This window comes from Mesorhizobium sp. B2-5-13 (genome assembly GCF_006440535.1).
GTDB classification, from domain to species: Bacteria; Pseudomonadota; Alphaproteobacteria; order Rhizobiales; family Rhizobiaceae; genus Mesorhizobium; species Mesorhizobium salmacidum.
The window spans coordinates 227357-282756 of sequence record NZ_VFUI01000004.1 but is presented as its reverse complement, the minus strand read 5'-3'; the positions used below and the strand labels follow the sequence as shown (position 1 = coordinate 282756).

The 55400-nt window shown below is 64.0% G+C and carries 57 protein-coding genes (2 of these 57 running past the window's edge); 28 read left to right on the top strand and 29 right to left on the bottom strand.

The genetic code is table 11. The features are described 5' to 3' along the window. A protein-coding gene (locus FJ434_RS09840) for a sugar ABC transporter substrate-binding protein (protein WP_140505742.1) crosses the window boundary here: on the bottom strand, nucleotides 1-453 show its beginning. 867 nt of this gene lie to the left of the window's left edge; 453 of the gene's 1320 nt are visible here — the first part of the coding sequence; its start codon is at nucleotides 451-453; the stop codon falls past the left edge of the window. A 168-nt stretch (nucleotides 454-621) separates the two neighbouring features. Between FJ434_RS09840 and FJ434_RS09835 the strand changes: the two genes are divergently transcribed. Both FJ434_RS09835 and FJ434_RS09830 read left to right on the top strand, forming a co-directional pair. Further along, the gene (locus tag FJ434_RS09835; RefSeq protein ID WP_140505741.1) at nucleotides 622-1407 is read left to right on the top strand and encodes an IclR family transcriptional regulator; all 786 of its coding nucleotides are present in this window, start codon (nucleotides 622-624) and stop codon (nucleotides 1405-1407) included. A 65-nt stretch (nucleotides 1408-1472) separates the two neighbouring features. Beyond that, on the top strand, nucleotides 1473-2312 hold the full coding sequence (locus tag FJ434_RS09830) for an amidohydrolase (protein ID WP_140745951.1): 840 nt from the start codon (nucleotides 1473-1475) through the stop codon (nucleotides 2310-2312). A 12-nt stretch (nucleotides 2313-2324) separates the two neighbouring features. On the opposite strand, the gene FJ434_RS09825 is transcribed toward FJ434_RS09830, so the two are convergent. From FJ434_RS09825 to FJ434_RS09815, 3 genes are read right to left on the bottom strand one after another with little or no spacing between them, the layout of a single operon-like run. Next, nucleotides 2325-3446: an extracellular solute-binding protein gene (locus tag FJ434_RS09825; protein ID WP_140746083.1), complete on the bottom strand. Its 1122-nt coding sequence runs from the start codon at nucleotides 3444-3446 to the stop codon at nucleotides 2325-2327. A gap of 14 nt (nucleotides 3447-3460) precedes the next feature. Then, nucleotides 3461-4621, bottom strand: a complete 1161-nt coding sequence (locus FJ434_RS09820) for a CaiB/BaiF CoA-transferase family protein (protein ID WP_140745949.1) — start codon at nucleotides 4619-4621, stop codon at nucleotides 3461-3463. A 2-nt stretch (nucleotides 4622-4623) separates the two neighbouring features. Beyond that, nucleotides 4624-5175, bottom strand: a complete 552-nt coding sequence (locus tag FJ434_RS09815; protein ID WP_140745947.1) for a MaoC family dehydratase — start codon at nucleotides 5173-5175, stop codon at nucleotides 4624-4626. 32 nt (nucleotides 5176-5207) lie between these two features. On the opposite strand from FJ434_RS09815, the gene FJ434_RS09810 reads away from it, so the two are divergent. Beyond that, a complete protein-coding gene (locus FJ434_RS09810; RefSeq protein ID WP_140745945.1) occupies nucleotides 5208-5507 on the top strand; it encodes a hypothetical protein in 300 nt (99 codons plus the stop codon). Nucleotides 5508-5528: 21 nt separating this feature from the next. Here FJ434_RS09810 and FJ434_RS09805 read toward each other — a convergent pair whose 3' ends face one another. From FJ434_RS09805 to FJ434_RS09795, 3 genes are all read right to left on the bottom strand, one after another. Continuing rightward, nucleotides 5529-6521, bottom strand: coding sequence for a Tim44 domain-containing protein (locus FJ434_RS09805; protein ID WP_140745943.1), 993 nt, complete (start codon nucleotides 6519-6521; stop codon nucleotides 5529-5531). A gap of 75 nt (nucleotides 6522-6596) precedes the next feature. Beyond that, nucleotides 6597-6896 (bottom strand): zf-TFIIB domain-containing protein, encoded by a 300-nt coding sequence (locus FJ434_RS09800; protein WP_027145106.1) that lies wholly within the window; start codon nucleotides 6894-6896, stop codon nucleotides 6597-6599. Nucleotides 6897-7081: 185 nt separating this feature from the next. Then, the gene (locus tag FJ434_RS09795; protein ID WP_140745941.1) at nucleotides 7082-8071 is read right to left on the bottom strand and encodes a zinc-dependent alcohol dehydrogenase family protein; all 990 of its coding nucleotides are present in this window, start codon (nucleotides 8069-8071) and stop codon (nucleotides 7082-7084) included. Between the two features lie 102 nt (nucleotides 8072-8173). On the opposite strand from FJ434_RS09795, the gene FJ434_RS09790 reads away from it, so the two are divergent. Together FJ434_RS09790 and FJ434_RS09785 are read left to right on the top strand one after the other, a co-directional pair. After that, on the top strand, nucleotides 8174-9076 hold the full coding sequence (locus FJ434_RS09790) for a LysR family transcriptional regulator (protein WP_140745939.1): 903 nt from the start codon (nucleotides 8174-8176) through the stop codon (nucleotides 9074-9076). A 94-nt stretch (nucleotides 9077-9170) separates the two neighbouring features. After that, nucleotides 9171-10817 carry an acetolactate synthase large subunit gene (locus FJ434_RS09785; RefSeq protein WP_140745937.1) on the top strand — a complete coding sequence of 549 codons (1647 nt, stop codon included), beginning with the start codon at nucleotides 9171-9173 and terminating at the stop codon, nucleotides 10815-10817. A 13-nt stretch (nucleotides 10818-10830) separates the two neighbouring features. On the opposite strand, the gene FJ434_RS09780 is transcribed toward FJ434_RS09785, so the two are convergent. Beyond that, nucleotides 10831-11508, bottom strand: coding sequence for a GNAT family N-acetyltransferase (locus FJ434_RS09780; RefSeq protein ID WP_140745935.1), 678 nt, complete (start codon nucleotides 11506-11508; stop codon nucleotides 10831-10833). Nucleotides 11509-11682: 174 nt separating this feature from the next. Between FJ434_RS09780 and FJ434_RS09775 the strand changes: the two genes are divergently transcribed. The 4 genes from FJ434_RS09775 to FJ434_RS09760 are packed head-to-tail and all read left to right on the top strand — an operon-like array spanning nucleotide 11683 to nucleotide 16010. Next, nucleotides 11683-12984 (top strand): ArgE/DapE family deacylase, encoded by a 1302-nt coding sequence (locus tag FJ434_RS09775; RefSeq protein WP_181165847.1) that lies wholly within the window; start codon nucleotides 11683-11685, stop codon nucleotides 12982-12984. Next, on the top strand, nucleotides 12981-14039 hold the full coding sequence (locus tag FJ434_RS09770) for a phosphotransferase (RefSeq protein WP_140745933.1): 1059 nt from the start codon (nucleotides 12981-12983) through the stop codon (nucleotides 14037-14039). The genes FJ434_RS09775 and FJ434_RS09770 overlap by 4 nt, the downstream gene beginning before the upstream one ends. Before the next feature lie 5 nt (nucleotides 14040-14044). After that, nucleotides 14045-15337 (top strand): aspartate aminotransferase family protein, encoded by a 1293-nt coding sequence (locus FJ434_RS09765; RefSeq protein WP_140745931.1) that lies wholly within the window; start codon nucleotides 14045-14047, stop codon nucleotides 15335-15337. A 16-nt stretch (nucleotides 15338-15353) separates the two neighbouring features. Further along, nucleotides 15354-16010: a GntR family transcriptional regulator gene (locus FJ434_RS09760; protein ID WP_140745929.1), complete on the top strand. Its 657-nt coding sequence runs from the start codon at nucleotides 15354-15356 to the stop codon at nucleotides 16008-16010. A 22-nt stretch (nucleotides 16011-16032) separates the two neighbouring features. Here the strand turns inward: FJ434_RS09760 and FJ434_RS09755 are convergent, their stop codons facing one another. The 5 genes from FJ434_RS09755 to FJ434_RS09735 are packed head-to-tail and all read right to left on the bottom strand — an operon-like array spanning nucleotide 16033 to nucleotide 20762. Next, on the bottom strand, nucleotides 16033-17337 hold the full coding sequence (locus FJ434_RS09755; RefSeq protein WP_140745927.1) for an FAD-dependent oxidoreductase: 1305 nt from the start codon (nucleotides 17335-17337) through the stop codon (nucleotides 16033-16035). Beyond that, on the bottom strand, nucleotides 17334-18317 hold the full coding sequence (locus FJ434_RS09750) for a branched-chain amino acid ABC transporter permease (RefSeq protein ID WP_181165846.1): 984 nt from the start codon (nucleotides 18315-18317) through the stop codon (nucleotides 17334-17336). Before FJ434_RS09750 ends, FJ434_RS09755 begins: the two co-directional genes overlap by 4 nt. After that, nucleotides 18314-19222 (bottom strand): branched-chain amino acid ABC transporter permease, encoded by a 909-nt coding sequence (locus FJ434_RS09745; RefSeq protein WP_140745925.1) that lies wholly within the window; start codon nucleotides 19220-19222, stop codon nucleotides 18314-18316. Before FJ434_RS09745 ends, FJ434_RS09750 begins: the two co-directional genes overlap by 4 nt. Beyond that, nucleotides 19219-19965: an ABC transporter ATP-binding protein gene (locus tag FJ434_RS09740; protein WP_140745923.1), complete on the bottom strand. Its 747-nt coding sequence runs from the start codon at nucleotides 19963-19965 to the stop codon at nucleotides 19219-19221. The genes FJ434_RS09745 and FJ434_RS09740 overlap by 4 nt, the downstream gene beginning before the upstream one ends. Further along, nucleotides 19962-20762 carry an ABC transporter ATP-binding protein gene (locus FJ434_RS09735; RefSeq protein ID WP_140714819.1) on the bottom strand — a complete coding sequence of 267 codons (801 nt, stop codon included), beginning with the start codon at nucleotides 20760-20762 and terminating at the stop codon, nucleotides 19962-19964. Before FJ434_RS09735 ends, FJ434_RS09740 begins: the two co-directional genes overlap by 4 nt. 126 nt (nucleotides 20763-20888) lie before the next feature. On the opposite strand from FJ434_RS09735, the gene FJ434_RS09730 reads away from it, so the two are divergent. The 7 genes from FJ434_RS09730 to FJ434_RS09700 all read left to right on the top strand — a co-directional run bounded on the left by FJ434_RS09730 (nucleotide 20889) and on the right by FJ434_RS09700 (nucleotide 26857). Further along, on the top strand, nucleotides 20889-21623 hold the full coding sequence (locus FJ434_RS09730; RefSeq protein WP_140745921.1) for a GntR family transcriptional regulator: 735 nt from the start codon (nucleotides 20889-20891) through the stop codon (nucleotides 21621-21623). Beyond that, nucleotides 21620-22111: a DUF3830 family protein gene (locus FJ434_RS09725; protein WP_140745919.1), complete on the top strand. Its 492-nt coding sequence runs from the start codon at nucleotides 21620-21622 to the stop codon at nucleotides 22109-22111. The genes FJ434_RS09730 and FJ434_RS09725 overlap by 4 nt, the downstream gene beginning before the upstream one ends. Beyond that, nucleotides 22104-22457: a TIGR04076 family protein gene (locus FJ434_RS09720; protein ID WP_140745917.1), complete on the top strand. Its 354-nt coding sequence runs from the start codon at nucleotides 22104-22106 to the stop codon at nucleotides 22455-22457. Before FJ434_RS09725 ends, FJ434_RS09720 begins: the two co-directional genes overlap by 8 nt. Continuing rightward, nucleotides 22454-23509: an aldo/keto reductase gene (locus tag FJ434_RS09715; RefSeq protein ID WP_140745915.1), complete on the top strand. Its 1056-nt coding sequence runs from the start codon at nucleotides 22454-22456 to the stop codon at nucleotides 23507-23509. Before FJ434_RS09720 ends, FJ434_RS09715 begins: the two co-directional genes overlap by 4 nt. After that, entirely contained in the window at nucleotides 23506-23937 is a 432-nt protein-coding gene (locus FJ434_RS09710; protein WP_140505703.1) for a hypothetical protein, read from the top strand. The genes FJ434_RS09715 and FJ434_RS09710 overlap by 4 nt, the downstream gene beginning before the upstream one ends. Nucleotides 23938-23984: 47 nt before the next feature. Then, a complete protein-coding gene (locus tag FJ434_RS09705) occupies nucleotides 23985-25244 on the top strand; it encodes an ABC transporter substrate-binding protein (protein ID WP_027145087.1) in 1260 nt (419 codons plus the stop codon). A gap of 209 nt (nucleotides 25245-25453) precedes the next feature. Then, nucleotides 25454-26857, top strand: a complete 1404-nt coding sequence (locus tag FJ434_RS09700) for an FAD-binding oxidoreductase (RefSeq protein ID WP_140745913.1) — start codon at nucleotides 25454-25456, stop codon at nucleotides 26855-26857. 17 nt (nucleotides 26858-26874) lie between these two features. On the opposite strand, the gene FJ434_RS09695 is transcribed toward FJ434_RS09700, so the two are convergent. The 8 genes from FJ434_RS09695 to FJ434_RS09660 form a co-directional block, all read right to left on the bottom strand. Further along, on the bottom strand, nucleotides 26875-27675 hold the full coding sequence (locus tag FJ434_RS09695; RefSeq protein ID WP_140745911.1) for an ABC transporter permease: 801 nt from the start codon (nucleotides 27673-27675) through the stop codon (nucleotides 26875-26877). Then, nucleotides 27672-28505 (bottom strand): ABC transporter permease, encoded by an 834-nt coding sequence (locus tag FJ434_RS09690; protein ID WP_246676044.1) that lies wholly within the window; start codon nucleotides 28503-28505, stop codon nucleotides 27672-27674. Before FJ434_RS09690 ends, FJ434_RS09695 begins: the two co-directional genes overlap by 4 nt. Nucleotides 28506-28540: 35 nt before the next feature. After that, nucleotides 28541-29644 (bottom strand): ABC transporter ATP-binding protein, encoded by a 1104-nt coding sequence (locus FJ434_RS09685; RefSeq protein WP_140505695.1) that lies wholly within the window; start codon nucleotides 29642-29644, stop codon nucleotides 28541-28543. Between the two features lie 76 nt (nucleotides 29645-29720). Continuing rightward, a complete protein-coding gene (locus FJ434_RS09680) occupies nucleotides 29721-30746 on the bottom strand; it encodes an ABC transporter substrate-binding protein (protein WP_140714801.1) in 1026 nt (341 codons plus the stop codon). Between the two features lie 53 nt (nucleotides 30747-30799). Further along, nucleotides 30800-31798 carry an AraD1 family protein gene (gene araD1 / locus FJ434_RS09675; protein ID WP_140714799.1) on the bottom strand — a complete coding sequence of 333 codons (999 nt, stop codon included), beginning with the start codon at nucleotides 31796-31798 and terminating at the stop codon, nucleotides 30800-30802. 32 nt (nucleotides 31799-31830) lie between these two features. Further along, complete coding sequence (locus FJ434_RS09670; RefSeq protein WP_140505689.1) at nucleotides 31831-32610, bottom strand: SDR family oxidoreductase; 780 nt, start codon at nucleotides 32608-32610, stop codon at nucleotides 31831-31833. A gap of 11 nt (nucleotides 32611-32621) precedes the next feature. After that, nucleotides 32622-34349, bottom strand: a complete 1728-nt coding sequence (locus FJ434_RS09665) for an IlvD/Edd family dehydratase (protein WP_140505687.1) — start codon at nucleotides 34347-34349, stop codon at nucleotides 32622-32624. Next, entirely contained in the window at nucleotides 34346-35146 is an 801-nt protein-coding gene (locus FJ434_RS09660) for a FadR/GntR family transcriptional regulator (protein WP_245262246.1), read from the bottom strand. Before FJ434_RS09660 ends, FJ434_RS09665 begins: the two co-directional genes overlap by 4 nt. A gap of 52 nt (nucleotides 35147-35198) precedes the next feature. Here FJ434_RS09660 and FJ434_RS09655 point away from each other — a divergent pair, with 52 nt between their 5' ends. Next, nucleotides 35199-36128: an aldose 1-epimerase gene (locus FJ434_RS09655; RefSeq protein WP_140745907.1), complete on the top strand. Its 930-nt coding sequence runs from the start codon at nucleotides 35199-35201 to the stop codon at nucleotides 36126-36128. A gap of 254 nt (nucleotides 36129-36382) precedes the next feature. Then, a complete protein-coding gene (pcaD, locus tag FJ434_RS09645; RefSeq protein WP_140745905.1) occupies nucleotides 36383-37195 on the top strand; it encodes a 3-oxoadipate enol-lactonase in 813 nt (270 codons plus the stop codon). A gap of 86 nt (nucleotides 37196-37281) precedes the next feature. Here the strand turns inward: pcaD and FJ434_RS09640 are convergent, their stop codons facing one another. The 3 genes from FJ434_RS09640 to FJ434_RS09630 are packed head-to-tail and all read right to left on the bottom strand — an operon-like array spanning nucleotide 37282 to nucleotide 40355. Next, on the bottom strand, nucleotides 37282-38145 hold the full coding sequence (locus tag FJ434_RS09640; RefSeq protein ID WP_140714793.1) for a carbohydrate ABC transporter permease: 864 nt from the start codon (nucleotides 38143-38145) through the stop codon (nucleotides 37282-37284). Further along, on the bottom strand, nucleotides 38142-39032 hold the full coding sequence (locus tag FJ434_RS09635; protein WP_140745903.1) for a sugar ABC transporter permease: 891 nt from the start codon (nucleotides 39030-39032) through the stop codon (nucleotides 38142-38144). Before FJ434_RS09635 ends, FJ434_RS09640 begins: the two co-directional genes overlap by 4 nt. Before the next feature lie 30 nt (nucleotides 39033-39062). Beyond that, entirely contained in the window at nucleotides 39063-40355 is a 1293-nt protein-coding gene (locus FJ434_RS09630; protein WP_140745901.1) for a sugar ABC transporter substrate-binding protein, read from the bottom strand. A 299-nt stretch (nucleotides 40356-40654) separates the two neighbouring features. Here FJ434_RS09630 and FJ434_RS09625 point away from each other — a divergent pair, with 299 nt between their 5' ends. The 7 genes from FJ434_RS09625 to FJ434_RS09595 are packed head-to-tail and all read left to right on the top strand — an operon-like array spanning nucleotide 40655 to nucleotide 46968. Then, on the top strand, nucleotides 40655-41926 hold the full coding sequence (locus FJ434_RS09625) for an extracellular solute-binding protein (RefSeq protein WP_140745899.1): 1272 nt from the start codon (nucleotides 40655-40657) through the stop codon (nucleotides 41924-41926). A 51-nt stretch (nucleotides 41927-41977) separates the two neighbouring features. Then, the gene (locus tag FJ434_RS09620; protein ID WP_140745897.1) at nucleotides 41978-42910 is read left to right on the top strand and encodes a sugar ABC transporter permease; all 933 of its coding nucleotides are present in this window, start codon (nucleotides 41978-41980) and stop codon (nucleotides 42908-42910) included. A 2-nt stretch (nucleotides 42911-42912) separates the two neighbouring features. Continuing rightward, complete coding sequence (locus tag FJ434_RS09615; protein WP_246678254.1) at nucleotides 42913-43761, top strand: carbohydrate ABC transporter permease; 849 nt, start codon at nucleotides 42913-42915, stop codon at nucleotides 43759-43761. Next, nucleotides 43758-44498, top strand: a complete 741-nt coding sequence (locus FJ434_RS09610) for a PIG-L family deacetylase (RefSeq protein WP_140745892.1) — start codon at nucleotides 43758-43760, stop codon at nucleotides 44496-44498. Before FJ434_RS09615 ends, FJ434_RS09610 begins: the two co-directional genes overlap by 4 nt. Further along, a complete protein-coding gene (locus FJ434_RS09605; RefSeq protein ID WP_140745890.1) occupies nucleotides 44495-45370 on the top strand; it encodes an ROK family protein in 876 nt (291 codons plus the stop codon). The genes FJ434_RS09610 and FJ434_RS09605 overlap by 4 nt, the downstream gene beginning before the upstream one ends. Beyond that, nucleotides 45367-46137 (top strand): GntR family transcriptional regulator, encoded by a 771-nt coding sequence (locus FJ434_RS09600; protein WP_140505665.1) that lies wholly within the window; start codon nucleotides 45367-45369, stop codon nucleotides 46135-46137. The genes FJ434_RS09605 and FJ434_RS09600 overlap by 4 nt, the downstream gene beginning before the upstream one ends. A 39-nt stretch (nucleotides 46138-46176) precedes the next feature. Then, the gene (locus FJ434_RS09595; RefSeq protein ID WP_140745888.1) at nucleotides 46177-46968 is read left to right on the top strand and encodes an SIS domain-containing protein; all 792 of its coding nucleotides are present in this window, start codon (nucleotides 46177-46179) and stop codon (nucleotides 46966-46968) included. A 133-nt stretch (nucleotides 46969-47101) separates the two neighbouring features. Here the strand turns inward: FJ434_RS09595 and FJ434_RS09590 are convergent, their stop codons facing one another. Together FJ434_RS09590 and FJ434_RS09585 are read right to left on the bottom strand one after the other, a co-directional pair. Continuing rightward, nucleotides 47102-48385, bottom strand: a complete 1284-nt coding sequence (locus FJ434_RS09590; protein WP_140745886.1) for a D-tagatose-bisphosphate aldolase, class II, non-catalytic subunit — start codon at nucleotides 48383-48385, stop codon at nucleotides 47102-47104. Further along, a complete protein-coding gene (locus tag FJ434_RS09585) occupies nucleotides 48382-49335 on the bottom strand; it encodes a sugar kinase (protein WP_140745884.1) in 954 nt (317 codons plus the stop codon). Before FJ434_RS09585 ends, FJ434_RS09590 begins: the two co-directional genes overlap by 4 nt. Before the next feature lie 259 nt (nucleotides 49336-49594). On the opposite strand from FJ434_RS09585, the gene FJ434_RS09580 reads away from it, so the two are divergent. Then, nucleotides 49595-50629 carry a LacI family DNA-binding transcriptional regulator gene (locus FJ434_RS09580; protein WP_140745882.1) on the top strand — a complete coding sequence of 345 codons (1035 nt, stop codon included), beginning with the start codon at nucleotides 49595-49597 and terminating at the stop codon, nucleotides 50627-50629. Here FJ434_RS09580 and FJ434_RS09575 read toward each other — a convergent pair. From FJ434_RS09575 to FJ434_RS09565, 3 genes are all read right to left on the bottom strand, one after another. Continuing rightward, on the bottom strand, nucleotides 50617-51567 hold the full coding sequence (locus FJ434_RS09575) for an alpha/beta hydrolase (protein ID WP_140745880.1): 951 nt from the start codon (nucleotides 51565-51567) through the stop codon (nucleotides 50617-50619). The genes FJ434_RS09580 and FJ434_RS09575 overlap by 13 nt on opposite strands. Nucleotides 51568-51585: 18 nt before the next feature. Then, nucleotides 51586-52734 (bottom strand): Gfo/Idh/MocA family oxidoreductase, encoded by a 1149-nt coding sequence (locus FJ434_RS09570; protein WP_140745878.1) that lies wholly within the window; start codon nucleotides 52732-52734, stop codon nucleotides 51586-51588. Between the two features lie 255 nt (nucleotides 52735-52989). Beyond that, nucleotides 52990-53751: a DeoR/GlpR family DNA-binding transcription regulator gene (locus FJ434_RS09565; protein WP_140745876.1), complete on the bottom strand. Its 762-nt coding sequence runs from the start codon at nucleotides 53749-53751 to the stop codon at nucleotides 52990-52992. 162 nt (nucleotides 53752-53913) lie between these two features. Between FJ434_RS09565 and FJ434_RS09560 the strand changes: the two genes are divergently transcribed. Further along, nucleotides 53914-54714: a class I fructose-bisphosphate aldolase gene (locus FJ434_RS09560; RefSeq protein WP_140746079.1), complete on the top strand. Its 801-nt coding sequence runs from the start codon at nucleotides 53914-53916 to the stop codon at nucleotides 54712-54714. A gap of 3 nt (nucleotides 54715-54717) precedes the next feature. Then, nucleotides 54718-55400: the 5' portion of a PfkB family carbohydrate kinase gene (locus FJ434_RS09555; RefSeq protein WP_140745874.1), read on the top strand. 268 nt of this gene lie beyond the right edge of the window; the window shows 683 of its 951 coding nt (coding positions 1-683); it begins with the start codon at nucleotides 54718-54720; its stop codon lies beyond the right edge, outside the window.

Here is a 55400-nt window from a genome sequence, read left to right as displayed (position 1 = left end):
GTAGTAGAGCGCCGAAACGTCGAACTGCGCACGCGGCAGCATTTCCAGCTTGCCGTCGATGGTTGCCGCCTTGATCGTCGACGGCACGAAGCCGTCGATCTCCGACTTCGGCAGGAGCTTGCTGAGATCGGTGTAGAGGCCGGTGTACTGCGGCGCGAAGGAGGAATGGTTCCAGCCGACGCACCAGTTGGTGCTGCCCGAAGCGATGTCGGACTTGAGCTCCTTGTCGATATCGAAGCCGTTCTTCTTGGTCAGGATATTGACCTTGGCGCCGGTCGCCTTCTCCCACTCCGGGATGCGCTCGTAGAGCTTTTCATATTGCTGGCCGCCGATCAGCTTTACGTCGACGGTCACGCCTTCGAACTTGCCGGGCAGGTCGCCGGCAAGGGCAGCACCCGCGCCAAATGCGAGTGCCAATGCGCCGGCGGACACGCCGGAAAGCAGTCTGTTCATTGATATCCTCCCTTGGTGCGCCTCAGCGGCGACCGCAACTCGTCTGATGACAAGAAGTCCTACATTCATATACAAACAAAACATTCATGGATACGTCAAGGCGAAATTTGTTTCCGCCAGCCACGTTCCTGCGTATATGAAGAGCTGAATTCACTGGAGGGACGAGCCATGGAAGACAGCGAAGACGAGCGCTACCGCGCGCCGGCGCTCGACAAGGGGCTCGACATCCTCGAACTGCTGGCTGGCGTCGATGGCGGCCTGACGCAGGCGGAAATCGCCAAGAAACTCGACCGCAGCCCCAATGAATTTTATCGCATGCTGGACCGGCTGGTGCGGCGTGGCTACGTCACGCGACTGGACGGCGACCGCTATTCGCTGACGCTCAAGCTGTTTGGCCTGGCACAATTGCACGCGCCGGTGCGGCGGCTGGTTTCCTATGCGACGCCGCTGATGCGCGAGTTGGCCGAGACCTCGCAGCAAGCCAACCAACTCGTTGTTTTTGACCGCGGTTCCGCTGTCGTGATCGGCCAGCAGGAGGCGCCGAACTACTGGGGCATTTCGATCCGTGTCGGCTCCCACATTAGCCTGTTCGATACCGGTTCAGGCCACGTCCTGCTCGCCTTCCGTTCGCCGGAAGAGCGGCAGATGATGATCTCGGAGCATGTCCGTAGCACCGACAAGACCGCGCAGCCGGCCGAGTTCTTCGCCCGTCTCGACCAGATTCGCGACCGCGGCTACGAGATGATGGCTTCCATGCAGACCGCAGGCGTCTTCAACCTCTCCGCCCCGGTGCGCGGTTCCGACGGCAAGGCCATCGCGGCGCTGTCGATCCCCTACATCACCGTGGTCAACGCGCCGTCCGCGCCCGATATCACCCGGACCATCGAGTTGTTGCTGGCAACCTGCGAAAAGCTGTCGCACCTAGCCGGGTCGGCCGTCGGTTCATCGGCATGAATTCTTATTTGAATGAAGAATTCCCCCGTGAGATGATCTGAGAAAGCCAGCGGAGGAGCATCGCCATGATCATCGACACCCATTTGCATCTCATCGATCGCTCGGTGCTGCGTTATCCCTGGCTTGCCGGTGAGCCGGCACTGAACCGCGATTTCTCCTATGAAGAATACGCCACGGAGGCAAAGCGTGTCGGCGTCGGCTGCGTGCTGCATATGGAGGTGGATGTCGACCCGGCCGATATCGAGGCGGAAACCACCCGTGTCGAGGGCCTGTCGCGGCAAGCAGGCAGCATGCTCGCCGGGGCGATTGCATCTTGCCGTCCCGAGGAGGCGGATTTCCCTGCCTATCTTGAACGCCAGCGGGCAAATCCCTTCGTCAAAGGCTTTCGCCGTGTCCTCCACGTCGTGCCGGACGATATTTCGGAAGGGGCATTGTTCCGTGACAACATTAAGCGGCTTGGCGGCACCGGCCTGACCTTCGACCTCGTCGTACTGCCGCATCAGGTCCCCAAGGCGATGGCGCTCGCCGATCTGGCTCCCGATGTCCAGTTCGTGCTCGACCATTGCGGTGTCCCCGACATCAAGGGCAACGCTGAGCATCCCTGGCGTGAACACATGAGCGAGATCGCGCGGCGTCCGAACGTCATGGCCAAGGTCTCCGGGGTGGTCGCCTATGCGGACTCCGGCAGTTGGACGGTCGAGACACTCCGGCCTTACGTCGAACACACCATCAATTCATTCGGCTGGGACCGTGTTGTCTGGGGCAGCGACTGGCCGGTCTGTACGCTTGGTGGTGGTCTCTCGACCTGGGTGGCGGCGACACATGCGCTGCTTGCCGGCTGCAGCGTCTCGGAACGTGACAAGCTTTTGTCGGGTAACGCCCGCAAGCAGTGGCGGTTGAAGTAACGATCCAGTCCCTCAGGTGGCCGCCTGGATACTGGCCCGGAACAGGCTGATGAGATCGGCGACGACCTGGCCGGCCGGGTCGCCGCAGGTCAGACCGGAATTGATGCGGTCGGACGCCGCCTGCTGGAACGCCATGTAGCCGTCATGGCGCGGCCGCATCCAGGCGTCCTCCAGCGTCGCGAGCGTGTCCCGATAGAAGTTAGCGGTCGCTTCATTGACCGTCTGGTCTTCCCAGGCAGCCGCATGGCCCGGCTGGCCGCCGGCGGCGGCATAGATGCCGCGCTGGACATCGCCGCTGGCGATCCAGTAGGCGAAGTCGATCGCGGCGTCCTTCGCCTTGGAAAAGGCCGAGACCGCAATGCCTGTGCCGCCGAGCGCCGAGCCGATCGGGCCATTGGAACCAATGACCGGGATATCGGCAAAGGCCAGCCTGTTCGCGCGAAAACCCGACGCCGCATAAGAGACATAGCCATAGATCAGCGGCGCACAGACAATGCGGGAGCCGGCCTCGGCCATGCGCTCCGAAACGGCGATCGGGTCCATGTCGAAGCAGGTGGGGTCGACCAGCGCCGCGATCTCTCGCATCCTATCGAAGACTTCGCAGCCCATCTCGACGTCGATAAGATCGCCCGACGAATCGGTCGCGCAGGGATGCCCGAGATTGCCGGCCAGCGTGTAGAATGTCATCAGGCAATGCGGTGGCCGCAGTGGCAGCAACACGCCGCCCTGCCGGGCGACAGCGAGCATCTCGCTCCACGTCGCTGCCGGCGCATCGAGCGCGTCCGGCCGCCAGGCCTGCACCTGCGCCGCCGCGTCGATCGGAAACGCCCATTGCCGGCCCTGCCAGGTGTAACTCGGATAGGATTGGCCGACGCTGCCCGAGGCAAGCGCGGCGCGCTGCGCCTCGCGGCCGGTGACGTCGAGAGGCTCAAGACAGCGCTCCGCCGTGATCTGGCCGACATGCGGATGGTCGATGACGATCAAATCATAGGCGCGCGCCAACTCCTCGACCGGATAGGATTCGAAATCCTGCAGCGAACGCTTGTCCCACTCGATCGGAACGCCGGTCTTCTGCTCCCACAGAGATGAACACGCGATCATCGGATCATAGCCGCGCGGGTGGCTCCAGGTCATGCCCTTGAGCGTGCTCACAGGCCGAATTCCTCGCGGATTTTCGTACTGTGCTCGCCGATGCGCGGCGCCGCGCGGTCAACCTTGGCTCTGATCCCATCAACCCTGAGCGGTGAACTGGTGGTCAGGATCGAGACGTCATCCTCACGCGTCACCGTCTGCAGCATGTCGAGCGACTGGAAACCCTGGCTTGCCAGCATCTCCGGCCAGTTCAACACCTTGGCGCACCAGATGTCGGCCGGCTCCAGGATTTCGAGCCATTCGTCGATGGTCTTGGTGGCGATCCTCTGAGCGATGATCGCCTTGATATCGTCGCGCGCGGTGAACCAGGATGCCGGCTTGTCGCAATAGGGGGCCAACTCGCTGAGCGACAAGAGTTCGGCGAGCTTGGGGATAGGCGTCATGGCGATGGCGAGATATCCGTCCTTGGCCGGATAGACGCCATAAGGCGCGGAGAGATAGGCATGCGCGCTGCGGAAACTTGAGCGCCTGGGCAGGCGACGACCGTCATTGAGATGCGTGGTCAGCACCTCGAACTGGAAGTCGACCAGCGCTTCCAAAAGGCTGGTCTCTATATGGCTTCCCTGACCGGTGATGCCGCGCCGCACCAGTGCTGCCAGGATGCCTTGCGCGCAGGCCGCACCCGCCAGCATGTCGCCGATGGCGAGCCCGAACGGCACCGGCCCCTGGTCTTCGTCGCCATTCAACCACATCACGCCGGAGCGCGATTGCGCCAGAAGATCCTGGCCCGGGCGCTTCACCCACGGACCCTCCTCGCCATAGCCGCTGATCGAGGCATAGACCAGGCGCGGGTTGATCTGGCGGACGGCCTCGTAGTCGAGGCCAAGGCGTTCGATGACGCCGGGCCGGAAATTCTGGATCAGCACATCGGCCTTGGCCAGCAGCCCGCGCAATACCTTGAGGTCCGCCTCCTTCTTCAAATCGATGGCGAGGCTTTCCTTGGCCCGGTTGATGGCATGGAAGATCGTCGAATCGCCGCCGATCTCGGTGTCGCTGAGATAGAGCCGGCGCGACAGATCGCCTCCGTCAGGACGCTCGACCTTGATGACGCGGGCGCCGAGATCGAGCAGCCTGAGCGAGCAGTACGGCCCGGACAGGAATTGGCTCATGTCGACGACGACGAGGCCGGCCAGCGGCAATTCGGCTGCTGCCGGCATCTCTATTTCTCCGTCTTGCCGACGAAATCGGCAGGGTTGCGGTACTTCACCGTCTGCAGATGCTCGCAATAGAGCACCAGCTCGCCTTCGCCCTTGAACACCTCGTAGCTGGCGCGGATCAGCCCCATCTCCTTGTAGCGGGGCTTCTTGTTGAGGTTGGAACGGATCGAATAGATGGTATCGCCGATGAAGACGGGCTTTATGAAGCGGAGCTTGTCATAGCCGTAGGAGAAGGCGTTGACGCAGTTGGTGGCGACTAGCCCCAGCCCAGCCGAGAAGACGAAGGCGCCGGCGATCAGCCTCTTGCCGAAAATGCCCTCGCTCTCGGCAAACATCTGGTCCTGCACGTAAGGATGGATGTCGAGCACCAGCGTGTTGAAGAGATGGCTGTCGCCTTCCGCCATGGTGCGTCGCAACGAACGGATTCTCTGGCCAACCGGCCAGTCCTCGTAGAACCAGTTCTCGGCGTTCCACACCGGCAGGGCGGCATGATCGGCAGGCATATTCTTGGGGTACGTCGAGGCAATGCCGACGGTGGGTGCGAAATCATTCATGGCTCAATCCACCGGTCTCGCGAGAGCGCCAGATGATCATTCGACCACGCATCGAAGCGCCTGATGGCACGATGTCTCCTCCTCGCCAATCTTCTTTTGTAAATACTATTTTCACATATGAGGTTATGTTGCAAGCGAGGACAGGCGAAATTTGGCCGGTTTTGCGCGTGGAAGCGCGGGCAGGCAGGAGCAAATCATGCGCGGTGCCTGGAATGGTCTGTCTGGTGTTTGTCGGCAGCCTGAACCGGGAGACGCCTTATTTTCACGGCGCCGGCGGTGCTGTCTCCGCCGTCGAGATCAGCACGCCGATTTGCGTCAAGATCGTGGCTTGATCCCCAGTAAACTCGCCAGGCTCAAGTCTCTTGTATCGCCGAGAGCTTCCAGTTCGAGCCGTTCTGACGCGTGAACGTCCACAACTCGGTCGTCTCGGTGGGGTGGCCCTCGTCGCCCTCGACGACCTTGCCGCTCGCCCGTTCGCGCATCACGTCGCGCGACTCATAACGCAATGCGGCGGTGGCGTAGTCGCGGTCATCCTCGCGCCAGCTTTCCGCGATGTCGGCCTGCAGCAGGGTGACATCGGAAACTTCGTTCCTGAGACCTTTCTGGGCATTGTCGGCCAGTTCTTCCGACAGATAGGACACCATCTCGGGCGTCACCGACCGGCGCAATGCGCCATGGTCCTCGCGGCCGAATGCTTCCTGGACCTCGGTCAACAACTGCTGGAAGGCGTCGAGGTCGGTCTGGGCCAGCGTGATCTCCTCGGACCGGGTGGCCTCATAGCCTCCGCCCGAACCGCCGCCAAAGCCGGGAATGGTGAAGGAGCCTGCGGTTCCCGTCTCCTGCTGTGCCGTTGCGCGGTTCTCAAGCCGCGAAGCCTGGGCATTGTCCATGCCGGCGAGCGCGGGCGCGGGGCCACGCGCGGACTGCGACCGGAAGAACCTGATGGCCAGCATGATCGCGCCACCGATGAGCAGGGCCTGGAGCAGGAATCCGAACATGCCGGCGAGGCCGCCGAAACCTTGGCCCACGAGCAGTCCGATCAGGCCGCCGAGCAGCAGGCCGCGCATCATCATTCCGCCGAAGCCGCTCATGAAGCCGGGTCTCTGCGGGCCGGCCTGCGGCTGCCGGGCTGCATTGTTCACGCCGGCATTGGGTGTCATCGAACGCTCGACCGGCGCGGTCGGCGCCGGCGCGGTCCTGGTCGGCGGTGCCGATTGGAAGGTGCGCGCGCCACGACTGCCGAAGCTGCCGCCGCGCCGCGCCTCGGCATGATCGATCGCGACCATCGAGAAGGCGAGGAACAGGCCGGCAAAGAGGATAGCGAATCGGCTTGTGCGGGAAATCATCTGATAGAACCTTATCGATGTCGTTTCGGAAAATTTCAGCAAGGCGCTGGCCCCGGGTCGCGGGCGTCATAAGGGTCAGTCGAACAGCTCTTCGAAGAATGACTTCTTTCGCTTCGGATAGCGTTGGCCATGCGAGCGGGAATAGTCGTCATCGCGGTCCCGGCTGTGTTGCGGCTGGGCAAATGGGGCGGGCTGCGCTTGCGGCGCGGGCGACGCATCCCTGCCGGAACGTTCGATGATCTTGTCGAGTTCGCCACGATCAAGCCAGACGCCGCGGCACTGCGGACAGTAGTCGATCTCGATCCCCTGGCGTTCGCTCATCACGAGGGCGACGCGGCAGGAGGGGCAGACCATACCGAGGAGAGATGATGTCATCAGGGGCTCCTAACCAGAAAGGAATGAGCCCGCTCGACCGAAAGGAATGAAAACGGGCCCGTTGAAGCGGTCCGACATCACGGTCGCCAGAAGCGACAGTCAGAGGGGCCCGGCCCGCATTCGGGATTTAGGAATGCGGGGCGGCCCCTTCAAGGGGCAATATTGCCGGCGAGAATGATTGCTGCTCAAACCGTGACGACGATCTTGCCGAACTGTTCGTTCGATTCAAGATAGCGATGCGCCTCGACGATCTGGTCGAATGGAAACGTTCTGTCGATGATCGGCCTCAGCGTGCCGTCCCCAAGCCCTTCGAGGATGAACGCCTTGGCAGCCTCCAACTTCTCAGGATTGCCGGTGATCTCGTGGACGAGATAGCCGCGCAACGTCAGCGTCTTGCCCAGTACCGCAGGCAACGGAAACGGCGTCGGGTCGCTGCTGAGGCCGCCATATTCGATCAGAATGCCGCCCTTCGACATGGCTGCGGTCAGCGGTTCGAAGATCGGGCCGCCGACTGCATCGAGCACGACGCGCACGCCATCCTGCCCAGCGATCCCACTCAGCCGCATGGCAAGATCTTCGTCGGCGAGGACCACGACTTCAGCCGCTCCGGCATCAAGCAGGGCCTGTCTTTTTGCGGATGTCCGCGTCACCGCGATCGCTGTCGCGCCAACCCTGTTGGCGATCTGGATTGCGGCAAGTCCGACGCTGCTCGAGGCCGCGGTGATGACAACGGCATCTCTACTGCTCAAGCTGGCGATGTCGATCATGGCGCCGTAGGCAGTGAGATACTGCATCCAAACCGCCGCCGCGGTTTGCCAGTCGAGGGACGGTGGGTGTTTGACGATGAGCCCGGCGGGGAAAGTGACAAGCTCACCGTAGGCCGGCCAGCGAACCATCGATTGCGGCGGGACGACACTGACCGCGTCGCCGGGCGCCAGCTCCGTCACGCCTTCGCCAATCGCCTCGATGACGCCTGCCGCTTCCAGCCCGAGCCCGGACGGGAGCACGGGTGTCTCGATATAGCTGCCGGCGCGCAGCAGCGCCTCGGCGCGGTTGAGGCCGAATGCCCTGACGCGGATTTGAACTTCACCCTGGCCCGGTGGGGGCAGGTCGACCTCCTCGATGCGCAGGACCTCGGGACCACCATGTTGGTGGAAGCGGACTACACGGGTCATTCGGCCAACTCCAAGTTATCTGAACCGAATGAGCTATGACGCGAGGGCTTTTGGCGATAAATGGCTGTTCTGGTGATGCACTAGAAACCAGGAGTTTCGAATATGGATAGGCTCGAGAGCATGGCCGTGTTCGTCAGGGCGGTTGATCTCGGCTCGTTCGCAGCGGCGGCCACTGCGCTCGATCTGTCTGGACCGATGGTCGGCAAGCATGTCCGATTTCTTGAGGACAGACTTGGCATGCGTCTCATCAACCGGACCACGCGCCGGCGGAGCCTGACCGATTTCGGCCGCGCCTACTATGAGCGGTGCCGCCTGGTGCTGGCCGAGGCCGAGGCCGCCGACGCGCTCGCCGCCGACCAGCTCTCGGAACCGCGCGGAAAATTGCGCGTCACCATGCCTGCGCATTTCGGCCGCCACTGCGTGACCCCCGTATTGCTGCAACTGGCGCGGCGGTATCCGATGCTGGAGCTCGACCTCTCGCTCAACGACCGCTTTACCGATCTTGCCGAGGATGGCTACGACCTCGCCATACGGACCGGTGAGCTGGACGACAAGGCCGGCGTGATCGCGCGCCGTGTTGCACGCCAGGACATGGTCGTCTGTGCCGCGCCTTCCTATCTGGAAATTCATGGCGAACCACGGCGGATCGAACATCTCGCCGATCATCAGGCGATTGTCTATCGCCGGCTCGGCATGATCGTTCAGCCATGGCTGTTCGCGCGCGAAGGACAGGCCGCGCTCGAGGTCATCCCAAACGGCCGGCTGCGGCTCGACGATCTCGATGCCATCGCCGATGCCGCTGTCGGCGGGATGGGGCTGGCGTGGTTGCCTTACTGGCTGGCTCGCCAGCGCATCCAGGTCGGCGCGCTGGTCGAGCTGTTGCCGGACCAGCCACGCTATCCCTACGACTGTCATGCACTCTGGCTGCAGACGCCGCATCTGCCGCTCAAGGTCCGGCTGGCTGTCGACGCATTGGCGGCCGCCTTGCCGAAAATGATGGCGTGATTGCCAGCAGACGACTTGCGCTCTTTGAGGCGTCGCGTTCCGGTGCCATATGAAGATGGCTGATGGAATGCGCGCATCGCAGGAGAGACGGTTCATGACCAAGGGTTCGGATCTGTTCGTGGCGGCCCTCGAGAATGAAGGGGTCGATCGGATCTTCGGCATTCCGGGCGAAGAAAATCTCGACATCGTCGAATCCATCCGCCGCTCGTCGATCCAGCTGATCCTGACCCGCCACGAGCAGGCGGCCGCCTTCATGGCCGCCACCTATGGCAGGCTCACCGGCAAGGCAGGGGTGTGCATCACCACGCTCGGCCCCGGCGCGCTCAACCTGACGACCGGCTCGGCCTACGCGCTGCTCGGTGCGATGCCTATGATCATGATCACCGGCCAGAAGGGCATCCTGTCGTCCAGGCAGGCGCGCTTCCAGATCGTCGACATCGTTGCGGCGATGAAGCCACTGACCAAGCTGTCGCGCCAGATCGTCTCGCCGAAGATGATCCCGTCGCTGGTGCGCGAAGCCTTCCGCGTCGCACAGGAAGAGCGCCCCGGCCCCGTGCACCTGGAACTGCCGGAAGACATCGCGGCGGCGGAGTGCGAACCGATCGCGTTGGTGCCGACGCATCCGGTCGAGTTGCCCCTGGCCAGCGCTGGCGCGCTCGATCGCGCCGCCCGCATGATCCTCGAGGCCAAGCGCCCGCTGCTGATGTTCGGCGCCGCGGCGTCACGGCCGCGCGTGACCCCCGACGTCGCCCAGTTCGTGCTGCGCACGCAGATTCCCTATTTCACCACGCAGATGGGCAAGGGCACCGTGCCCGGCGGCACCGAGCTTTACATGGGAACGGCGGCGCTTTCGGAGCGCGACTATGTCCACGAGGCCATCGAACAGGCCGATCTGATCATCACCATTGGCCACGACACGGTCGAGAAGCCGCCGTTCATCATGGGCGCGAAGGGACCGAAGGTTATTCATGTCGGCTACCAGTCGGCTGATGTCGAGCAGGTCTATTTCCCGCAAGCCGAGATCGTCGGCGACCTCGGCCCGTCGCTGGCGCTGCTGGCGGACCGCATCGAAGGCAAGATCCCCAACGCGCAGGCGCTGCTGCCGCTGCGCGAAGGCATTTTGAGCCGCATCGCCGCGCGCGCCACCGAAGACCGCTTCACGCCGCAGCGCATCGTGCACGACGTGCGCGCCGTGATGCCGGCCGACGGCATCCTTGCGCTGGACAACGGCATGTACAAGATCTGGTTCGCGCGCAACTACCGCACGCGCATGGCAAACACGCTGTTGCTCGACAACGCGCTGGCCACCATGGGCGCCGGGTTGCCGTCGGCGATGATGGCGGCGCTGCTCTATCCCCAGCGTCGTGTCATGGCCATCTGCGGCGATGGCGGCTTCATGATGAACAGCCAGGAACTGGAGACGGCTGTCAGGCTCAAGCTGAACCTCGTCGTCCTGCTGCTGGAAGACCATGCGTATGGCATGATCCGCTGGAAGCAGGCGGTCGACGAATTCCCGGATTTCGGCATGACCTTCGGCAATCCCGACTTCGTTGGATACGCCGAGGCCTATGGCGCCAAAGGGACCAGGGTTGGCGCGATCGCCGAGTTGCGGCCGACGCTGGAACAGGCCTTCACCGGCGGCGGCGTGCATCTCGTCGTCGTACCCATCGACTATTCCGAAAACACCAGGGTGCTTGTCGACGAATTGCGCGAACGGCTGCCGGCGCCGCAGGCGACCTGACGGAGACGCTATCTCAGGGCTTGCCTGCTCGTCGCCGTGCGACGTTCTCGCTCTGGGCGCCCCGTTCCATATCGAGCAGCGGAATCTGCGGCGCCGCATCGCGCGGCAAGGTTCCCTTTATCCGGGGATCGTCGATGATCTCAAATCCGGTCGCGAAGGGCACGAACCCGCATGCGCCGTAGAAGCCGATGACGCTGTGATGATCGAAGCTGCTGGTGTGCAACCAGATGCGGCTCGGGTTCAGGCGCCAAGCCAGGTCGAGCGCGCCGGCCATCAGCCGCTTGCCGAAACCGCGGCCGGTCAGGGACGGGAACAGGCCGAAATAGGTGATCTCGATCTCGTTGCTGTCGGCAACGAAGAATTCGACCATGCCGATGTGGGCGCCGGTTTCATCGTGGCCATAATAGAGGTGCTGACGCGGGTCGGCGAAGTGAGCCATTATCTCGGCGTCGGATATTTCGGACACGCGGTCCCACAGCCAGGGAGCGCCGATTTCGAGGAAGATCGCCCGATACGAGGCGCAGTCGGGCGTCGTGATCCGTTTTATGGCGAGCGGCCGCGCCAGACCGAGCAGGGGAGCGCGCGCCTCCATCCAGGTCACCGCATTGGCGAGCTTGCCGGCCGGCAGGCGCCGGTAGCCGACGGTGAGATCGGTGATTTCAGCCGGCAATGTGCCTTCGGTGACCTGCATCTGTCCTCGATCTTCCGCCGCGCAGCCTTGCCGGCGCTTCAAGCTGATGCCAACTCTGCTGCCGCCTGCCAAGAGGCTCCAGCGGTGGGCCATGATTTTGGCCGCCTGCCTTCTTGCCTTTCCGGGAAATGGCATATGAGATATGATACATCATTTCTGGGAAGGCGGAATATCATGCCTGAGCGAATTGCGGATGAGGCCATCTTGCGGGCGGTCGACGGTGGCTTCGACCGCCAGCTCGCCTTTCTGGCGGACCTCGTACGCTTTCCCTCGCAGCGCGGTGAGGAACACGCCGCGCAATCCTTCATGGCGGCTGCCTATGAAGCCAATGGCTATGCGGTCGATATGTGGCGTGTCGATGCCGATGCGATCCGCGACCTGCCTGGATTCTCGCCCGTAGCGGTTTCGTACGATGACGCGTTCAACGTCGTCGCCACCCATACGCCGAAAAACGCCACCGGTCGCTCGCTGATCCTCAACGGCCATATCGATGTGGTGCCGACGGGACCGCTCGATCGCTGGGTGCGCGACCCCTACGATCCCGCGATCGAGGACGGCTGGATGCATGGCCGCGGCGCCGGCGACATGAAGGCCGGCCTGTCGGCTTGTCTCTATGCCCTGGCCGCCTTGCGGGGCCTCGGTTACCAGCCGGCGGCGAAAGTATTCCTGCAGTCGGTCGTCGAGGAGGAGTGCACCGGCAACGGCGCGCTTGCTTGCCTGCAGCGCGGCTACCGCGCCGACGCCGCTTTCATTCCTGAACCGCTGGAGCCAAGGCTGATGCGGGCGCAGGTCGGGCCGATCTGGTTCAGGGTCGAGGTCGACGGCGATCCGCAGCACGCGTCGGGCGCTTTCTCTGCCGGCGCCAATGCCATCGAGAAGGCCTTCCTCATCATACAGGCTCTAAAGCAGCTCGAAATCGTCTGGAACGCGAGAAAAGTCGATGACAAGCATTTCTGCGATCACCCGCACCCGATCCGCTTCAATCTCGGCAAGATCGAGGGCGGCGAATGGACATCGAGCGTTCCGGCGCGCTGTGTCTTCGAGATGCGTGTCGCGACCTATCCCGACCAGAAGCTGGAGGACGCCAGAGCCGAACTCGAAGCCTGCATCGCCGATGCGGCGCGCGCCGATCCGTTCCTGGCCAATCGCCCGCCCAGGATGACCTATAACGGCTTCATGGCCGAGGGCTATGTGCTGGAAGGTGCCGACGAGATGGAAGCCGTGCTGCGGCGCAGCCATACCGCCGTGTGGGGCGAGCCGCTGACGGAGCATGTCACCTCGGCCACCACCGATGCGCGCTTCTTCGGCCTCTATGCCGACACGCCGGCGATCGTCTACGGCCCGATCTGCCGCATGCCGCATGGCTATGACGAGGCCGTCGATCTCGACTCCGTCCGCAAGGTCACCCAGACCATCGCGCTCTTCATCGCCGACTGGTGTGGCCTTGAGCCCATCGATCCCGAGGTCAGGCTATGAACGCGGCCGTATCGGATGCCTTCGGCGAGACGCTCGCCGAAGATGCGCCTGACGTTTCGATCGCCGACGCGTTGGCCCTATTGCGCCGCCACTACGGAATTATCGGCAGCGCGCGTGCGTTGCCAGGCGAACGCGACCACAATTTCCATATCCTGACCGAAGGCGAGGGCGAGTTCGTCCTGAAGGTCTCGCATCCGGCGGAAGAGGCCGGCTTCACCGATTTCCAGAACAAGGCGCTCGACCATATTCTGACAGTCGACCCGGCCTTGCCGGTTCCCTCGGTGCGCAAGAGCCTTGAAGGCGAAGCGCAGTTTATGGTCAGCGTCGGCGGATCGGCGCCGCGCATCGTCCGGCTGGTCACCTATCTGCCCGGCCAGTTGCTTTCGCGCTCGCCCACGTCGGCGGCGCAGGATCGCAATCTCGGCATCTTCCTCGCCCGGCTTGGCCGGGCACTGCGCGGCTTCTTCCATCCGGCCGCCGGCAGCGACCTTTTGTGGGACATCCGCAAGGTCGCCAAGACACGGCCCATGCTGGCGCATATCACCGACGCCGGCCATCGCGCCATGGTCGAGCGTGTCATCAACGCTTTTGAAGAACATGCAGCGCCGGTCATCCCCGGGCTGCGCGCGCAGATCGTCCACAACGACATGAACTCCTACAATGTGGTGATGGATGCCTCGCGGCCGGAAATGGTCAGCGGCATCCTCGATTTCGGCGACATGATCCACTCGCCGCTGATCTGCGATCTCGCCATCGGTGCCGTCTATCGTTGGCCGGCTGAAGGCCATCCGCTGGCGCCTGCGGCACGCTTCGTCGCCGGTTACCAGTCCGTGCAGCCGCTCGAGATTGAAGAGCTTGGCATCCTCTTCCACCTCATTCGTGCCCGCCTCGCACTCATCGCCAATATAGCCAGCTGGCAGGCCGAGCGGTTTCCGGCCAAACGTGACTATGTCCTGCGCCTCATCACCGAGGTCTGGGCCTCGCTCGAACGGCTGGACGGTCTCTCATCCATTGAAGCCCGCCGCTATTTTCTCGACCATTCCAAGCCGGAGTAGATGCCGTGTCCCAGCCCTCGCCCCCAAGTGTTTCTGCCGATGCCGAGCGCGCGCTGCTCGAACGCCGCGCCAGGTTGCTCGGGCCGACCTATCGCGCCTTCTACCGCAACCCGATCCATCTGGTGCGTGGCAGCGGTGTCTGGCTCTACGATGCGCAGGGCCGAAAATTCCTCGATGCCTACAACAACGTCGTCTCGGTCGGACACTGCCATCCGCGCGTCGTCGAGGCATTGTCGGCGCAGGCAGCCACGCTCAACACGCACACGCGTTATCTCAGCGAGATCATCCTCGACTACGCGGAAAAGCTTCTCGGCACGCTTCCGTCCCATCTCGGCCACGCCATGTTCACCTGCACCGGCAGCGAGGCCAACGACCTCGCCATCCGTATCGCCCAGCATTCGAGCGGCGGCACCGGCGTGATCATCACCGACTTCGCCTATCACGGCGCCACCATCGCCACCGCGCAGCTGTCGCCGGCGGCGGTCGGCGCCAAGGGCGTACCCGCGCATCATCGAGCCGTGGCAGCGCCGGACACGTTCCGCGACGGCGGCCGCGCCGCGCGTGATTTCGCCAGGAATGTCGCCGCCGCCATTGACGATATGCGCGCGCAAAACATCCGCCCGGCGGCGCTGCTGCTCGATTCGGCCTTTTCCAGCGATGGCATTTTCTTCCCCGATGGTTCTGTCATCCGCGAGGCGGCCGATCACGTCAGGAAAGCCGGCGGCATCGTCATTGCCGACGAGGTCCAGTCCGGTTTCGGCCGGCTTGGCCAGGGCATGTGGGGCTTCGCCAATTATGGCCTCGAGCCTGATATCGTCACGTTGGGCAAGCCGATCGGCGACGGGCATCCGATGGGTGCGGTGATCGTGCGGCCGCAGCTGGTGAGCTCGTTCGGTTCGAACACCGGCTACTTCAACACTTTCGGTGGCAATCCGGTCGCGGCCGCCGTCGGCATCGCCGTGCTCGAGGTGATCGAGGGCGAGGGGCTGATCGAGAACGCGCGGACAGTCGGTGCCTATACGAGGAACCTGCTTCGCGCCTTGCAAAGCCGGCACGGCATGGTCGCCGATGTCAGGCACAATGGCCTCTATTTCGGCGTCGAGCTGACGGCGGAGGATGGGGCCACTGCCGCTGCCAGGACCTCTTCCGTCGTCGAAGCCATGCGCGAGGACGGCGTGCTGATTTCGTCCTGTGGCCCACGCGGCAATGTGCTGAAGATCAGGCCGCCGCTGCCCTTTTCCAGGGACAATGCCGAGCAACTGGCCGAGACGCTCGACCGCGCGCTGTCGAAATGGTGAGCCGAGCAGTCCGCGCATGCTGAAGCTCGAGCATCAAACCCTCAATGACCGCGCCTACGGCGCGCTCAAGCAGGAATTGATTTCAGGTGGTTTCAGCCCGGGCCAGACACTGGTCATCCGCAAGCTCGCCGAAACCTTTGGCATTTCGACCACACCGATCCGCGAGGCGTTGCAAAGGCTGGTCGCCGAGCGGCTTCTGGAAATACAGAACAACCGCTCGATCATCGTGCCGTTGCTCTCCGCGCCCGCTTTCGCGGAACTGACGCGCATCCGCACCGCCGTCGAGGGGCTGGCGGGCGAGATGGCTACGTCACGGATGACAGAAAGCGGGCTGGCCGACATACAAGCCGCGCTCGCCGGCATGCAGCGGGCCGTCGAGGCGCAGGACGCCACGACCTATCTTTCCCTGAACGAGGCCTTCCATTTCGCTATCTATGAGCATGCCGGCGCGCCCATCCTCTTGAACATGATCCGCGATCTCTGGGGGCGCGTCGGGCCCTATCTCAAGCTCCTGATGCGGGCTGACCGCTACATTCCGCAGTCCAATGACGCACACCGCGCGATCGTCGCCGCGCTGGAACAGCGCAACGGTCCAGCCGTCCGGGCTTCCCTCGAGCAGGACATTGTCGCGGCGGCCGCTATCCTCTCCGAAAACCTTTGCACGGCGGACTGATCGCACGGCAGGCTCGGTCGGCCTATGCCGTCTCGTCCATCCGATCGCGCAGCATGCTCCAGCCAAGCAGCATGTTGGGTGCGTGCCTCAGCAGGGCATGGAACGGGATCGGCGCCGGCGGTGCAAAGGGCAGCGGCAAATCACGCGCGTCGGTTCCAGCGGCCCAGTCGGCTAGCACCTTGCCCATCGCCGTGGTCATGGCGATGCCGCGTCCGTTGCAGGCGCGGCCGGCAATCAGCCCCGGGCCGAGATCCAGGAGGTGCGGCAGGAAATCCGGTTCGACCGCCGCGATTCCCGACCAGCTGTAGGCAAGCGGCGGCAAATCGGGCAGGTCGAGGTGGCTGGCAAGCCGCCGCAAGATTGTTTGCGGCACGCGCGTATCGGCGCCAGTGCCAAGAATATGCATGCCGCCGCTGATCAGCCGGTTATCGGCGTCGAAGCGAAAGGTGAAGAGATTGCGCCTGGTATCGCCGACGCCTTGCCCCCCGGGAAGCAGTCGCGTGCGGATTTCGAGCGGTAGCGGCGCGGTCGCGATCTGGAAAACCTTCAGCGGAATATAGGTTCGCCGCAGCAACGGACTGAGCGACCCGCCATAGGCGTTGGTGGCGATCAATACCTTGGCCGCGCGCACCAAGCCCAACCCTGTTTTAAGCACCCAGCCATCGGCCCCGCGATCGATCGAGGTGACCGGCGTGCGTTCGAAAATCTTCGCGCCAGTCTTCTCCGCCGCATCGGCCAGTCCGCGCGCATAGGCGACCGGATTGAGCACGCCGCCGGAACGATCCATCCAGGCACCGACATAGCCGCGCGCGCCGGTCAGCGCTTCGACCTCCTGCCGATCCAGGGTGACGGCAGGCCGTCCGCGCCGCGCCCATTGGTCCGCACGTGATTTGGCCTTCTGCAAGGCGCCGGGCGAGTGCGCCGGCTGGATCCATCCGTTCTGCACAGCGTGGCAGTCGATGCCGTGCCGCCGGATCAGGCCGAAAACGAGGCCGGCACTGCCGGCGGCGAAATTGATGAGGCGTTCACCGCGCTCGGGGCCGAGATGCGCAAGGATGTTGTCCGGATCCATCCTGGCGAAGTTCGGCACGACGAAACCCGCGTTCCTGCCGGTCGCGCCCCAGGCGATGATCTCGGCTTCGAGCACAGCGACGGAGATGCCTTTTTCAGCGGCGTGCAGCGCGGTCGACAGACCGGAAAATCCACCGCCGACGATGGCCAGATCGACATCGAGCCTGCCTTGCAGCGTCGGCCGTTCCCGCCGATCGCGGTTGATCGCATGCCAGAGCGAAGTGTCATTCGCACCCTGCCGGACCGGAGCATTCATGAGCCGGAACTGCTTTTGTCCGTAGCGATCCGCTTACGCTTGCCAAAGCGCGGCCGCCTCGGCCTGTCGCCGAACAATCCGTTTGGCCGGATCAGCAGGATCACACAAAGCATGACGCCGATGGCGACGATCTGCAGCGAGGCAGCGCGTGCCTGCTGCTCGGGCGGGAAGAACACGCTGGTCAGCGTGCCCGATCCCGCCCATATCCCCCAGACCAGGACACTGCCGATGACGGCGCCGAGATTGCTGCCCGAGCCGCCGACGATCAGCATCACCCAGACCTGAAAGGTGAGGATCGGCAGATAATTGTCCGGCGCGATGAAGCCGGTGAAGTGCGCCTGCAGCGCGCCGGCCAGCGCCATTATGGCGCCGCCGACGGCAAACGCCTGGACGCGATAGAAGCGCGCGCTCTTGCCGAGTGAAATCGCCGCCCGCTCGTCCTCCCGCAGCGCCTTCAGCACGCGACCCCACGGGCTTCGCGACAAATGCTCCAAAGCGAGATAGGCAATCAGCGTCACGGCACAAACGACAGCAAGGTTCGACAGGTTGAACAGCAGCGGCGTCTCAGCCAGGCCGCCGAAGGGACGCGGGATGAAGCCAATGCCGAACGGTCCGCCGGTCAGCTTCTGCGCGTTGAGCGCGACCAGCTGTACGACGACGGCCACGCCGAAGGTGGTGATCGCCAGATAGTCGGATCTAAGACGCAGCGTCGCCATGCCGGTAAGCGCGGCGGCAATGCCGCCGACGGTCATGGCGCCCGCCCAGCCGGCGAGGATGGGCAGGCCGAAGCCGCCGAGGCGCGCGGGATCGTCCGGTGTCGTCAGCAGTGTCGAGGTGTAGGCGCCGATGGCGACAAAACCGGCGAGGCCGACGTTGAACAGGCCGGTCAGGCCCCATTGCAGGTTGAGCCCCAGCGTGACCAGCGAGAAGATCAGCGCCGTGGTCAGGAAGAACGCGCCGTAGCCGATGAGATCGATCATCTTTCCCGAACTCCGAAAAGGCCGATCGGCCGCACGAACAGCACCGCCATCAGGATGATGAAGGAGACGGCGGCGCGCCATTCGGCGCCAATCAGTTGCACCGCGCCGGCTTCGGCGAGCCCGATGATCAGGCCGCCGAGCACCGCGCCTGGGATGCTGCCGATGCCGCCGAGGATAGCGGCGGCGAACATGGGCAGCAGCATGTCGAAGCCCATGAACGGGCGGATCTGCACCAGAATGCCGATCATCACGCCAGCCACGCAGGCGAGCGCGCCGCCGATGATCCAGGTGACGCGCACCACCTTGGCGACGTCGATGCCGACGATGCGGGCCAGTGCCGCGTTCTGGCTCAAGGCCTGCATCGAGCGGCCGGTCTGCGTACGCGTCATCAACAGATGCACGCCGAGCACGAGCACGGCGGTCAGCAGCAACAGGGCGATCTGGTCGGGCGTGATGCGGATGCCGAAGCCGACCGGCATGGCGATCTGGATCGCCCGGCTGAAATAGGTCGGCCGTGAGGTGAAGGTGAATTCGAGCAGGCTGCGCAGCGCCATCGAGGCGCCGAAACTCGCCATCACAACGATGATCGCCTGGCCTTGCGAGCGCAGCCGCGAAAACAGGACCTTGTCGAGCAGCAGCGCCAGCAAGGCGGTGAAGGCCATGCCGACGACCAATGCAACAAGGAGCGGCCAGCCGAAGGACAGCGGCCCGATCGGCGCTACCTTGCCGAATATCGCACCGATGGCACTGACCATGGCCAGCGTCGCATAGCTGCCCCAGGCCATGAAGTCGCCATGCGCGAAGTTCGAGAAGCGCAGGATCGAATAGGTGAGCGTGACGCCGATGGCGCCGAGGCCGATCATCGAGCCGGTCAGCAGTCCGTCGACGATGAATTGCAGGCTCATGCCGCGCCTCCCTGCTGATGCTGGGGACGCTGGCCAAGATAGAGCTCGGCCACGACAGGATCATTCCACAATTCGGAGGCGATGCCCTCGTGCCGGTCCTTGCCCTCGACCAGCACATAGGCGCGGTCGCCAATGGCAAGCGCTGCCTTGGCGTTTTGCTCGACCAAAAGAATAGTAACGCCGGATTTGCGGATGCCGGCCAGTATCTCGAATACCATCGCGACGAATTTCGGCGACAGGCCAGCCGACGGCTCGTCCAGCACCAGCACCTTGGGATGGATGATCAGCGCCCGCGCCACGGCAAGCATCTGCCGCTGTCCCCCGGACAGATTGCCGGCGGCGGTGCGCCGCTGGCGGACGAGGTCGGGGAAGGCGGCGTACATTTCCTCGATGCGGACAGGGACTTCGCGCCGCTCGAGAATGCCGCAGGCAACCCTGAGATTGTCCTCCACCGACATCAGCGAAAAGATATTCTCGGTCTGCGGCACGAAGGCAAGGCCAAGCCGCACCATGGTGTGGGCGGGCGCGGCGGTGATGTCCCTGCCGTCCAGCAGCACCGTGCCGCCGGTGATCGGGACAAGGCCGGCGATTGCCTTGATGAAGCTCGACTTGCCGGCGCCATTGGGGCCGAGCACGACGACGATCTCGCCTCTGCCGACGGTGATGGAGGCGCCGCGCACGATCGGTACGCCGGGTTCATAACCGGCTTCGAGATCGCGGACATCGAGGACGGTCTCGCTCATGCGGTACCTCCGAGATAGGCCTCGATGACGCGCGGGTCTCGGGCGACTTCTTCCGCGGTGCCTTCGCTCAGCAACTGGCCGCTCGCCATGACCAGGACGCGATGGCAGAGCCGCGTCACCATGTCGATATTGTGCTCGATCAGCAGGAAGGTGATGCCGCGCGCGTTGATGTCGCGGATGCGGTCGATGATGACTTCGAGCAGCGTCGCGTTGACGCCGGCCGCGGGTTCGTCGAGCAGGATGATCGCCGGATCGGCCATCATCACCCGGGCGAGTTCGAGCAGCTTGCGCTGGCCACCGGAAAGCACGCGCGCCGGCTCATGCGCGAGATGGCTGAGGGTGACGAGTTCCAGCAGTTCGAGCGCCTTTGTCCGGGCAGCTCTTTCCTGCGCCGCCACCCGCCACGGCGTGATGAAGTTGGCGAGCAGCCTTTCGCCGGCCTGGCCCTGTGCCGCCAGCATGATGTTTTCGATCAGCGTCAGATTGGGCAGCGGGCGGGGGATCTGGAAGGTGCGGCCAAGCCCACGGCCGATGCGCAGGTGAGCGGCTTCGCCCGAGACGCGCGTGCCGTCGAGAAGGATATCGCCGCTGGTGGGCAGGATGCTGCCGGCAAGCAGGTCGAACATCGTCGTCTTGCCGGCGCCGTTGGGTCCGATCAGGCCAAGGATTTCGCCCGCTTTGACATCGAATGAGACATCATTGACGGCGACAAGGCCGCCGAACCGCCTGACGACGTGGCTTGCCGTCAGAACCGGCGGACGGGTCTCCTTCCCCTGCCTTTCCGCTGCCTCGCTCATCAAACCCTCTGGCCGAAGACGGTCGTCGCCGTCTCCTGATTATGATTTGTGATCACACTTGCTTTGATCACGCTATTCGGCTTTAATTTCATCCGCAAGCCGAAAACCCGCCGAGAACGGAATTCCATGCAAAAGGCTGCCATCGAAAAAAACAACGAGGCGATTGCGGCCCAACTCGCGCCGGTCGGTCGCGAAACGGTGCAGGATCGCGTCTATTCCGAGCTGCGTCGGGCCTTGATCGGCGGTCTGTTCGAGCCGAGCCAGGTGCTGACGATCCGCGGTCTGGCCGATGCGCTGGTCACCTCGACCATGCCGGTGCGCGAGGCGCTTGGTCGGCTGATCACGGAAAAGGCGCTGGAGGCGCTGCCCAACCGTTCGGTGCGGGTACCGCCAATCACGCTGGAACGTCTCGACGATCTTTTGCGGGCCCGCATGCTGATCGAGGGCGAGGCGATCGCGCTGGCCGCCGCTCGCATGGGGCCGCGCCAGATCGCCACCATCGAAACCATTCTCGGCGAATGGGACGAGATGCGGGCGCTGAAACACAAGAAGGATGTCGACCGCGAAGTGACGCTCAACCAGAGCTTTCACTTCGAGATCTACCGCTCCTGCGGCTCGGCCGTGCTGATCCCGATGATCGAGAGCCTGTGGCTGCAATCAGGTCCTTGCATCCGCGTCGCCATCTACGCCTTCTCGGAAGCCGGCGAGGTCGACACCGCCCAGTATCACCGCCGCATCGTTGAGGCGCTGGCCACGCAGGACGCACGCGCGGCGCGCGAAGCGCTTGTCGCCGACATCAGCCGGCCCTTCACCTTCCTACGCAGCAAACTGCAATCCGCCGCCGCGAAAGGCCAGATATGACCTCCATCAGGATCAGCGAGCCGCGCTCGAAGCTTTCCGTCACGGCGCTGCTGTTGCCGGGGAAGGCGCCGGAAAATGCTGCCTTTCTCACGGCCTATCTCGCCACGCCACGTGTCGTCCCCGCCATTCACGCCATGTGGACGGGACCTGAGATTTCCTGCCCGGTTCCATCAGCCGATCTCGAGGGGCGGGCCTATGCCCAACCGCTGCCGGCCGAGAACGCGACGCTGACGCCGCAGCCGGGCGACATCGTGTTGTCCTACGTTCCGCCGCGCATGTGGGGCGGCAATCCCAATGCCATCTTCGACATCGGCCTGTTCTACGGGCAGGGCGCGCGTCTGCTGTTCCCGATCGGCTGGCTGGCCGGAAGCGTGGTGGCGCAGGTATGTTCTGGGGAGCGCGATCAGTTCGCCGCCGCCTGTGGGATAATCCGGCGCAACGGCGCCTGCGATATCACCTTCAGCCTGGTGGAGACCTCAAATGGCTGACGACAGTTTCGAGCTCTTCGATCTCCGCGTCGAGGCGGTTATCCCGCAGGGCAAGCCGATCTATTGCGGCGCCAAGGCCGGCGACTATTTCGAACTCAAGGGCGAGATGCTGTCGATGCCGGCGGGGCAGGGCTTCTCGATCTATTCGATCTCGGCGGTGCTGCCGCTGCTGGCGGCGAAGCAGCGCGCGACTCACCCGAATGACTGGATGACCTCGGACGCTGAGATCGCCTGTCCCGATCCCAACTGCGCCAGCCGGCTAAGGATCGTCAGGACCGGTAAGCGGCGGTTCAGCCATGCCGAAACCACGGCCGTGCCGCTGCCGGAGGAGAATGACCTGACATGACCGCCAAGGCCTTCGAGCTCAGCCCCGGCTATACCGTTTCGCGTGTCATACGAGGTGGCTGGCAACTGGCCGGCGGCCATGGCGCCATCGATCGTAGCCAAGCCGTGACCGACCTCATCGCCACCTTCGACGCCGGCATCTGGACCTATGACTGCGCCGATATCTACACCGGCGTCGAGGAGCTGATCGGCGCCGCGCGCCTGCGGCTGGCCAATGAGCGCGGCCTCGATGCAGCGGCCAAAATGAAGGTGCACACCAAACTGGTGCCCGATCTCGAACGGCTCGCTACGATCAGCCGTGACTACATCAGGGGCATCGTCGACCAGTCGCTTCGCAGGCTGAAGACCGAGCGGCTCGACCTCGTGCAGTTCCATTGGTGGGATTATGCGCAGCCGCGCTATGTCGAGGCGATGGGTTGGCTCAACGAGCTTCGGCTCGAGGGCAAGCTGCGCAATCTCGGTACCACCAATTTCGACACGCCCCGGCTTGCCGAAATCCTGGCAGCCGGCATACCGCTGGTTAGCCAGCAGCTGCAATATTCGGTGCTCGATCAGCGCCCGGCGCACAGCCTCGCCGCACTTGCACAGGAAAACGGCGTGAGCTTCCTCTGCTACGGTTCGGTGGCCGGCGGCTTTCTCAGCGACAGATGGCTCGATGTCGCCGAACCCGCCGTGCCGCTCGAAAACCGCTCGCTGGTCAAATACAAGCTGATCATCGACGATTTCGGCGGCTGGGACCTGTTCCAGCAACTGCTTCGCGCATTGAAGGCGGTCGGCGACCGCCATGCCGTCGACATTGCCACGATCGCCAGCGCCTGGGTGCTGGAGCAGCCGCAAGTGGCGGCGGTCATCGTCGGTGCCCGCAACCAGGCGCATGCGCTGGCCAACGCCAGAATCATGGATGTCGTACTCGACGCCGATGACCGTGCGCGGATTGCCGCCGCCATAGCGCGGGGCAACGGTCTTGAGGGAGACGTCTACACGCTGGAGCGCGACCGGCACGGCCGCCATGGCTCGATCATGCACTACAATCTCAACGCAGGCCGGATATGAAAACCACGAACGACAAGTTGTTTTCGCAGGCCAGCACCGAAGTCGTCGACCTGCATCGCTTTTTCGTCGACTGGTTCGTTGCCGAACGCGCTGACCAAGTGGATTTCGGCCGCTTCGAAGCCGTCATGGGCGAAGGCCTGACCATGATCGCACCAGGCGGCCAGATCCTCGACCGCGATGCCGTGATCGACCATGTGCGCTCCAGCCGCGCCACCTGCGACAACGGCTTCGCTATCTCGATCGAGGACATCCGGCCCGGCTGGCAGGCAGCCGGCACGATCGTCGTCCTCTATGTCGAGGCGCAGCTGCGCGCGGGCAAGCACAGCCGCCGCCAGTCGAGCGCGGTCTTCACCACCAGTTCATCGGCGCCCAACGGCGTCCAATGGCGGCATCTGCATGAAACCTGGCTGCAGGTGCCGGAACACTGAGACTTTCCAGACGTCAAATCAGTTCATGTAACTCAAGGGGAACAACAATGAGAAAGACGATACTCCAGCTCACTACCGCTCTTGCTCTCGTCACGATTGCCAGTGCCGCACAGGCCGCCGACTGCAAGATCACCGTCGGCCTCGTCATGGAACTGACCGGCCCGGCCGGCGAATACGGCCAGGCCGGCGCCAAGTCGGTCGAGATGGCCTTCCGCGACATCAACGAAGCCGGCGGCGTGCGCGGCTGCGATCTCGTTACCGACACGCGCGACAGCCAGAGCCAGGGCAACATCGCGGTCGATGCCGCCACCCAGCTGGTCCAGGTCAAGAAAGTGCCTGTTATCATCGGTGGCATCATCTCCTCGGTGTCGATCCCGATCCTGACTTCGGTGACCGCGCCGGCCAAGATCGTCCAGGTCTCGCCGGCCTCATCCTCGCCGACGCTGACGACACTCGGTCGCGACGGCAAGACCAACGGCATCTTCTTCCGCACCATCACCTCGGACGCGCTGCAGGGCGTGGCCGCTGCCAAATACGCCGTCGACAAGGGTTTTAAGAAGCTGGCCATCATCCACGTCAACAACGACTTCGGCGTCAACATGGTGGCCGAATTCTCGCGTGCCTACAAAGCGCTCGGCGGCACCATCGTCTCCGACACGCCCTATAACGAGAAGCAGTCGAGCTATGCCTCGGAAGTCACCGCGGCAATGGCCGGCGAGCCGGATGGGCTTTACCTGGTCAGCACGCCCGTCGACGGCGCCACCATTGCCCGCACCTGGATCTCGCAGGGCGGCGTGCAGAAATTCCTGCTCAATGACGGCATGAACAGCCCTGATTTCATCGAGTCGGTTGGCGCCGATTATCTGAAGGACGCCTATGGCACGTCCTCTGGCACCAGCCCGACCGCCTCGACGGAGTATTTCACCAAGAACTACAAGGCGTTTTCCGGCATCGAACCGACGAACCCGGCGGCCGACCGCTCCTACGATGCCGGTGCCATTGTCGGGCTCGCCATCGCGATTGCTGGCTCCGAGGACCCGGCCAAGATCAAGGATGCCATGTACAAGGCGGTCGACCCGGCTGGCACGCCGATCTATGCCGGCAAGGAAGAATTCGCCAAGGCGCTCGGCCTGATCAAGGATGGCAAGCCGATCCGCTATGAAGGCGTCATCGGTCCGGTCGCCTTCGACAAGTTTGGCGACATCACCGGTCCGTTCCGGCTGTGGAAAATTGCCGACGGCAAAGTGACCACCGACGGCGAAATGACCACCGACGACGTCAACGCGCTGCAGGCCAAGCTTCAGTAAACGCGGTCCTTCCGGCATCAATCTCGGCTCTCGCGATTGATGCCGGTATCGCCTAAGGCAGGCCGATATCGCTTGCACGGCATGCAATCACGAATAGGATCGGCGGGCTGCAATTTGGGAATGGCGAGCGTGTTGGATAAGGATATTCATCGGGCCACCCGGTTGTTGGATGCTGACGATGCGCCTTGTCGCGCAGGCGCCTGAGCCGGATGTCGCCTGAAACGCAACAGCTTCTCTCCGCGCTTGGCGACAGGCTGGGCGCGGGCGGCGTGCGCGCCGGCTCCGACGTCGACCAGCGGTACCGCGACGATCCCGACGGCAAGCTCGGCGCGCTTACCGAAGCCGTGCTGCGCCCGCTCGACACCGAGGGTGTCGCGGCAGCACTCGCCGCGTGCAACGCTCTTCGCCAGCCGGTCGTCATCCAGGGCGGCCGCACCGGGCTGGCCGGTGGCGCGCGCGTTCAACCGGGCGAGATCGTGCTGTCGCTGGAGCGCATGACCGGCCTTGCCGCGCCGGATCGTCAAGCCGCCACGATCGTTGTCGAAGCCGGCGCAACGTTGCAGGCCGTGCAGGAGGCTGCCGATGGCGCCGGTCTGATGTTCGGCGTCGATATCGGCGCGCGCGGCTCGGCCACGGTCGGCGGCAACATCGCCACCAATGCCGGTGGCATCCGCGTGCTGCGCTACGGCATGTACCGCGCACAGGTGCTGGGACTGGAGGCCGTGCTTGCCGACGCCAGCGTTCTGACGTCGCTCAAAGGCTTGCCCAAGGACAATTCCGGCTACGACCTCGGCCAGCTCTTCATCGGCGCGGAGGGGACGCTCGGCGTCGTCACCCGCGCCGCGCTCAAACTGCACCCGAAGCCCGCATCCGAAGTGAACGCCTTCTGCGCGCTGCCTTCGCTCGATGCGGCGATCGCGTTGCTTGCGCTGCTCCGGCAAAAGCTCGGCCCGTTGTTATCAGCCTATGAGGTCAACTTCGCGCCGCTCTATGACATCATGGTCGCCGGCATGACCATGCCGGCGCCGTTGCCTCCCGGCTCACCCGTCTATGTGCTGGCCGAAATCCAGGGCAGCGAACCCGAACGCGACGGCGAGCGCTTCGCCGAGGTGCTGATGCAGGCGGTCGAGGACGGCGTCGTCGACGATGTGGTCGTCTCGCAGTCACCGCGCGAGTTCCGCGCGCTCTGGGATGTGCGCGAGGATGCCAACCGCGTCCTGTTTTCGATGAAAGGCCTGATCGGCGTCGACATCAGCATCTCGCTGGCGCGCATGGCAACCTTCCTGCAGGAAGCCGATGCCGCCATCCATGCCGTCGATCCCGGCGCCGACATCTATGTCTTCGGCCATCTCGGCGACGGCAACCTGCACTATCAGGTCCTGACGATGGATCCGGCGTCGGCCTACGGTATCATCTATCGCGGCGTGGCGGCGGCCGGAGGCGGCGTGTCGGCCGAGCACGGCATAGGCCTCGACAAGAAGCAGTGGCTGCATCTGGTGCGCAGCGACGCCGAGATCGCCACGATGCGGCGGCTGAAGGCGGCGCTCGATCCGAACAACATTCTCAATCCAGGTCGCGTCTTCGATCTCAACCCAGCTGCATCTGCCGGATGATCATCCTGGCTTAAACCTCAGTTCCGTTCAGTCGCCATCTGCTTGGGAATGAGAAAACGGGCGGCGAGCACGCAGAGCAGGACGGTGAACATCAGGATCAGCGCCACCAGCGCGTTGATGTCGGGCGAGAAGCCAAGCCGCATCATCGCCCACAGCCTGACCGGCAGCGTGCTTTGCGTTCCGGTGACCAGGATGGTGATCATGGTTTCGTCGAACGACAGCGCGAAGGCCAGGATGGCGCCGCCGACCATGGCGCTCGACAGGTTCGGCAGGATGATGCGCCAGAAGGTCTGCCAGCCGCTGGCGCCGAGATCGTAGGATGCTTCGACGAGCGTGCGGCTCATCGACTGCAGCCGCATCAGCACGGTGCGATAGACGATCGCCAGCACGAAGACGGTGTGGCCGATGACGACGGTCAGCAGCGAGCGCTCGAGGCCGATCTCGCGGAAGAAGATCAGCAGCGCCAGGCCGCTGATGATCGGTGGCATCAGGAATGGCAGGAAGACGATGAACTGCAGAACCGAACGTCCCGAGCGGCGGCCATGATAGTAGAGCGCCAGCAGAGTTCCACTGACCACCGACAGCACGACGGTACAGACGCCGACGATCAACGTGGTGCGCAGGGCGGCCAGGATGTCATGGTTCCCCGCCAGCGCCACATAGGTCGCAAGGGTGGGTGACGACCAGTCGACATCGCCATGTGAAATGGTGAAGAACGACGACACGATCGGCACGAAGAGCGGGCTGTAGAGCAGCACCGTGACCAGCGCCGTGATCGCGGCCAGGAAGATGGTGGACGGCCGGGGTAGCGCGCTCATACCGACGTTCCCCGGCTGCGTCCGAACCGTTCGCCCATGAGAATGGCGGCGATCACCACGATCGCAAGCGCCACCGACAGCGCCGCGCCGAACGGCCAGTTATAGGCCGTGCCGAACTGGCTGTAGAGGATGCGGCCGAAGGTGAAGCCGCTGATCCCGCCGACCATCTGCGGCGTCAGGAAATCGCCGATCGCCAGCACGAAGACGAAGCTCGCCGCCGAGGCGACGCCGGGCAGGCTGAGCGGCAAGGTGATGCGCAGGAACGTCTGCAGGCCACTCGCGCCAAGGTCGTCCGAGGCACGCAGCAAGGTCTGCGGGATCCGCTCCAGCGACAGGAAGATCGGCAGGATGGCGAACGGGATCAAAAGCAGGCTCAGCGTCAAAAGGATGGCGTTCATGTTGAACACGAAAAGCGTCGACGGCTGATCCAGGATGCCGAGCGCCACCAGCGCCTTGTTGAGGAAGCCGTTGAGGCCGAGGATGCTGCGGATTGCGTAGATCTTGATGACGTAGCTCATCAGCAGTGGCACCAGCAGCAGCATCAGCAAGGCATAGCGCCACCGTCCCTTCAGCGTCGTCAGGAAATAGGCCGCGGGGTAGGCGAGCAGGATGCAGATCACCGCCACCGACACGCACAGCACGATGGTGTTCCAGAACACCGGCAGAAAGATAGGGTCGGTGACGAACCTGACATAGTTGCCGAGTGTCGGCGCGTAGACGATCGTGCCCTGGTCGACGCTGAAGAAACTGTAGACCAGGAAGATTGCCAGCGGCAGGAGGACGAAGATCACCGGCAGCGCGAAGGCCAGCACTGTGACCAACTGTGACAATCGCCGTTCCGCAGCGTGTGTCGAGCCGGCTCCGCTCATGCCAGCACCAGATGGCCTTCATGCGGCGCAAAGCAGAGCGAGACCGTCTCGCCTGACTTGAGCGCGCTGCCGTCGATCCGGCTCGGCATGCGCAACCGCAGGCGTTGCGCTGCATCGTCCGCCCCCGCCATGATCGTGGCAACTGTCGACGAGCCGGCAAAGGCCAGCTCGGCGATGCGGCCGGAAAAGCGGTTGTCGCCATCATTGGCATCCGCAAGACGCAAGGCTTCAGGACGGAACGCCGCGAAGGCGTTGGCGCCGTCGGGGGCGGCCTTCAGATGCGGCTGGTCGCCGATCGAGCAGACCAGGCGTCCAAGGGCCGTCTCGATCGGACGCTGGCCGCCCTGCACGGGACCGAGCCTTCCGGCCACCAGATTGTTCTCACCAAAGAAGCGCGCCACGAACTCGCAATTCGGCTTGTAGTAGAGCTCGTGCGGCGTGCCGAGCTGACGGATATGGCCGGCCTGCATGACGCAGATCCGATCGGCCATGCCGATCGCTTCCTCCTGGTCATGAGTGACGAACAGGAAGGTGGTCTTGATCTCGCGCTGGATGGATTTCAGGAATTCCTGCATCTGCCGGCGCAATTCGAGATCGAGTGCCGCGAGCGGCTCGTCGAGCAGGATCAGGCGCGGCTGGCAGATCAGCGCCCGGGCGAGCGCGACGCGCTGGCGCTGGCCGCCCGAAAGCTGCGCCGGGAAGCGCTCGGCAAAGCGGCCGAGCTGTACCAGCTCGAGGGCTTCTCCGACACGGCGCGCGATCTCCTTGCGCTTGAGATGGCGCACCGAAAGCCCATAGCCGACATTGCCGGAAACCGTCATGTGCGGGAACAGCGCATAGTCCTGGAACACGGTGTTGAACGGCCGCCGGTTGATCGGCATGCGGCTGATGTCCTGGCCGTCCAGCTGGATCTCGCCCGAGCTCAACGGCTCCAGCCCGCCGATCAGCCGCAGGACCGTGGTCTTGCCCGAGCCTGACGGTCCAAGAACGGTGAGGAACTCACCGTCCCGGATCGACAGGTCGATGTCGTGCAGCACGGGAACCGTGCCGTAGGATTTCGAGACGGACCGCAGCGTCAAGAGGTCGGTGTTCTGGCTCATGGATTATTCTCGCATACGCTTCGGCGGTCCGGAACGTCCGGACCGCCGGGTCCTTCGAGGTCAGGTGTGGAAGGGATCAGGGCGTCGCCTTGACCTCGTTCCACATGTCCGAACGCTTGAGCGGGTCCTCGACATTGTTGAGCCAGACCAGCTTGTCATTGCCGCCGGCGCTGCTCGTCTCGACCACGGTGTTGCCGAATCCGGTACGCTCGGAAAGCTCGCCGCCGATCTTCTTGCTCAGCATGAAGTCGATCCACTTCTCGGCCGCCGCATTGTCGCGGACGCCCTTGGAGATCACCCAATTGTCGAGCCAGGCAAGCGCCCCTTCGCTCGGATTGACGTAGGCGACATGAGCGCCGATCTTCTGCAGCGCCTTGACCTGCTGCTGGCCGTAATTGGCCCAGATCAGCGCAACGTCATTGTTCTGGTAGATCTGCTGGGCCTCGTCGGCGGTGGTGTAGAAGCTCAGCACATTGCGCTTGAGTTCGACCAGCTTGGCCTTGACCGCCGCCATCTGCTCCTCATTGAGGTTGAACGGATCCTTGTAGCCGAGCGTCAGCGCGGTGAACGAGAAATTGTGCTCACCATTGTCATAGGCGAGGATCTTGCCCTTGTAGGCCGGATCCCACAGGACCGACATCGAGGTCGGCGCCGGCTTGACCTTGTCGGTGTCGTAGATCAGCCCGATGGAATCGAAGCAGAACGGAATGCCGTAGACCTTGCCGTCCTTGGTGTCGCCGCTGACCTGGGACAGATCGCGGAAGCGCGGCAGCACGTCCTTCTGGTTCGCCAGCTTGGTGATGTCGATCGGCGATACCAGATCGGCCTTGATGTAGCGCTGCAGCTGGGCGGTGTTGACGGCGAAGACATCGAAGTCCTGCCCTTCGCTACCTTTGATCTTGGCCCAGATCTCGTCATCGCTGCCGATGAAGACGACATCGACGCCGATGCCGGTGGCGGCGGTGAAGTCCTTCACCCAGTCCGGGTCGGCATAGCCGTCCCAGGCCAGCACGCGCAGGTTCGCGGCGAGCGCCGCCGATGTCATCAGGCCGATGCCGAGCCCGATGGTCGCTAGTCTCAGAAACGCTTTCTTCAGTCCCATTTTTAATCTCCCATTGTCGTTCTGGTGGACCGTAATTTCCGGGGCTGTCGCCGTCACAACCGGGTGACGGCGACCAGTCCCTCGTCCGGCACCGACACCATCCGGTTGCGCAGCGGCTTGCCGAATGCCTGTGCCTGGATTTCATATTCGTCGCCGGAAGCCGTCTTGATACCGGAGGCGTAGCTCATCACCGCGGCACCGAAGAAGTAGGCGTGCAGGTCGCCAGCCCTGCGGTGCATCGGGTAGCGGAAATGGAAATGTTCGAGATTGGCGATCGAGTGCGACATGTGCGCTTCACCCGACAGGAACTCCTGTTCCCAGATAACAGTGCCGTCGCGCAGAATGCGGGAATGGCCGCGCACTTCTTCGGGCAGGTCGCCGATCAAAAGTTCCGGGCCGATCGAGCAGGAGCGGAGTTTTGAGTGGGCGAGATAGAGGTAGTTCTCGGCCTCCGTCACATGGTCGGAATATTCATTACCCAGCGCATAGCCGATGCGGTAGGGGCGGCCGTCCGGCCCATTGAGGTAGAGCCCGACGATCTCGGCCTCTTCTGCGCCAGCTTTCGCGAATGCGGGCATCGGCAGATCGGCGCCGGGCGGCACGACACAGGTGCCGACACCCTTGAAGAACCATTCGGGCTGGATTCCGATCTTGCCGGCACCGGGCTTGCCGCCCTCCAGGCCCATGCGGAAGATCTTCAGCGAGTCCGATTCCTCGGCGTCCTCGCCGTGGGTCAGCACGTGCATCTTGTCGCGCGCGGCGGCACTTCCGGTGTGGGTCAGGCCGGTGCCGGTGACCAGGAACCGCGCCGGTTCCGGGTGGTCGACGGGAGCGAGCACGCAACCTTCGCGCAGCAGTTCGCCATAGTCGACCGTGGCCGCACCTGTCCGCTTCTCGATCAGCGACGCGATGGACGCGCCCTCGGCGATCGCCGCTTCGGCGAGTTCCAGCACGGTGCTGGTCTTGTCGAGTGGATGCAGGCGATTGCCGTCATCGGAGACGCGGCCGACCCGCCTGCCGCCATCGATCGTTGTGTACTGAACCAGACGCATGAAATACCCTTCTTCCCTTGAGACTGTACCGGTCACACCCAGCCCGCATCGACGATGAACTGCTGGCTCGTGCACATGCGGCTGTCGTCGGCGGCAAGGAACAGTGCCATGCGCGCGATATCGGAAGGCTGCAGCCGGTCGGGCAGGCACTGCCGCTCCGCGATCTGGCGTTCGCCGGCCGGGTTCAGCCACAGCCGCATCTGGCGCTCTGTCATGACCCAGCCAGGCACCATGCAATTGACGCGGATGCGCTCGGGGCCGAGTTCGCGGGCAAGCGCCCGCGTCATACCATAGACAGCGGCCTTCGCGGTGACATAGGCCGGACAATCGGGATCGCCGACCATCCAGGTGATGGAGCCGAAATTGATGATCGAGCCGCCGCCATGCGCGCTCATCTGCGGACGCACCGCCTGGGCCGCGAAGAACTGATGGCGCAGATTGACCGCCATGCGGTCATCCCAATATGCCACAGTCACATCCTTGGTCTGATGGCGGTCGTCATTACCGGCATTGTTGCACAGCGCCTGGATCGGGCCGTTGTGCCGCGCCGCCTGCGCGGTGGCGGCCTGCAGATCTTCGACATTGCGCAGGTCGCAGGGAATGAACAGTGGGGCGGGATGTCCTTCGGTTGCGATCGCATCGACCAGACGTCGTGAAGGCTCCTGCGCCAGGTCGACGAAGGCGACGCGGCTGCCTTGGGCGCAGAAATGGCGCACCAGGCTCTCGCCGATGCCACTGCCGCCCCCGGTTATGAACACGCTGCGGCCCTTGAGGCTGGGGTAAGTCGCGTAGCTGCCGATCTGATCCGTCATCACGCGCCTCTCTAATGGGAATGCCGGGGGATGCCGGCGTCGCGCCGACCGACGAGAAAGTCGAAATCGCAACCCTTGTCGGCCTGCAGCACGCGCTCGACATAGAGGCTCTGGTAGCCACCCTGCGGCGGGGCCGGGGGCTTCCAGTCGCGGCGGCGGATCGCCAGTTCCTCATCCGAGACCAGCAGCTCCAACCGGCGGCCGGCAACATCGAGCTCGATGAGATCGCCGTCGCGCACCAGCGCCAGCGTGCCGCCTGCCGCCGCCTCGGGCGCCACATGCAGCACCACCGTGCCGTAAGCCGTGCCGCTCATGCGCGCGTCCGAAATGCGCACCATGTCGGAGACGCCTTCCCTGAGCAGCTTGGCCGGCAGCGGCATGTTGCCGACCTCGGCCATCCCGGGATAACCGCGCGGTCCGCAATTCTTAAGCACCATCACCGAAGACGCATCGATATCCAGCTCCGGATCGTCGATGCGGGCGTAGTAATGCTCGATGTTCTCGAAGACGACGGCCTTGCCGCGATGCTGCATCAGCTCAGGCGTTGCCGCCGACGGCTTGATGACCGCCCCATTGGGCGCCAGATTGCCGCGCAGGATCGAGATGCCTCCCTCCTTGGTCAGCGGCTCGCTCAGCGGCCGGATGACTTCACGGTTGTAGTTTGGCGCGCCATCGATCAGTTCACCGATGGTCTTGGCGCTGACGGTCATGGCGTCGCGATGAAGAAGCCCCACTTCATCAAGCGACGCCATGACCGCCGCTAGCCCCCCGGCATAGTAGAAATCTTCCATCAGGAACCGGCCCGACGGCATCAGGTCGACGATGGTCGGAACGTCGCGGCCAAGGCGGTCCCAGTCATCGAGGCCGAGATCGACACCGACCCGGTTGGCGATGGCGATCAGATGCAGCACCGCATTGGTCGAGCCGCCGATCGCGCCGTTGACGCGAATGGCGTTTTCGAAGGCCTCCCTGGTCAAGATCTGCGAAATCGTCACGTCCCGGTGGACTAGGTCGACGATCTGCCGTCCGGCCAGTTGGGCGAGCACGCCACGGCGCGAATCAACCGCCGGGATCGCCGCATTGTCCGGCATGCCGATGCCGAGCGCCTCCACCATGCTGGCCATCGTCGAGGCTGTGCCCATCGTCATGCAACTGCCCGCCGACCGGCTCTGGCCCTGCTCGGCCGCGAGGAAGTCGGAGATCGGCATGCGGCCGGCCTTGACCTCCTCGGCGAATTTCCAGACATGCGTCCCCGAGCCGATATCCTGTCCGCGGAACTTGCCGTTGAGCATTGGCCCACCAGAGACGGCGATGGTCGGCAGATTGCACGAGGCAGCCCCCATCAGCAGCGCCGGCGTGGTCTTGTCGCAGCCGACCAGCAGGATGACGCCGTCAATCGGATTGCCACGGATGGATTCCTCGACATCCATGCTGGCCAGGTTGCGGAACAGCATGGCCGTGGGGCGCATGTTGCTTTCGCCCAGCGACATCACGGGGAACTCCAGCGGCAGGCCGCCGGCTTCATAGACACCACGCTTGACGTGATCGGCCAGCGCCCGCAGGTGGGCATTGCACGGGGTCAGTTCCGACCAGGTGTTGCAGATGCCGATCACCGGGCGGCCGTCGAAAGCATCTGCCGGGATGCCCTGGTTCTTCATCCAGCTGCGATGCATGAAGGCGTTCTTGCCTTGACCGCCGAACCAGGCTTCGGACCGCAGTTTGCGCTTGGTCTCGGTCACGATTGCAGGCCCCGATCGTTGCGGCGTTTGTTGCGGTTCTCGACGCTGCGGCGCACGTCATCCTCGGCATTGTCGATGAGCACCAGCAGCGCCTTTTGCGCGCCCGCGGCGTCGCCGGCGGCGATCTTCTCGGCCACTTCCCGGTGCAGCGGCAAGGAGTGGCGCTGGCCCTCAGGATTGTCGTTGGAGAGGCGAAAGCTCATTACCAATGCGGTCTCGACCAGCGCCGCCAGCGAGCCGATCAGCTCGTTGCCGGTCATGCGCAGAATGGTCTGGTGGAACAGAAGGTCAGGCTTGGCGAAGCGGTCGCCGTCGTCGCTGACTGCTTCCATTTCGGTGAGCGCGGCATGGATCTCGGCGACCTGCACCGGTGTGGCGCGCTGGGCGGCAAGGGCCGCCGACATCGGCTCGATGGCGCGGCGTAATTCGAACAATGCCCGGACATCGTCGGCGCTGACACCGCCAGCATAGCGCCATGACAGGACGTCGGGATCGAGGAAATTCCAGTCCGCGCGCGGACGCACCCGTGTGCCGGTCTTCGGCCGCGATTCCACCAGCCCCTTGCCGGCCAGCACCTTGATCGCCTCGCGCAGCACCGTGCGGCTGACCCCTAGCATCTCGCTGGAATCATCGGCATTCGGCAGGGCTTCGCCGGGCAGGAAATCGCCTTGCACGATGCGCAAGCCGATCTGCTCGACCACCGTCGCGTGCAGCGCGGTGGAACCGCTGGAAACCGCCACGGCAACCCGTGACGTGCGCGCAGTGCTGAATGATTTTCTATTCTTCATACTATTCATATGATATGTCTTATAGCCATGGCGGTTGGAGTCAAGGGATTGGGGAGTGCCGATGACAAAGAAATCCGCAGCCGTTGCCACGCAACGCACGGAGCTGGTCTCGATCACTGACGGCATCGCGACGGTCGAAATTGCTCCGGCAGCCGGCGGAGCACTGGCGTCGTATCGGTGGTGGCAAAATGGTTCAGCCGTGGATTGGCTACGCCCGGCCGATCCAGCGGCGATCAGCCGTCGCGATGCCGGCGCCATGGCTTGCTTTCCGCTTGTGCCCTATTCCAATCGGATCAGGGGTGGCCGCTTCGAATTCGCGGGGCGCCCCATTCGACTCCCAACGGGTCCGGACGATCCACATCATGAGCACGGCCATGGCTGGCGTCACCCGTGGACGGTCGTGAGCCATGAAGCGAGCATGGTCGTCCTGCGCTATCGCCACGCCGCCGATTCCTGGCCATGGAGCTATGAAGCCGAGCAGAAGATCTCTCTGGCAGGCGGCAGGCTTTGCATGACCATTGCGGTGCGCAACCTGTCGGACGCGCCGATGCCGGTCGGCTTCGGCCTCCATCCCTGCTTTCCGGCGACACCGTGGACGCATGTCCAGGCCCGGGTATCAGGCATGTGGGAAACCGATACGGAGGTCCTGCCCATCCGGCATGTCCCGCCGCCTGCAGGCGCCGATCCATCCATCGGCTTTGACGTATCGGAAGTGGACTTCGACACGGTCTTCACCGGGTGGGCGCGCCACGCCCGGATTTCTTGGCCCGAACGTGGACGGCAGCTGGATATCGAGGCGGAGGCGCCGCTCGATTTCCTCGTCCTCTACACCCCGCCCGGCGAGCCGTTCTTTTGCGCCGAGCCGGTCAGCAACATCACCGACGCCTTCAACCGGATGGACCACGAGGATGTCAGCACCGGCTGCATCGTGCTGGCGCCCGGCCAAAGGCGATCCGCCAGCGTTCGCTTCACGCCGTCATTGGTGGTTTGATCTTCCTTGTCAGCCGCAAGACGACGCCGGAGCCCTTGATGCCGCCAAATGGCATCTGTGCTTCATCTCCGACCGCCGCTCGCGACCTCGCCGGCTGAAATGATCACACCGCATGGCTCTGCCGCATGAAGGCGCGGCCGAATGATTCCGAGACCGTCTCGATCTCGGTGGCCGGCGCGGTCATGCCGTTGGTGCAAAATATCATTTTGCCGAACCAAATGCCTTGTGCAATGTGGAAATGGAGGATCGAAATCGTGCCATTCGTCACCCTTGGCGGCGTCACGCTGCATCACCGGTATGTCGAGGCGAACGGCAGGACGCCACCGCTGGTCTTCATCAATTCGCTCGGCACCGACTTCCGCATCTGGGACGAGGTCGTTGCGCTTCTGGCCGGCGAGATGCCTCTGCTCGTCTATGACAAGCGAGGTCACGGGCTTTCCGACAATGGCACCGGCGTACGCTCGATTGACGACCATTCCGACGATCTGAGCGCCCTCATCGACCATTTCGGTTTCAACGAGGTTGTCCTGGTCGGCCTGTCGGTTGGCGGCATGGTCGCGCAACGCCTCTACGCCCGCCGGCCCGAAATCGTCCACGCCCTGGTCCTCAGCGATACGGCCCACAAGATCGGCACTGCCGAGAGCTGGAACAGCCGCATTGCGACCATCGAGCGCGACGGCATCGAGGCGATCGCCGATGGCGTGATGAAAGTGTGGTTCACGCCGGATTTCCATGCCGCGCGCACCGCCGATCTTGCCGGCTGCCGCAACATGCTGATCAGACAGGCACTGCCCGGCTATATCGGAACCTGCATGGCGGTCCGCGATGCCGACTTCACCGACGCGGCACGCCGCATCACCGTGCCGACGCTCTGCATCGTCGGCGACCAGGATGGCTCCACACCTCCCGATCTCGTCCGTTCGCTGGCCGCTCTGATCCCCGGCGCGCGTTTCGAGATCATCCGCGACGCCGGACATATTCCTTGCGTCGAACAACCTGAAGCGCTGGTCGCGCTGATCCGCGATTTCATCGCATCGCTTGCCCCTGGAGCACAAACCCATGGATGAAAGCCCGGCAACGCAGCCAGATATCGTGCCGACCTTGCTGTGCGCCGTGCTAAAACCGGTATCCACTTTTTGGGATCATGCTTTAGCTATCCCTTGATGGCCGAGCCGACGATGGAATCGACGAAGAAGCGCTGCAGGAAGACGAACAGGATGAGCGGCGGCAGTACGGCCAGCGTCGCGCCGGCCATCACCAGCCCGGTGTTGACAGCGCCCCGGTTGTAGCTCAACAGCCGGCTGAGGCTGATGACGATCGGATAGGCATCGGCATTGCCCTGCAGCACGGTCAGCGGCCACAGATAGCTGTTCCAGTGATAGACGAAGGCGAAGAGGGCCAGTGCGGCGATCGCCGGAGCGACGCTGGGCGCGACGATCTTGTAGAGGATCAGCAGCTCCGAGGCGCCGTCCATGCGCGCGGCGTCGATCAGATCGTCGGGCACGCCTGCAATGAACTGGCGCATCAGGAAGATGCCGAAGGCATTAGCGAGGTTGGGCACGATGATGCCGGCGAGGCTGGCATTGAGGCCGATCGAGCCGACGAGCCGGTAGAGCGGGATCAGTGTCACGATCGGCGGCAGGAACATTGTGGCGATCAGCACCGAAAACAAAAGCGAGCGGGCAGGGAAGTGGTATTTGGCGAAGGCGTAACCGGCCATCATGGAGGTGATGAGGATACCGGCCGTGGTGATCGATGCGATGACCAGGGAATTCCACATCGAGCGGCCGACATTGACCACGCCGGAGACCTTTTCATAGGCATCGAGGCTCGGCGTATGCGGGATCCAGACCGGCGGCACCTGCATGCTCTCGGCCGGGGTTTTCAGGCTGGACAGCACCATCCACACCAGCGGGAAGGCGGATGCAACGGCGACGAGCAGCATCAGCGTGGCCAGCAGCGCCTTGCGGCCGGAGGGGCGTCTACGCGCAAACCAGCTCGACGATCCCGCGCTCATTCCTGGTCCTTCCGGTTGGCGAGTGCGAAGAGTGCGCAGACGACGACGATTAGTGACAGCATCAGCATGACAGCCATGGCTGAACCCAGCCCTCCCTGCGCGCGTTCGATACCTACGCGGCGGATGTGATAGGTCAAGACATTGGTCGAGCCGACTGACCCGCCTTGTGTGATCAGCGCCACGGGCTCGAACACCTGCACAGCGTTGATGATGGCGATGACGGCGCTGAACAAAAGCGTGCGCCGCATCAGCGGCAAGGTGATGAAGCGGAACTGCTCGAAGCGATTGGCGCCGTCGAGCTTCGCCGCCTCGTAGAGGCTGCCGGGTATCTGCGTCAGGCCGGCGATCGCCAGCACGGTGAAATAACCGACCTGCTGCCAGACGTTGAGGAAGACGATCGAGATCAGCGCCGAGCGCGGCGACGACAAGAAGGGTTGCGGTCCGACGCCGACCAGGCCAAGCATCTGGTTGAGCGGCCCCTCGCTCGGCGAATAGAGCTTCGACCAGACCAGCGCCACCGCGATCATCGGCACCATATAGGTGGAGAACAGCACCGTCCTCAGCTCCGTGCCGCCAGCGACATCGTGCTGGTAAACCATCAGGCCGAAGGCTACCGAGAGCGGCAGGATCAGGATGACGGATAGTGCGGTATAAATAGCGGTGTTGGTCAACGCGCCCTTGAAGTCGCGTCCGACCGAGGTCGGCCCAAAGATCTCGCGGAAATTGTCGAGGCCGATGAAGCTCGCACTGGAAAACGGCGTTTGCGTCGACCAGTCCTGGAAGGACAGCCAGACGGTGAGCAGCATCGGCAGCAGGATGAATATGCCGATCAGCGTCACGGCGGGCGTAAGCATGATGCCCGCCGAGGCACGGTACCTCTGGATCATTACGTTCTGATCATTACTTGGCTCTGATGACTACTTGGCGGCGCGTTCCAGGATCGAAGTGGCGTCGGCCTGCGCCGTCGCCTGCGCATCCTTGGCCGAGACCTGGCCATACTGCAACGCCTCGATCGTCTGCTGTAGGGATTCCGAGAATTCCTGTCCGCCCGGCACCACCGGGAAGGGTTTTGCATCGGCGAGCACGCTGACATAGCCGGACAGGAATTCCGAGCCGAGCTTGTCCTTGTGCGCTTCGATGTCGGAGGTGCGCGACGGCAGGATGCCCATCGACATCAAGATATCGGACATCGCCGAAGCGCCGCTCTTGCCGGATTTCGGATTGTTGAGCCAGGCGAGGAATTCCCATGCCGCCTTCTGCTCGGCCTGGCCCGCATTGGCATTGACCACAGTCATCCAGGAATAGGAAATCGAATGTGGCTTGTCGCCGCTCGGGCCGACCGGGATAGGTGCCGTGGCGATGTCGGTGAACTTGTCGCCCATGCCGGTCTTCAGCGCGCTCTCCCACCAGTTGGCCATGATGATCATGCCGGTCTTGCCGGAGACGAAATTGTCGAGGAATGGCCCGGTGGTGTTGGCGTCGGCCGTCGCCATCGCCGGCACGCTGGCGCCGGACTTGACGAGGTCTTCATAAAGCTGGAACGTCTCGGCGGCCTGCTTGCTGTCCAGCACTGGCTTGCCGTCCTTGACCAGCTCGCCGCCATTGGAAACCAGCAGCGAGGCGAAGGGATGGACGACGCCGGCCGCCCATGAATTAATCATGCCGAACCCCTGCTGGCCGGCATCCTTGTTGGTCAGCTTTTTCGCCGCATCCTTGAACTCGTCCCAGGTCTTTGGTGGAGCGGCGATACCCGCCTGCTTGAACAGCGCCTTGTTGTAGTTCAGCGCATAGACATCGATTTCGTTGGGAATTCCGTAGAGCTTGCCGCCGACCGAAGCGGCACTGACGACGCCCGCCGGCCAGGCGCCCTTGACTTCGCTCGCCACCGCCTCAGGGGCAGGCGCGACCAGCTTGTCGCGGGCGAGTTCCGGCAGCCAGAGATCGTAGATACCGCCGATCGTCGGGCCGTCCGCGCTACCGCCTTGGGAGCGAAGCGTGGTCAGGAGATCTCCAAACGGAACGGCGCGCACGGTGACGCTGACATCCGGATTGGTCTTGGCATAGCCCTTGGCCGCCGCCTCCAGCAACGCCACCGTCTCGGGCGACCAGTGCGTCAGGTAGGAGATGTTGACCGATTGCGCCCAGCCGGTGGTCGGCAGGATGGCAAGGCCCGCGGCCAGTGCCAGTTTCGACGTCCAGGCAAACCACATCCTCATCCTCCATTTGAGCATAGCGATCACGATGACGTTATGACAACATGAAGCAGGGGCGCAAGGCCCTGTTTGCGAAAAAGCTGCTTGCAGGATCGACGCGGATCTTCCTGTGCTCCTGGAGCATTAATTTTACAGATTAAAACAGCGAGTTAAGCGGATTTGTTGGATCGGGAATTCGACGATTCTGCCCTGAAGGAAAATGGCACCTCTTGCGAACAACGCTATGTCGTTATAATGACTTGCGGCATTAAAGCGCCGCGAGACGCCAAGGACAGGGAAAAACGGGAGAACTGGCAATGAGCATGCTTTCAATTCATCGGCGCGCCGCGCTTGGGCTGATCGGCGGCCTTGCCGCCGCTTGCGCGGGTACCTTCATCACCCTGCCGGCGTGGGCCGACAGCACGGTGACGCTGTGGAGTTGGCGCACCGAGGACGAGGCCGCGATGCGTCGCATCTTCGATGCCTTCGAGGCCAAGAACCCGGGCATCAAGGTCGACATTCAGTTCACGCCGGACGCCGATTACCAGAACCGGCTGAGCACCGCGCTGCGCGGTGGTCGCGGGCCCGATATCGCCCAGCTAAAAGCCTATGGCGAGTTGCAGCCCTTCGTCGATGCCGGTTATCTCGACGCGCTCGACGACAGCGTGCCGGAATTGAAGAACATGCCGGATGCCGCCCTTGGCGGCGCGCGCGGCCGCACCGACGGCAAGCTCTACGGCGTGCCTTATTCGGTGCCGATGATGGGCGTGTTCTACAATCAGGATATCTTTGCCGCGCAAGGCATCGAGATCCCCAAGACCTACAAGGATTTCGTCGCCGCCTGCGGCAAGCTGAAGGCGGCCGGCATTACCCCGATCGCAACCGGCGGCGCCAATGGCTCCGCTTGGGAGCTGGAGATCGGCGTCGGCGTCATTGGCCCGACCGTCTACGGCCCTGATTTCTACGACGAGATGATGACCGGCAAGGCGACCTTCGACGATCCGCGCTATGTCGCGGCGCTGAAGCGCTTCGCCGAGCTGAAGCCCTATTTCCCGGACGGCTTCGCCGGCATCGACTACACCACGGCCACGCAGCAGTTCATCGGCGGCAAGGCGGCGATGTTCCTCGGTGGGTCCTTTGAGAACGGCAGCTTTAAGGCGCAGAACCCGAAGCTGAAATTCTCGATCTTCCCGTTCCCAGCCGACGATGCCGGGGCAAAGCTCTACACGTCGGCCTTCTCGGACGGTTCCTATGGTCTCGTCTCCGAGAGTCAAAACAAGGAGGCCGCGACCAAGGTGCTGGGCTTCATGGCTTCGGCCGAATTCGCGCAGATGTTCGCCGATGAGCTCGGTTGGCCGCCGGCCCGCACCGACGTCACCGTGAAGGATCCGGTGCTGGCGCAGATGATGAAAATGTCGAAGAACTCGACGCCGTATCTGACGCTGGTCGGCTTCCGCTGGCAGTCGCCGACGGCGTCCTCTGTGTTGCAGTCGGAGATCATCGACATGGTCGAGGGCAACATCGCGCCGGAGAAGCTGGCCGCCGATATGCAGGCCGCCGTCGCCACCTGGTTCAAGCCGAAGCAGTGAGGAGCCAGGCCGGTCGCATCGCGGCCGGCCTCTCGCCGGACAGAACAACGCATGACCAATTTTCACCGCCCAAGCAGCCTGAAACGCACGCAGCAGCGCATGGCCGTGCTTTTCATCTTGCCGGCGCTGGCCGTCTACACGCTCTTCGTCCTCTATCCGCTGGCGATGTCGCTGTGGGGCAGCTTGTTCATCTGGAAGGGCCTGCGCATGGTCGAATTCGCCGGCCCGTCGAATTTTTCGCGCCTGTTTGTCTTTCCCAGCGGTGCGCGGCTCTATGGCGCGCTGTGGCACAATACCGCCTGGTTTTTCGGCATCATGCTCTTCCAGAATGGCATCGGCCTTTTGTTCGCCTGGCTGCTGTTCCTGCGCGACAGGGGAGCGGCCTTCTTCCAGTCAGTGTTTTTCTTTCCGGCGGTTCTGAGCCCCGTCATCGTCGGGGCGCTGTGGCGCCTGCTTCTGGCGCCGGGCGGCGTCGTCGAATGGGCGCTGAACGGGCTCGGCCTCCATCAGGGCAGCCTCACCGTGCTCGGCAACAGCCACACCGCGCTTGGAGTGCTGATCGCCGTCGACGCCTGGAACTGGATGGGCCTGCCGGTGCTGATCTACACGGCGGGCCTGCGGCAGATTTCCGGCCAGATCTTCGAGGCGGCGAAGCTCGACGGCGCCGGCAATGCGCGCATGCTGTTTTCCGTCGCGCTGCCGCTTTTGATGCCGGCGCTCGGCACGCTGACGACGCTGTCGTTCATCAACACCTTCAACCAGTTCGACATCGTCTATGTGATGCAAGGCGTGCAGGGCAATCCGAGCTATTCGACCGACACGCTGGTGACCTATTTCTACCGGCTGGCCTTCGGCGCCGAGGGCGCTGTCGGTATCACTGATATAGGTCTGGCGCTGGCCTTGGGCACCGTGCTGTTCCTGATCCTCAGCATCGGCACGCTGCTGATGCTGCGCTTCTTCGATCGCCGCACGGTGCAGCTATGAGCGTGCCGGCGATCCCATACAGGACGTTTCCGCCAAGACTGGCGCGGCTGCCGGGTTGGACCGTGCTGGCCATTTGGACAGCGGCGGTTCTGCTGCCGCTCTACATTCTCGTCGTCTCCTGCTTCAAGACCACGGCCGAAATCTACGACAACAGGCTCGGCCTGCCGCAAAGTTGGGCTTTCGACAATTTCGTCCGGGCGTGGACGCGCGCCGATCTCGGCCACAATTTCATCAACAGCCTGATCGTCACCGCCGGCGCGGTCATTCTCACCATCGTCGTCTCGGCGATGGCTGCCTATCCGCTCAGCCGCTACAAGCTCGGCTGGAACGCCATCATGCTCGGCCTGTTCCTGTCGGGCATCATGCTGCCGATCAGATTGGCCTCTGTCGAGTTGTTCACCTTGATGCGCAACCTCGGCCTGTTGGACTCCCTGACCGGCCTGATCCTCGTCTATTCGGCGATCCGCATTCCCTTCGCCGTCTTCATCTTCGCCAACTTCATGCGCGTGCTGCCCTCCGAACTCGACGAGGCGGCGCGCATGGACGGCGCCGGCGAGGTCCGCATCCTGTTCCAGATCATGCTGCCGATGGTGAAGCCGGCGGTCTCGATCGTCGCCATCTTCACGGCGATCGCCGTGTGGAACGACTTCTTCTTCCCGCTGATCTTCATTTTCGACGACCGCTACAAGACGGTGCCGCTGGCGATCAGCGTCTTCGTCGGCCAATTCCGCACCGACTGGGGGCTGGTGTTCGCCTCGCTGGCGATCTCCATGGCGCCCATCCTGATCATGTATTGTCTGCTTGCCCGCCAGATTCGCGAAGGCGTCGGTGCCGGGGGAGGCATGAAATGATCGAGGATAGGATTTACGCCGCAAGCTCCATCCTGGTTGTCGGCGCGCACGCCTTCGATGCCGAGGTGATCGCCGGGCCGCTGGCCGCCGCCGCCGTCAAGCGCGGTGCCACGGTGACCTTCCTGCACCTGACCATGGGCGAGCAGGGGCATCCCTGTCTCGTCCCCGCGCATTATTGCGTGCAGAAGGAAGAGGAAGCGGGCAGGGCGGCTGAGCGGCTTGGTGTCAAGGTACGCAGCCTCGGCCTGCGCGACGCCTTCCTGCCGTCGGACGACGAGACGGCGCTCGAGGTATGCGACGTCATTCGCGAACTCAAACCCGAGATCGTCATTACCCATTGGCACGGCAGCTGGCACAAGGACCATCGCGCCGCCGCGCATCTGACGCAGACCGGCATCTTCTACGCCGCCCTGCCGACCATTGCCAGCGACCACGCGGCGCACACGCCGCAACTGCTCCTGTTCGGCGAGAACTGGGAGGACGATGACGGTTTTCGGCCCGAGCATCTCGTGGATGTCAGCGATGGCTTCGAGGCCTGGAGCGAGGCGGTCGAGGAATACGAGCTGGCGCGGGGCCTCAGCAGCTTTCCCTATGTCGATTACTACAGCGCGCTCTACCGGCTGCGCGGCTGCCTGCGCGGTACGCGCTACGCACAAGGCTTCGCGACGGCGTCGCATTCGTGGAATGCCGGCAGCGGCCTGTTCGCGCCGCCGTTCGGCAAAGGGCCTGGCCGATGACGCGGGTTCTGGCCATCGATCTCGGCGGCACCAATCTGCGCGCCGCCGTCTTCACCGGCGACATCGGTGCGCTGGACATGCCGAGCCGCGAGCCGGCGCCGGCCAGTCTTGATGCGTTCGTTGCCCGCGTCCAGGCCCTGCGCGCCGAGGCTGGGGCGATCGAGGCGTTCGGCATCGCGGTGCCCGGGCTTGTCGAAGGTGCCGTCTGCCGCTGGATCCCGAACCTGCCGTTTCTCGACGGCCTCGACATCCAGGCCTTGTTTCCAGGCCTGCCCGTGGCGCTCGGCAACGACGCGCAGATCGCGCTGTTGGCGGAAGTCGTCGAGGGCGCGGCCAAGGGCATGTCGGATGCGATCCTGCTCGCCATCGGCACCGGCATCGGCTCGGCGGTGCTGGCCAACGGCCGCATAGTTGCCGGCGCGCATGGCGGCGCCTGTTCGTTCGGCTGGGCCTGCGCCGACATCAAGGATCATGGCGAGGAGCGCGGTGGCTGGCTGGAGCGCGTCGCCTCGGGCCGGGCACTCGATGCGCTTGCCGCCCAGATTGGCCTCGCCGATGGCCGCCAGCTGATCGCCGCCGCCCAAGGCGGGGAACTCGCCGCGCAGACCTTGCTGGAAGTGCCGGCGCGGCGGCTCGGCACCGCGCTTGCCGGCGCTGTGGCGCTGCTCGATCCGCAGGCGGTTCTGATTTCGGGAGGACTGGCCGAGGCGCTGGACGTGATCCGACCACCGCTGCTTGCCGCGCTGCGGCGCCAGTTGCCGTCGCATCTGCGTGGCATCGAGGTTCGGTCCGGCCGGTTCGGCCCGGGCGCCGGCCTTATCGGCGCGGCATTGGCTGGTCGCGCGGGGAAAGAGTGGAGACAGGTGCGATGAGCCAAGCGAGTTTTCAGCAGCCGGACCGCAGACGGCCGGAGCCGCTCTGGTATCAGGTCGAGGAGGCGATCCGCGCCATCGTCAAGAGCGGCGAATGGGCGACCGGCGACCAGATCCCGGCCGAAGACCGGCTGTGTGCCCTGTTCGGTGTCAGCCGCATCACTTTGCGCCACGCCCTGCGCAATCTGGAGGAAGGCGGCCTGCTCAGGCGCGAGCATGGCCGCGGCACCTTTGTGCGCTCCACCACGCTGGTGGCAGGCACCCGCGAGCTGACCAGCTTCACCCAGGAAATGGGCAATATGGGTGTGGTCGCCGGCTCGCGCCTGCTTGACTGCGGCCTGACATCAGCCAATGCGGCTGCCGCCGGCGCGCTGGAGATCGAGGAGGGCGATCCGGTGGTGCGCATCAGGCGTCTCAGGTTGGGCAACAGCGAGCCGATCGGCATCCAGACGGCGCAGCTTTCGGCCGCGCGCGTGCCGGGCTTCCTCGACGCCGGCCTGCTGCAGGGTTCGCTCTACGAGGCGCTGGAGCGTCACTACGGCATTGTGCCGGCGGCCGCACGGGAAAATTACCGCGTCGGCGCGGTTGGGGCGGCGGATGCCGAACTGCTTGACCTGCCCGCCGGCAGCCCCGCCTTCATCGTCGAGCGCATCACCACCGACGAGCGCGGCCCGTTCGAATTCACCGTCTCCATCATGCGCGGCGACCGCTACGAAATCCGCTCGACGCTGCGCGCCGGGCGCGTCCCGTCCAATCCGCGAAGCTGATCCACCCTCCCGAGCAGACCTTTAAACAGGAGTACCCACGTGTCCGATCTCTACATCCACCGTCTCGCCGCTCTCATCGACAAGGCAGCGAAAACCAATGAAGAGGCCTTCGGCCAGGCCGCCAGCCGCTTTGCCGACTCGTTGGAAGGCGGCGGGCTGGTCCATCTCTACGGTTCGGGCCATTCGGTGCTGCCTGTGCAGGAAGTGTTCCCGCGCTACGGCAGCTATGTCGGCTTCAATCCGCTGACCGACCCGCGCGTTATGTGGCACAACGTGCTCGGCGCCGGCGGGGTGCGCGAGCTTCTGTGGCTGGAGCGAACTGAAAAGTATGCCGAGAAATTCCTCGACCACCAGCCGCTCAACAAGGGCGATTCGATCATCATCTTCGGCCACAGCGGCCGCAATTCGTCCGGCATCGACACCGCTCTCTATGCCAGGAAGCGTGGCATCTTCGTCGTCGCGGTGACCAGCAAGAACAATCTCGACAAGCCGGCGACGCATTCCTCCGGCAAGCGGCTGGCCGACGCGGCGGATCTCGTCATCGACACCTGCTCGCCGATCGAGGACGCCATCGTACCGGTCGAAGGTTGGACCCGTCCGGTGTCGGGCTCATCGACGGTGCTCGCCATGATCCTGGCGCATGAGTTGATCGCGCGCACGGCCGAGCAACTCGCCAAGCGCGGCATCGAACTGCCGGTCTTCGCCTCGCCGACGATCGCCGGCGTGACGTTGCATGATACCGACGTCATCTACGGTGTCTACCGCGAACGCATGCTGGAAGCGCAGAAGAAACACCTGCCGACCTTCCAGGCGACGATGCGCGGCGAATAAGCTTGCGTCCGGGAAGGCGCTGCCGGCGCTTTCCCGGTGGACTGCCGTCCGGCACTACACCGACACGCCGGAAAAGCTGGCGCCGCACGTCATTGGTTTTCCAGGTGCAACGCCGAGGCGTGGTCAGGGTCGATCAGCCAGTTGCTCTGGCATAGATGTCGAGAACATCCGTCACGCCTGCGATGAGGAGTTCCCTGGCCTTTGGCGCGACGGACCCGCTCGCCACCGCGCCGTCGAGACGGCCGAGATACTGGCTGATCAGGGGTGAGGGGATGTCGCGCTCGCCCAGCGCCTGCATCAGCGCGTTCACGGCCTGCCGCGCCGCCTGCGCCGGCCAGTAGTAGCGGATACGGTCGCTGTAGGAGAAATGTCGCTCGATCCACTGCTCGGCCTCGGAGCCGTGATGGTAATTCTTCCAGTTGTCGGGCGCTGCCAGCATGACGCGCTCCATCGCCGCCGGCAGGCTTTCCCGAGCCGGGTCGGGAGCAAGAATGTCAGCGATGTGGCTCAAACCGTAGAGCGCTTCGCGCAGCGCGAAGGTCAGCCATGGCCCGACCTTGAGGATGGCAGAACCGTCATCGACCAAAGCGCTCAGCGCGGCGACCGGCTGGTAGTCGGTCGAGTGGGCCTCGAAGACGAATTGCGGCAGGTCGCGCAGCGTGCCGGCGAGCGCCCGGGCGCGGTCCGGCCGGTAGGCGATCACCTCCGCATTGCCGAATTCCACGCCCGGCTGCACGACGACGCCGATCGCCCGCGAGAAGGCCTGGTCGAGGCCGCGCTGGCTGAAGGCATCGCGGTGGATGCGCACCGTCTCGCGGGCCGCCTCCGGTGTCGTCACCGCCAGATGGTCCATCGTTTCCAGGGCGCCGCCCGGCACCGGCACTTCAGTGCCGATGACATAGACAGGCCTGGCGCCGCCTGTTCGTTCAATCGCGGCCTCCGCCACCTCGGCCAGTTCGGCGGCGCGCGCGGCGATCGTGGCGTCGGGCGGTGCCGCGCCTTCGCCGGCGCAGCCCATGCTGGTGTCGAGGTGGATCTTGGTGAAGCCGGCCTCGGCATAGGCATCCACCATGCGCGATGCCTTCTCCATGGCTTCAGGCGCCGGCAGGTGCTTCCAGGGATTGGGGCCGAGATGATCGCCGCCGAGCACCAGCCTGTCCAGGGGAAAGCCGGCCTTGCCGGCGATGGCCTCGACGAAGCGGCGGAAATCGCCTGGTGTCATGCCGGTATAGCCGCCTTCGTGGTTGACCTGGTTGCAGGTGGCCTCGATCAGGACGTCGGCGTTGCGCGCCTTGCCGTGGCGCAGCGCCGCTTCGATGACCAGCGGATGGGCCGAGCAGATCGAGGCGATGCCACAGCGTTCGCCGGCCGCACGGCGCGACGCTATGGCGGCCAGCCTGTCGGTCGCCTGGCTCATGCCGGTGCTCCGGTCCTGCTGGTCGCGATGAACGCCTCGACCTCGGCCAGCGAGGCGATGCCTTCCATCGGTCCCTTCTTCGTCACCGCCAGTGCGCCGCAGCCATTGGCGATCTCGAGCGCTCTCTTGGGTCCCTCTCCACGCAGCCAGAAGGAGACGAAGGCTGCCGCAAAACAGTCTCCGGCGCCGGTCGGGTCGATTTCGTCGACAACGAAGCCGGGTGAAGCGATGCGCCCTGACCGGTCGTAGTGAACGGCGCCCTGCGCGCCCTTCTTGACGACCACGGTGGAGATGCCGCGGTCCAGCATTTCGCGCGCCGCGCTCTCCTCGTCGGTTACCTCGGCGAAGGTGAAGAGTTCCGGCCCGCTCGGCAGGAACACATCGGTCTTCGACAGCACGAAATGCAAGGCGTCGCGCATGCCCGGCAGATCGAGCATCTCCTTGCGGATGTTGGGGTCGAAGGAGACCGTGCCGCCGTGCCTCTTGACGGCTTCGATCCCGTTGCGGGCAACCTCGATCACTTCGGGCGAGAACAGCGATGTGCCCATGACGTGAAAATGGTCGGCGCCGGCCAGCAGCGCGCGCGCTTCCGCGCCCATCTCGATCAGCCCGGCGGCGCTCTGCTTGATGTTGTAGACGAAGTGCCGGCTGCCATCGGTCTCATAGGTGACGAAGGCGGTTCCGGTCGCAGCACCCTGATGGACGGTGATGGCGGAGATGTCGGCACCGTCGGCGCGCAGGCGCTCGATGTTCAAATGGCCGAAATCATCGTCGCCCACCGCCGCGATCAGCCCGGCCGGCTGGCCGAGCCGCGCCGCCTGATCGATAAAGATGGCGGGAGCGCCTGACGGAAACGGACCGACCAGCGGGCCGGCAGCGCGAAAACTCTGGCCGATCCGCTCGGCCATGATCTCGACCAGGATCTCGCCGGCGCAAACCAGTTTCTTCATGTCCTCACCATCTGCCGGACGGACGGCGTCCGATTGCCATGCGCTATCCGCATGTCCGTGCGGGTTCAAAACCTAAGTTGCCATTTTTAAAGCGTCAATAAATAATTTGACGTGCGCAATGCTTTTGCGTTGTAGTGGAAACATGGAAATTTGACTGAATAAGTTCGGTCAAGCAATGCTGCCTCAGCGCAATGGTCGCAAGACTGATTCTGGCCGGTGCGCGAAGGCTGGCATTGAGGGCAAGGAGCCTGAAATATCGATGGCGGAAAAGACGCACCGGACAATGGATGATTTCGCCAGGGCGTCCGGCGTGTCCCGGCCGACCCTGTCGAAGTACTTTGACGATCCGGCCAGCGTGAAGCCGGCGACACGAGCGCGCATCGAGGCGGCGCTTCGTTCGTCCGACTACCAGCCGAATGTTTTTGCCCGCAATCTCAATCGCAAGCGCACCCGCAATGTCGGCATCGTGGTGCCGGCGATCACAGATCCGTTCTACGCGGAGATGGTCAGCCGCATCGAACTGCGCTGCCGCGACGAAGGGTTTTGGCCGATCGTCATCTCCTCGCACGGTTCGCCGAAGCTGGAGGCGGAATCGGTCAGGACGCTGATGTCGCTGAAGGTCGCCGGCGCCATCGTCGCGCCCTTGGGATTGGTCTCCGAGCCCGGCGTCTTCGAGCGGATGAGCGAGGACATCCCGATCGTCTATTTCGACACCTATATCGAAGGCGACACGCCGTTCGTCGGCAATGACAACCACCAGAGCACCTCGACGATCGTGGATTATCTCTGCCGGTCCGGCGAACCGCCGGTCTATGTCGACATCCCGCACGTCAACCACAATTCGAGCGAACGGCTGCAGAGCTATATCGACACGATGCACGCCGCCGGCCTGGAGCCCACCGTTCTCAAGGCGGCGGGCGACTATAGCTGGGACTTCGAGCGCATCGGTCACGAATGGATGGACAGAACGCTCGAGAAAGGCGGCCTGCCGGCCCGCACGCTGCTCTGCGCCAATGACCGTCTCGCCTTCGGCGTGATGTCGGCTGCCTTTTCGCGCGGGCTGAAGATCGGCCGCCGCGCTGATTGCGATTTCCGTGTCGCCGCTCATGACGATCATCCGCTGAGCCGCTACACCTGTCCCGCGCTGACCACCATGGCGCAGGACTTCGCCGCCATGGCTGGCCGCAGCGTCGAGATCCTGCTGGCGCTTCTGAACGAGGCTGACCCGCCCGGCCAGGATCTGGCGCGCAACGTCGAGCTTGGCGCGACCCTGGTGATGCGTCAGTCAGCCTGAACACACGTCTGCAGGCGGAGCCAGGCCGCCGCCTCGCTCACCGCTTGCCGCGCGGCCAGTATATACCGACCCATCGAGACGAAGCCATGGATCTGACCCGGCCAGTGTCGCAGCACCAGCGGCACTCCGTCGGTGCGCAGGCGCTCGGCAAAGGCCGTGCCTTCGTCGGCAAGGATGTCGTGGCCGGCGATCACGACGAAGGCGGACGGCGCGCCGGCAAGGCTGGAGGCCAGCAGCGGCGATACGCGCCAATCCGCGATGTCCTCCGGCGTTCGCACATAATGGTCGCGGAACCAGGCCATGGCGGCGGCGGTGAGCCCGAAGCCGTCGCCGAAACGCCGATAGCTGTCCGCCGCCTGGCGGGCGTCGGTGTTGGGATAGATCAGGATCTGGGCGGCAAGCGGCGGCGCCAGCCCGTCGCGGGCAAGCAACGCCAGAACGGCGGCAAGATTGCCGCCGGCGCTGTCGCCAGCAACGGTAATGCGGGTCGGGTCGATGCCGAGTTCGCCAGCCTTCCCGGCCATGAAGCGGAGCGCCGCCGCGCAATCCTCCAGCCCGGCGGGAAACGTGTGCTCCGGCGCCAGCCGGTAATCGGGACAGACGACGATGGCGTTGCCGAGATTGGCCAGCCAGCGGCAGATTTCGTCATGCGAATCGAGATTGCCGATGACCCAGCCGCCGCCATGCAGGTAAAGCACGGCGCGCGCCCCGGTCCGCGGCGCGCCGATACCGCGATGGATGCGGATCGTGACCGGGCCGTTCGGCCCGTCGATCTGCTGCTGTCCGGTTGCCGCGACCGGCTCGTGCTCGCCCTGCTGAGTTGGGAAGGAAGCGATATAGGCGGCCCGTGCCGCCGCCACGCTGCCATTCTCGAACGGTTCGCCGCCGGCGGCACGACCGATTTCGAGGGCACGCAATGCATCCGGATCGAGTGTCATCGTCATCTCCGCTGGAGGTCAGGCGAGCAGGCCGCGTGCCTCGTCTTCGCTAAGCAGGGCCGGCTGGACGACGTCACCTGTGATCGCAACCGAGCTTTTCGTCTCGCCCGAATGCAGGATCGCTTCCATGATCTCCAGCACATGCAGGGCCAGATTGCCGGAAGCGCGGGGTGTCGCACCGGTCTGCAGCGAGCGTACCAGATCGGCGACGCCGAGCATGCGGTAATTGGCGCGGTCGGGCGCTGCATAAGGCCAGTTGCGGGCACCGTAGAGTTCGCCTTCGCTGGCGAAGTCCTTCCAGGCGGCGCCGCGTTCCGACAGCGATACGGTGCCGCCGAACGTGTCCGGGTCGGGCAGGCGCAATGAGCCCTCGGTGCCGTGCAGTTCGATGGGATGATTGGAATGCCTGAAGACGTCCCATGATGCGCCGAAGGTGACGGTCGCGCCGGAGCGGAATTCGAGCAGCGACAGCACATTGGTCGGCGTGCCGACCTTGAATTTGGTGTTCTTGAACGGCCCTTCGGCCGATATCAGCCGTTCCTCCTGGCCCTTCGTCGCCATCGCCATGACGCGGGCGACCGGCCCGAGCAGATTGACCAGCATGGTGAGATAGTAGGGTCCCATGTCGAATACGGGGCCGCCGCCCGGCTGATAGTAGAATTGCGGATTGGGATGCCAGTGTTCCATGCCACGTCCCATCATGAAGGCGGTGCCGGTGACCGGGCGCCCGATGGCGCCTTCGTCCATCAGGCGGCGCGCTTTGCGTCCGGCCGCACCAAGGAAGGTATCGGGAGCCGAGCCGAGCAGCAGGCCACGCTTGGCCGCCTCGGTCACCAGCCGGCGCCCGTCGCTGGCCGAGATTGCCAGCGGCTTTTCGGTGAAGACATGCTTTCCCGCCGAAAGGGCGGAGAACGAAATGTCGAAATGCGCCGCCGGAACGGTGAGGTTAAGGACGAGGTCGATCTCGGGGTCGGCCAGCAGCGCATCGACGCCGAGTGCCCGAATGCCGTATTCCTTGGCCCGTAACGCCGCCATCTCGGCCGAAATATCGGCGCAGGCGCGCAATTCGATGCCGCCGAAAAGCGCGGCGTTGCGCAGGTAAGTCATCGAGATGTTGCCGCATCCGATGACGCCGATGCCGAGTTTGGCCTGTGATTTTGCCTGCATTTTCTGTCGTACCTCCCAATACGGTCCCGCTATCCGATCCGTCGCAATGGTGCCGGATCGCTTTCAAAATCGCTATACAACATTTTAAATATTGACGCGCGTAAAATTTTTATAGAACATGCGGAAATGGCTGGCGACATCGGGAGGCTGCCAGCCTTGGGAGGAGAAAATGACAGACAGAAAAAACGGCTGGCGGCCGATGCGAATCCGTGGGTCATCGGGTCTTTCGGTTGCGGCCAGGGAACCGCGACGGGTTCAGGCATAGATCACCTTGGCCCCAATTTTATCCAGCTGGCTGCGTATTGGACCGGGCAGGCTATCATCGGTGATTACCACATGGACGCTCGACAGCGAAAATGCCTTGGAGGTCCCGCTGACGCCCCATTTGCTCGAATCCGCAAGGAGGACAACGCGCCGTGCCATACGCACCAGGTTTCGCTTCGTTCGCGCCATGTCTTCGTTCACGTCGACCACATCCAGTGACGAGTCGATCGCATGCGCTCCAACGAAGACCTGATGCGCCACCAAGCCGCCGAGAGCGGTATCGGCATCGGTAATCAGCGTGCTCACCGTGTCTGGATAGACCCGGCCACCGATCATGTGCACGTCGAGCCCGGGCCGATGCATCAGATGCTGCACGATATTCATCGCCGTGGCCGCGACCACGACGTTGTTGAGCGGCGGTAACTGCATGGCAACTTGCATCAATGTCGAGCCGCCGTCGAAGATGACCGATTGGTTGTCCTCGAACAGCTCTACCGCTGCCCGGGCGATGCGTTTCTTCGCATCGAGGTTCGTTTGCATCCGCCGGGCGAACGCGGCCGTGGTCGAATCCGTGGTCCGGGTCACCGCCCCTCCACGGGTCTTGGTCAGTAGTCCCTTGCGGTCCAGTATCTCGAGGTCGGAGCGCACCGTGACTTCCGACACGCCAAAATCGTCGGACAAGTCCTTCGTGCGAACCTGTCCGCTACGTTGCACCTCACCCAGGATCGATTGGCGTCTCTGCTCTGACAACATTGCCCTGTCCTCGCCTCCATGCACCGAGCAACCGCCCTGGCCTCGGCTCACCTTACCAAAAATACGCAAATTCGAAAGCTTTCGAAAGATTGCATTTATCGTTTCTTTCGCAAACACTGGTTCCAGGATTTTGAAACCAAACGATTGGGACATTTTGCACTCATGAGCCTAGGAACCAAAGTGCGCCTTGCGCGCCTCTTCTCGCATCCATCGGGAAACCTTTTTGGCGGCGCGGTCGACCACTTTGTCGGCTATGGCGACGTGCGCAAAGGAGGTCTTGCCGATCTGCCGGGCGCGCTCGCTCGCGTCATGGTGGGCAAACCCGACTACGTCAGCATTCAGCCAGGCACCGCGCGCCACCTGTGGCCTCAATACGCGGGCAAGGCTTCCCTGGTGATCCAGGCCGGCTGCTTCACCCCGGATGATCGCATCAGTGAACTGATTGCAACGCCCGAGGATGCGGTGCGCGCTGGCGCCGATGCGTTGGCCGTGGCCATTCCGGTACGCGGCGCGACCGAGGGCAAATACATACGCTGGCTGACCGATTCGGTGAATGCGGCGGCCCGCTTCGGCATGCCGGTAGTCGCGCATATCTACCCTCGCGATTTCACCGACGGCGCAAAAATCGTCTTCACCCCCGACGAGATCGCCTATGCGGCGCGCATCGGCTACGAATCCGGCGTCGACGTGATCAAGATCGGTTACACGGGCGATTTCGAGTCGTTCCGAGAGACCGTTCGGACCTGCCCGGTGCCGGTTGTGATCGCGGGTGGCCCGAAGACCGATACGCTGCTCGGCGCCCTTCAGCAGACGGCGGACGCCATCCTTGCCGGCGCGCGCGGTGCCGTGGTGGGCCGCAATCTCTGGGGGCATGGCGATCCGGAGAAGGCAGCGATTGCCTTTCGGGGCGTCATCCATGACGGCCTTTCGGCGCAAGATGCCCTGGCGAAGGCAGGTGCCTGAACGATGCCCACCGTCCCTTCAATCCTCGGCTTCGGAGCTATTGCGATCGACGACATCGTCTATGTCGATCAGCCGTTGTCGGCGGGCAAGGGGAAGGTTCTGCAAAGCGCCCGAGCTTTCGGCGGAAATGTCGCCACGGCCCTTGCCGCCGTCGCGCGGCTTGGCGGAACCGCCGGGTTCATCGGATGGCTGGGCAGTGCCGCGGACGACGCCGTGCTGTGCGATCTCGTTGCGAGCGGCGTTGAAACTGCATTCGCGCCGCGCCACCCGCACGCACGCCCGGTGCGCTCGCGGATCACCGTCGGGTCGGATGGGGAGCGGTTCATCGCGTATGACGACGAAGCGATGCTGGGCACCGCGCCGGACTTTCCGGACGAGGTCCTCAGCCGCGCGACAGTCCTGATCGTCGATAGTTACGCGATCCGGACGCTGGATGTCGTGGTTCGGGCTCGCGATCTCGGCCTTGCGATCCTCGGCGATATCGAATGGAGCAGCGGCCCAGCCACCGAGAGATTGATCGCGCTGTGCGATCATCTCATTCTTCCCCTGGGCTTTGCGCGGGCTGCCACGGGGTGCCGATCGCCCGCCGAGATTCTCGATGCCTTATGGTTGCCGTCGCGGTCCGCCGTGGTTCTGACGGACGGCGGCAGGGGCGTCTATTATCGCGGACGCGACGAGACACGGCT

Coding starts and splice junctions, on each gene's coding strand:
- FJ434_RS09835 (WP_140505741.1), top strand. CDS start 622: ATGGAAGACAGCGAAGACGAGCGCTACCGCGCGCCGGCGCTCGACAAG.
- FJ434_RS09830 (WP_140745951.1), top strand. CDS start 1,473: ATGATCATCGACACCCATTTGCATCTCATCGATCGCTCGGTGCTGCGT.
- FJ434_RS09825 (WP_140746083.1), bottom strand. CDS start 3,446: ATGACCTGGAGCCACCCGCGCGGCTATGATCCGATGATCGCGTGTTCA.
- FJ434_RS09820 (WP_140745949.1), bottom strand. CDS start 4,621: ATGCCGGCAGCAGCCGAATTGCCGCTGGCCGGCCTCGTCGTCGTCGAC.
- FJ434_RS09815 (WP_140745947.1), bottom strand. CDS start 5,175: ATGAATGATTTCGCACCCACCGTCGGCATTGCCTCGACGTACCCCAAG.
- FJ434_RS09810 (WP_140745945.1), top strand. CDS start 5,208: ATGATCATTCGACCACGCATCGAAGCGCCTGATGGCACGATGTCTCCT.
- FJ434_RS09805 (WP_140745943.1), bottom strand. CDS start 6,521: ATGATTTCCCGCACAAGCCGATTCGCTATCCTCTTTGCCGGCCTGTTC.
- FJ434_RS09800 (WP_027145106.1), bottom strand. CDS start 6,896: ATGACATCATCTCTCCTCGGTATGGTCTGCCCCTCCTGCCGCGTCGCC.
- FJ434_RS09795 (WP_140745941.1), bottom strand. CDS start 8,071: ATGACCCGTGTAGTCCGCTTCCACCAACATGGTGGTCCCGAGGTCCTG.
- FJ434_RS09790 (WP_140745939.1), top strand. CDS start 8,174: ATGGATAGGCTCGAGAGCATGGCCGTGTTCGTCAGGGCGGTTGATCTC.
- FJ434_RS09785 (WP_140745937.1), top strand. CDS start 9,171: ATGACCAAGGGTTCGGATCTGTTCGTGGCGGCCCTCGAGAATGAAGGG.
- FJ434_RS09780 (WP_140745935.1), bottom strand. CDS start 11,508: ATGCAGGTCACCGAAGGCACATTGCCGGCTGAAATCACCGATCTCACC.
- FJ434_RS09775 (WP_181165847.1), top strand. CDS start 11,683: ATGCCTGAGCGAATTGCGGATGAGGCCATCTTGCGGGCGGTCGACGGT.
- FJ434_RS09770 (WP_140745933.1), top strand. CDS start 12,981: ATGAACGCGGCCGTATCGGATGCCTTCGGCGAGACGCTCGCCGAAGAT.
- FJ434_RS09760 (WP_140745929.1), top strand. CDS start 15,354: ATGCTGAAGCTCGAGCATCAAACCCTCAATGACCGCGCCTACGGCGCG.
- FJ434_RS09755 (WP_140745927.1), bottom strand. CDS start 17,337: ATGAATGCTCCGGTCCGGCAGGGTGCGAATGACACTTCGCTCTGGCAT.
- FJ434_RS09750 (WP_181165846.1), bottom strand. CDS start 18,317: ATGATCGATCTCATCGGCTACGGCGCGTTCTTCCTGACCACGGCGCTG.
- FJ434_RS09745 (WP_140745925.1), bottom strand. CDS start 19,222: ATGAGCCTGCAATTCATCGTCGACGGACTGCTGACCGGCTCGATGATC.
- FJ434_RS09740 (WP_140745923.1), bottom strand. CDS start 19,965: ATGAGCGAGACCGTCCTCGATGTCCGCGATCTCGAAGCCGGTTATGAA.
- FJ434_RS09735 (WP_140714819.1), bottom strand. CDS start 20,762: ATGAGCGAGGCAGCGGAAAGGCAGGGGAAGGAGACCCGTCCGCCGGTT.
- FJ434_RS09730 (WP_140745921.1), top strand. CDS start 20,889: ATGCAAAAGGCTGCCATCGAAAAAAACAACGAGGCGATTGCGGCCCAA.
- FJ434_RS09725 (WP_140745919.1), top strand. CDS start 21,620: ATGACCTCCATCAGGATCAGCGAGCCGCGCTCGAAGCTTTCCGTCACG.
- FJ434_RS09720 (WP_140745917.1), top strand. CDS start 22,104: ATGGCTGACGACAGTTTCGAGCTCTTCGATCTCCGCGTCGAGGCGGTT.
- FJ434_RS09715 (WP_140745915.1), top strand. CDS start 22,454: ATGACCGCCAAGGCCTTCGAGCTCAGCCCCGGCTATACCGTTTCGCGT.
- FJ434_RS09710 (WP_140505703.1), top strand. CDS start 23,506: ATGAAAACCACGAACGACAAGTTGTTTTCGCAGGCCAGCACCGAAGTC.
- FJ434_RS09705 (WP_027145087.1), top strand. CDS start 23,985: ATGAGAAAGACGATACTCCAGCTCACTACCGCTCTTGCTCTCGTCACG.
- FJ434_RS09700 (WP_140745913.1), top strand. CDS start 25,454: ATGTCGCCTGAAACGCAACAGCTTCTCTCCGCGCTTGGCGACAGGCTG.
- FJ434_RS09695 (WP_140745911.1), bottom strand. CDS start 27,675: ATGAGCGCGCTACCCCGGCCGTCCACCATCTTCCTGGCCGCGATCACG.
- FJ434_RS09685 (WP_140505695.1), bottom strand. CDS start 29,644: ATGAGCCAGAACACCGACCTCTTGACGCTGCGGTCCGTCTCGAAATCC.
- FJ434_RS09680 (WP_140714801.1), bottom strand. CDS start 30,746: ATGGGACTGAAGAAAGCGTTTCTGAGACTAGCGACCATCGGGCTCGGC.
- araD1 (WP_140714799.1), bottom strand. CDS start 31,798: ATGCGTCTGGTTCAGTACACAACGATCGATGGCGGCAGGCGGGTCGGC.
- FJ434_RS09670 (WP_140505689.1), bottom strand. CDS start 32,610: ATGACGGATCAGATCGGCAGCTACGCGACTTACCCCAGCCTCAAGGGC.
- FJ434_RS09660 (WP_245262246.1), bottom strand. CDS start 35,146: ATGAATAGTATGAAGAATAGAAAATCATTCAGCACTGCGCGCACGTCA.
- FJ434_RS09655 (WP_140745907.1), top strand. CDS start 35,199: ATGACAAAGAAATCCGCAGCCGTTGCCACGCAACGCACGGAGCTGGTC.
- FJ434_RS09640 (WP_140714793.1), bottom strand. CDS start 38,145: ATGAGCGCGGGATCGTCGAGCTGGTTTGCGCGTAGACGCCCCTCCGGC.
- FJ434_RS09635 (WP_140745903.1), bottom strand. CDS start 39,032: ATGATCCAGAGGTACCGTGCCTCGGCGGGCATCATGCTTACGCCCGCC.
- FJ434_RS09630 (WP_140745901.1), bottom strand. CDS start 40,355: ATGTGGTTTGCCTGGACGTCGAAACTGGCACTGGCCGCGGGCCTTGCC.
- FJ434_RS09625 (WP_140745899.1), top strand. CDS start 40,655: ATGAGCATGCTTTCAATTCATCGGCGCGCCGCGCTTGGGCTGATCGGC.
- FJ434_RS09620 (WP_140745897.1), top strand. CDS start 41,978: ATGACCAATTTTCACCGCCCAAGCAGCCTGAAACGCACGCAGCAGCGC.
- FJ434_RS09610 (WP_140745892.1), top strand. CDS start 43,758: ATGATCGAGGATAGGATTTACGCCGCAAGCTCCATCCTGGTTGTCGGC.
- FJ434_RS09605 (WP_140745890.1), top strand. CDS start 44,495: ATGACGCGGGTTCTGGCCATCGATCTCGGCGGCACCAATCTGCGCGCC.
- FJ434_RS09600 (WP_140505665.1), top strand. CDS start 45,367: ATGAGCCAAGCGAGTTTTCAGCAGCCGGACCGCAGACGGCCGGAGCCG.
- FJ434_RS09590 (WP_140745886.1), bottom strand. CDS start 48,385: ATGAGCCAGGCGACCGACAGGCTGGCCGCCATAGCGTCGCGCCGTGCG.
- FJ434_RS09585 (WP_140745884.1), bottom strand. CDS start 49,335: ATGAAGAAACTGGTTTGCGCCGGCGAGATCCTGGTCGAGATCATGGCC.
- FJ434_RS09580 (WP_140745882.1), top strand. CDS start 49,595: ATGGCGGAAAAGACGCACCGGACAATGGATGATTTCGCCAGGGCGTCC.
- FJ434_RS09575 (WP_140745880.1), bottom strand. CDS start 51,567: ATGACACTCGATCCGGATGCATTGCGTGCCCTCGAAATCGGTCGTGCC.
- FJ434_RS09570 (WP_140745878.1), bottom strand. CDS start 52,734: ATGCAGGCAAAATCACAGGCCAAACTCGGCATCGGCGTCATCGGATGC.
- FJ434_RS09565 (WP_140745876.1), bottom strand. CDS start 53,751: ATGTTGTCAGAGCAGAGACGCCAATCGATCCTGGGTGAGGTGCAACGT.
- FJ434_RS09560 (WP_140746079.1), top strand. CDS start 53,914: ATGAGCCTAGGAACCAAAGTGCGCCTTGCGCGCCTCTTCTCGCATCCA.